General features: G+C 58.7%; 44 protein-coding genes (1 of these 44 running past the window's edge). 25 read left to right on the top strand and 19 right to left on the bottom strand.

Annotated elements, in window-relative coordinates; genetic code table 11:
* The first annotated feature begins 39 nt into the window (after positions 1-39).
* Entirely contained in the window at positions 40-489 is a 450-nt protein-coding gene (locus QPL98_RS11595) for a DUF4124 domain-containing protein (RefSeq protein WP_278350956.1), read from the top strand.
* 26 nt (positions 490-515) lie between these two features.
* Here the strand turns inward: QPL98_RS11595 and QPL98_RS11590 are convergent, their stop codons facing one another.
* The 4 genes from QPL98_RS11590 to QPL98_RS11575 form a co-directional block, all read right to left on the bottom strand.
* Positions 516-1,610 (bottom strand): rhomboid family intramembrane serine protease, encoded by a 1,095-nt coding sequence (locus QPL98_RS11590; protein ID WP_023012133.1) that lies wholly within the window; start codon positions 1,608-1,610, stop codon positions 516-518.
* Between the two features lie 43 nt (positions 1,611-1,653).
* Positions 1,654-1,986 carry a hypothetical protein gene (locus tag QPL98_RS11585; RefSeq protein ID WP_011787111.1) on the bottom strand — a complete coding sequence of 111 codons (333 nt, stop codon included), beginning with the start codon at positions 1,984-1,986 and terminating at the stop codon, positions 1,654-1,656.
* 66 nt (positions 1,987-2,052) lie between these two features.
* Positions 2,053-2,751, bottom strand: a complete 699-nt coding sequence (locus QPL98_RS11580; protein WP_153740305.1) for a PspA/IM30 family protein — start codon at positions 2,749-2,751, stop codon at positions 2,053-2,055.
* A 14-nt stretch (positions 2,752-2,765) separates the two neighbouring features.
* Entirely contained in the window at positions 2,766-3,170 is a 405-nt protein-coding gene (locus QPL98_RS11575; RefSeq protein ID WP_011787109.1) for a YjfI family protein, read from the bottom strand.
* Between the two features lie 205 nt (positions 3,171-3,375).
* Here QPL98_RS11575 and QPL98_RS11570 point away from each other — a divergent pair, with 205 nt between their 5' ends.
* The 3 genes from QPL98_RS11570 to QPL98_RS11560 all read left to right on the top strand — a co-directional run bounded on the left by QPL98_RS11570 (position 3,376) and on the right by QPL98_RS11560 (position 11,388).
* Complete coding sequence (locus QPL98_RS11570; protein ID WP_286894570.1) at positions 3,376-4,002, top strand: hypothetical protein; 627 nt, start codon at positions 3,376-3,378, stop codon at positions 4,000-4,002.
* Between the two features lie 43 nt (positions 4,003-4,045).
* Positions 4,046-6,049 (top strand): hypothetical protein, encoded by a 2,004-nt coding sequence (locus tag QPL98_RS11565; RefSeq protein ID WP_011787107.1) that lies wholly within the window; start codon positions 4,046-4,048, stop codon positions 6,047-6,049.
* Positions 6,050-6,138: 89 nt separating this feature from the next.
* The gene (locus QPL98_RS11560) at positions 6,139-11,388 is read left to right on the top strand and encodes a DNA repair ATPase (protein WP_303293298.1); all 5,250 of its coding nucleotides are present in this window, start codon (positions 6,139-6,141) and stop codon (positions 11,386-11,388) included.
* A gap of 59 nt (positions 11,389-11,447) precedes the next feature.
* Here the strand turns inward: QPL98_RS11560 and QPL98_RS11555 are convergent, their stop codons facing one another.
* Positions 11,448-12,857, bottom strand: a complete 1,410-nt coding sequence (locus tag QPL98_RS11555; RefSeq protein ID WP_022993265.1) for an SPFH domain-containing protein — start codon at positions 12,855-12,857, stop codon at positions 11,448-11,450.
* A gap of 201 nt (positions 12,858-13,058) precedes the next feature.
* Here QPL98_RS11555 and QPL98_RS11550 point away from each other — a divergent pair, with 201 nt between their 5' ends.
* The 3 genes from QPL98_RS11550 to QPL98_RS11540 all read left to right on the top strand — a co-directional run bounded on the left by QPL98_RS11550 (position 13,059) and on the right by QPL98_RS11540 (position 15,840).
* The gene (locus tag QPL98_RS11550) at positions 13,059-14,378 is read left to right on the top strand and encodes a glycerophosphodiester phosphodiesterase family protein (RefSeq protein ID WP_303293297.1); all 1,320 of its coding nucleotides are present in this window, start codon (positions 13,059-13,061) and stop codon (positions 14,376-14,378) included.
* Positions 14,379-14,466: 88 nt separating this feature from the next.
* Positions 14,467-14,904, top strand: coding sequence for a YtoQ family protein (locus QPL98_RS11545; protein ID WP_303293296.1), 438 nt, complete (start codon positions 14,467-14,469; stop codon positions 14,902-14,904).
* Positions 14,905-14,955: 51 nt separating this feature from the next.
* Entirely contained in the window at positions 14,956-15,840 is an 885-nt protein-coding gene (locus QPL98_RS11540; RefSeq protein ID WP_303293295.1) for a DNA ligase, read from the top strand.
* Position 15,841: 1 nt separating this feature from the next.
* Here QPL98_RS11540 and QPL98_RS11535 read toward each other — a convergent pair whose 3' ends face one another.
* Entirely contained in the window at positions 15,842-16,441 is a 600-nt protein-coding gene (locus QPL98_RS11535) for an ATP-dependent zinc protease (protein ID WP_011787101.1), read from the bottom strand.
* Between the two features lie 210 nt (positions 16,442-16,651).
* Between QPL98_RS11535 and QPL98_RS11530 the strand changes: the two genes are divergently transcribed.
* The 3 genes from QPL98_RS11530 (at position 16,652) to QPL98_RS11520 (ending at position 18,555) form a co-directional block, all read left to right on the top strand.
* Positions 16,652-17,563, top strand: coding sequence for a triacylglycerol lipase (locus QPL98_RS11530; protein ID WP_014422942.1), 912 nt, complete (start codon positions 16,652-16,654; stop codon positions 17,561-17,563).
* Positions 17,560-17,856, top strand: coding sequence for a hypothetical protein (locus tag QPL98_RS11525; protein ID WP_121207881.1), 297 nt, complete (start codon positions 17,560-17,562; stop codon positions 17,854-17,856). Before QPL98_RS11530 ends, QPL98_RS11525 begins: the two co-directional genes overlap by 4 nt.
* 120 nt (positions 17,857-17,976) lie before the next feature.
* On the top strand, positions 17,977-18,555 hold the full coding sequence (locus tag QPL98_RS11520; protein WP_011787098.1) for an outer membrane beta-barrel protein: 579 nt from the start codon (positions 17,977-17,979) through the stop codon (positions 18,553-18,555).
* 72 nt (positions 18,556-18,627) lie between these two features.
* Here QPL98_RS11520 and cysK read toward each other — a convergent pair whose 3' ends face one another.
* Positions 18,628-19,599 carry a cysteine synthase A gene (gene cysK / locus QPL98_RS11515; protein ID WP_022993261.1) on the bottom strand — a complete coding sequence of 324 codons (972 nt, stop codon included), beginning with the start codon at positions 19,597-19,599 and terminating at the stop codon, positions 18,628-18,630.
* A gap of 16 nt (positions 19,600-19,615) precedes the next feature.
* Positions 19,616-22,492 (bottom strand): transporter substrate-binding domain-containing protein, encoded by a 2,877-nt coding sequence (locus tag QPL98_RS11510; protein ID WP_303293294.1) that lies wholly within the window; start codon positions 22,490-22,492, stop codon positions 19,616-19,618.
* Positions 22,493-22,673: 181 nt separating this feature from the next.
* Here QPL98_RS11510 and QPL98_RS11505 point away from each other — a divergent pair, with 181 nt between their 5' ends.
* Entirely contained in the window at positions 22,674-23,453 is a 780-nt protein-coding gene (locus tag QPL98_RS11505) for an ATP-binding protein (RefSeq protein WP_014422938.1), read from the top strand.
* Between the two features lie 4 nt (positions 23,454-23,457).
* Here QPL98_RS11505 and QPL98_RS11500 read toward each other — a convergent pair whose 3' ends face one another.
* The 3 genes from QPL98_RS11500 to pdsR are packed head-to-tail and all read right to left on the bottom strand — an operon-like array spanning position 23,458 to position 27,503.
* Positions 23,458-24,765 carry a DUF3422 family protein gene (locus QPL98_RS11500; RefSeq protein ID WP_278350968.1) on the bottom strand — a complete coding sequence of 436 codons (1,308 nt, stop codon included), beginning with the start codon at positions 24,763-24,765 and terminating at the stop codon, positions 23,458-23,460.
* Entirely contained in the window at positions 24,762-26,798 is a 2,037-nt protein-coding gene (pdsS, locus tag QPL98_RS11495; protein ID WP_278350969.1) for a proteobacterial dedicated sortase system histidine kinase, read from the bottom strand. Before pdsS ends, QPL98_RS11500 begins: the two co-directional genes overlap by 4 nt.
* 3 nt (positions 26,799-26,801) lie before the next feature.
* Positions 26,802-27,503 (bottom strand): proteobacterial dedicated sortase system response regulator, encoded by a 702-nt coding sequence (pdsR, locus tag QPL98_RS11490; RefSeq protein ID WP_011787092.1) that lies wholly within the window; start codon positions 27,501-27,503, stop codon positions 26,802-26,804.
* Between the two features lie 189 nt (positions 27,504-27,692).
* Here pdsR and QPL98_RS11485 point away from each other — a divergent pair, with 189 nt between their 5' ends.
* From QPL98_RS11485 to QPL98_RS11465, 5 genes are all read left to right on the top strand, one after another.
* On the top strand, positions 27,693-29,831 hold the full coding sequence (locus tag QPL98_RS11485) for a marine proteobacterial sortase target protein (RefSeq protein ID WP_303293293.1): 2,139 nt from the start codon (positions 27,693-27,695) through the stop codon (positions 29,829-29,831).
* Positions 29,828-30,415 (top strand): class GN sortase, encoded by a 588-nt coding sequence (locus QPL98_RS11480; RefSeq protein WP_183577629.1) that lies wholly within the window; start codon positions 29,828-29,830, stop codon positions 30,413-30,415. The genes QPL98_RS11485 and QPL98_RS11480 overlap by 4 nt, the downstream gene beginning before the upstream one ends.
* Positions 30,416-30,464: 49 nt before the next feature.
* The gene (locus tag QPL98_RS11475) at positions 30,465-31,184 is read left to right on the top strand and encodes a 1-acyl-sn-glycerol-3-phosphate acyltransferase (protein WP_303293292.1); all 720 of its coding nucleotides are present in this window, start codon (positions 30,465-30,467) and stop codon (positions 31,182-31,184) included.
* A 71-nt stretch (positions 31,185-31,255) separates the two neighbouring features.
* The gene (locus QPL98_RS11470) at positions 31,256-31,498 is read left to right on the top strand and encodes a GlsB/YeaQ/YmgE family stress response membrane protein (protein WP_011787088.1); all 243 of its coding nucleotides are present in this window, start codon (positions 31,256-31,258) and stop codon (positions 31,496-31,498) included.
* Between the two features lies 1 nt (position 31,499).
* On the top strand, positions 31,500-31,901 hold the full coding sequence (locus QPL98_RS11465) for an MAPEG family protein (RefSeq protein WP_011787087.1): 402 nt from the start codon (positions 31,500-31,502) through the stop codon (positions 31,899-31,901).
* 57 nt (positions 31,902-31,958) lie between these two features.
* Here QPL98_RS11465 and QPL98_RS11460 read toward each other — a convergent pair whose 3' ends face one another.
* Complete coding sequence (locus QPL98_RS11460) at positions 31,959-32,399, bottom strand: OmpA family protein (RefSeq protein WP_022993252.1); 441 nt, start codon at positions 32,397-32,399, stop codon at positions 31,959-31,961.
* A 225-nt stretch (positions 32,400-32,624) separates the two neighbouring features.
* Between QPL98_RS11460 and QPL98_RS11455 the strand changes: the two genes are divergently transcribed.
* Entirely contained in the window at positions 32,625-34,076 is a 1,452-nt protein-coding gene (locus QPL98_RS11455) for a rhomboid family intramembrane serine protease (protein WP_303293291.1), read from the top strand.
* Between the two features lie 18 nt (positions 34,077-34,094).
* Here QPL98_RS11455 and QPL98_RS11450 read toward each other — a convergent pair whose 3' ends face one another.
* The 3 genes from QPL98_RS11450 to QPL98_RS11440 all read right to left on the bottom strand — a co-directional run bounded on the left by QPL98_RS11450 (position 34,095) and on the right by QPL98_RS11440 (position 39,549).
* A complete protein-coding gene (locus QPL98_RS11450; RefSeq protein ID WP_303293290.1) occupies positions 34,095-35,549 on the bottom strand; it encodes a hypothetical protein in 1,455 nt (484 codons plus the stop codon).
* A 119-nt stretch (positions 35,550-35,668) separates the two neighbouring features.
* Entirely contained in the window at positions 35,669-36,655 is a 987-nt protein-coding gene (locus QPL98_RS11445) for a two-component system response regulator (RefSeq protein ID WP_303293289.1), read from the bottom strand.
* Positions 36,649-39,549 (bottom strand): MHYT domain-containing protein, encoded by a 2,901-nt coding sequence (locus tag QPL98_RS11440; protein ID WP_303293288.1) that lies wholly within the window; start codon positions 39,547-39,549, stop codon positions 36,649-36,651. The genes QPL98_RS11445 and QPL98_RS11440 overlap by 7 nt, the downstream gene beginning before the upstream one ends.
* Before the next feature lie 215 nt (positions 39,550-39,764).
* Between QPL98_RS11440 and acnA the strand changes: the two genes are divergently transcribed.
* Positions 39,765-42,527, top strand: coding sequence for an aconitate hydratase AcnA (gene acnA / locus QPL98_RS11435; RefSeq protein ID WP_303293287.1), 2,763 nt, complete (start codon positions 39,765-39,767; stop codon positions 42,525-42,527).
* On the opposite strand, the gene QPL98_RS11430 is transcribed toward acnA, so the two are convergent.
* The 3 genes from QPL98_RS11430 to QPL98_RS11420 are packed head-to-tail and all read right to left on the bottom strand — an operon-like array spanning position 42,524 to position 48,272.
* Entirely contained in the window at positions 42,524-44,440 is a 1,917-nt protein-coding gene (locus tag QPL98_RS11430; RefSeq protein ID WP_199452839.1) for an ATP-binding protein, read from the bottom strand. The genes acnA and QPL98_RS11430 overlap by 4 nt on opposite strands.
* Before the next feature lie 12 nt (positions 44,441-44,452).
* Positions 44,453-46,498: a GAF domain-containing protein gene (locus QPL98_RS11425; RefSeq protein ID WP_199452841.1), complete on the bottom strand. Its 2,046-nt coding sequence runs from the start codon at positions 46,496-46,498 to the stop codon at positions 44,453-44,455.
* Positions 46,485-48,272: an ATP-binding protein gene (locus QPL98_RS11420; protein ID WP_153740285.1), complete on the bottom strand. Its 1,788-nt coding sequence runs from the start codon at positions 48,270-48,272 to the stop codon at positions 46,485-46,487. Before QPL98_RS11420 ends, QPL98_RS11425 begins: the two co-directional genes overlap by 14 nt.
* A 98-nt stretch (positions 48,273-48,370) precedes the next feature.
* On the opposite strand from QPL98_RS11420, the gene QPL98_RS11415 reads away from it, so the two are divergent.
* The 7 genes from QPL98_RS11415 to QPL98_RS11385 all read left to right on the top strand — a co-directional run bounded on the left by QPL98_RS11415 (position 48,371) and on the right by QPL98_RS11385 (position 56,310).
* Positions 48,371-50,056, top strand: coding sequence for a diguanylate cyclase (locus QPL98_RS11415; protein WP_153740284.1), 1,686 nt, complete (start codon positions 48,371-48,373; stop codon positions 50,054-50,056).
* 24 nt (positions 50,057-50,080) lie between these two features.
* Positions 50,081-51,220 carry a response regulator gene (locus QPL98_RS11410; RefSeq protein WP_303293286.1) on the top strand — a complete coding sequence of 380 codons (1,140 nt, stop codon included), beginning with the start codon at positions 50,081-50,083 and terminating at the stop codon, positions 51,218-51,220.
* Positions 51,217-51,609 carry a response regulator gene (locus tag QPL98_RS11405; protein ID WP_023009447.1) on the top strand — a complete coding sequence of 131 codons (393 nt, stop codon included), beginning with the start codon at positions 51,217-51,219 and terminating at the stop codon, positions 51,607-51,609. The genes QPL98_RS11410 and QPL98_RS11405 overlap by 4 nt, the downstream gene beginning before the upstream one ends.
* A gap of 69 nt (positions 51,610-51,678) precedes the next feature.
* The gene (locus QPL98_RS11400; RefSeq protein WP_011787074.1) at positions 51,679-51,999 is read left to right on the top strand and encodes a DUF2288 domain-containing protein; all 321 of its coding nucleotides are present in this window, start codon (positions 51,679-51,681) and stop codon (positions 51,997-51,999) included.
* A gap of 61 nt (positions 52,000-52,060) precedes the next feature.
* Positions 52,061-52,969: a lysine exporter LysO family protein gene (locus QPL98_RS11395; protein WP_303293285.1), complete on the top strand. Its 909-nt coding sequence runs from the start codon at positions 52,061-52,063 to the stop codon at positions 52,967-52,969.
* 108 nt (positions 52,970-53,077) lie between these two features.
* A complete protein-coding gene (locus QPL98_RS11390) occupies positions 53,078-54,034 on the top strand; it encodes an ABC transporter substrate-binding protein (RefSeq protein ID WP_303293283.1) in 957 nt (318 codons plus the stop codon).
* Positions 54,031-56,310, top strand: a complete 2,280-nt coding sequence (locus QPL98_RS11385) for a diguanylate cyclase (protein WP_303293282.1) — start codon at positions 54,031-54,033, stop codon at positions 56,308-56,310. The genes QPL98_RS11390 and QPL98_RS11385 overlap by 4 nt, the downstream gene beginning before the upstream one ends.
* Here the strand turns inward: QPL98_RS11385 and QPL98_RS11380 are convergent.
* Positions 56,292-57,671, bottom strand: the 3' portion of a protein-coding gene (locus QPL98_RS11380; protein ID WP_303293281.1) for a Na/Pi cotransporter family protein. It continues 228 nt past the right edge of the window; the window shows 1,380 of its 1,608 coding nt (coding positions 229-1,608); its start codon lies beyond the right edge, outside the window — the gene reads right to left on this strand; the stop codon is at positions 56,292-56,294. The two genes, QPL98_RS11385 and QPL98_RS11380, sit on opposite strands and share 19 nt — an antisense overlap.

Here is a 57,671-nt window from a genome sequence, read left to right as displayed (position 1 = left end):
GAAAGTTGTCCAAAGCATTATTCGAAAAGGAATTCAGTTATGGCTCGCAGGCTTCACATCGCTTTATTTCTGCTTTCCCTTGGTCCGTTTTCTCACGCTGCCGTCTACCAGTGGACAGATGCCAACGGTCAGACCCATTTCGGCGATCGCCCCCCGGCGAAGGCCAGTACCAAGGAGGTGCGCGTCAACGCCGCACCAGCCCAGACCGATGCCACGGCCCGAGACCGGCAGCAGAAAATGACCGAGTTCCTGGAACAGCAACAGCAGGAGCGGGAGGAGCGTCAGGCCAAAGAAGCGAAAGCCCGGCAACAGGCCGAAAAGCAGGAGGAGCTATGCCGGAATCTCCAGGCCCGTCTCAAGCACCTGGAGAGTGTTTCGACCTTCTACGATATCAATGAGAACGGTGAGCGGGAGTACGTGTCTGAGGAAGAAAATCAGCAGATTCGGGACCGTTTCCGCGCCAAGGTTAAAGAAACCTGCGGCGAGTAGGTACCTATTGCGATTAACCGGCAAGGCTACCGGTTAATCGCAGCCTCCGGCTGATTCAGCATCGCAATCAGCGGATTCTTCCGTAGCACATAATCCCGCAACAGGTAGCCCAGAAGTAACCCCAAGCCAAAGCCACCCAGATGCGCGGCCCACGCCACACCGCCCTGGGCGGTGAACATCCCGAACAGGTTTATCAGGCTCCAGATCAGGAAGTACCAGTGAGGTGCGAGTTTCTTCTGGTAAACAATGATCATGAAGGTAAGACTGGCGTGCCGGAACCACATCAGGTAGAGACCGAACAGGGCAGCGATGGAGCCACTGGCCCCGACCAGCAGCAGGGGGCCCTGGCTGGCATCGAACAACAGCAGTTCCGCAAGGGCCGCCATAATGCCGGCAAACAGGTAGAGTGCCAGGAAGGCACCATGCCCCAGCGCATCTTCCAGGTTGTCGCCGATGATCCACAGAAAGTACATGTTCCCGACCAGGTGCATCAGGCCACCGTGCACAAACTGATAGCTCAGCAACTGAAGCACAAAATGTGACGGGCTTTGGGTGTCGGAGTTCAGCCCCAGGTTTACGAAGATCCACTCATTAGCCTCAGGGGACAGCGCTCCAACACCAAACACCAGGGCACAGAGGAACACCAGGGTTCGGGTAACCCAGGGGGTGCGGTGGGGTTTTACGTTGTATTCCACCGGCATTGCGGTCAGGAACTGGAACAGCCAGGATTTCCAGCTCACTTTCTGGTTCAGGTCTTTAAGGGCCTGCTTCAGTTGCGGCGACTGCATTACCTGATCGACTTCGTGTTTGTCGAGCCAGACGCCGTCACAGCCGGGGCAGCAGTCAATTTCCGTGGTGTAGTGAGCAAGCAATTGGTAGTGGGTCATGGGCACGCGGCACCGCCGGCAAAGCCGGTCGCTGGTGCGAAGCGCGGGGCCGAGGTGCTGCTCGTGATCGTACTGGTCTACGCCGTCATGATGCTCGGCAATCGCCTGATTTAACGCGCCATCTTCAAACCATAGCCCGTGGCACAGGCGGCAGTCGAATATGGAGGGATGGCTGGAGGAGTCCAGGCTTGCGGTATTGCAGGCCGGGCACTGTCGATAGCGGTTTCTGGGCATGACGTCCTTTTCCTGGTAAAGCGGTTTCTGAAGCGCCTGGCGATTACTGGTCCGAGGCAGTCAGATACTGCCTGGCAAATCCCTGCAACTCCTCCGCCACGCGCTGGCGAATAGCGGCACGATCCTGCGGATCCAGTTCGTACTTGCGTGCCAGCAGTTCGAAATCCTCGTCTTTGAGGGTTACCGTCAGTCGCGGGCGGGCACGGCCTTTACGGTAGGGCAGGTGGAGCACCTTGCGCACCATGTCGGCGGTCGTCATATCCTGCATGGCCGCCGACACGCGAAAGGCGCGCTGGATGTCGTTGGACAGGTCGAAGGCCATCTGTACCGCCTGAACGGCCTGTTCTTCTCGGGACCAGTCCTGTTTCTTCGCCATGGGGTTGCCTGTGAGAGCGCCTTCGAGGTGCTTGAGTGAGCGCCCCGATTTCGGGGCGCTCAGGGTTTACGGGTTTGCGTTGCCGCCCTTGAGGCGTGCCAACACATCGTTCACGGCATCCTGTTCGCCGTCAATGCCGGCGGCTTTCAGTTTTTCGTCCAGATCTGCGCCGGTCAGCTCTTTTTCCAGGGTGGCGCTGGCGGTCTGGCGGTCTTCTTCCCGGGCCTGGCGCTCGCGAATCCGTTCCAATGTCTCTTTCGCGGTGCTCAGGGAGGACTGCTGGCTGTTGATGTTGGTGTCAATCTGCGCGGTGGTGCGTAGCACCCGCTCGTTGGTCTTCACCACTTGCAGTTCCCGGCGGTAGTCGGCCAGCTGTTTCTCGGCTTTCTGAACCCGGTCTTTCAGGCCCACAATGCGCTGTTGCAGCAATTCCCGGGTTTGGGTCAGCTCCGAAGCGCGGCGCTCATGGCCAACAATTCGCTCCGCCACTTCCCGGGCCAGGTCTTCCTGGCCAGCCGCGATGGCTTTGCGGGCATCGTCTTCACGCTTGGTGGCGCTGTCCTGCTCGGTACGGATCTGTCGGGCCAGGGAGGCCGCTTCGGCCATCAGTGACGCCAGCTCCTGCTTGGCCTGTTTCAGCTCATGCTCGGAATCGCGCAGTTCCTGTTCCAGAATCCGGTTGCCCTGGCCGTCGACAACGGCTTCACCCAGTTCGTTCACACCCCCGCGCATGGCGGTCAGGATTTTTTTAAGTACGGTTCTCATGTCTCAGCCCTCACTCAAGCCAGGTAGTCTTCAAAAGTCTGTAACAGGTCGATGGCATTCTCGGCGAGGGTTACCAGTTCCTGCATGATCTCGCTGGTGCCGGACGTGGGGCTCAGTGCGCCATAGACCACATAGTGCTGGCCGGTTTTGCCAAGAGAGCTTAAGGGCATGGGAACACTGATGCGCAACATGTTTTCATGCAGCTCGTTCAGACGTTCCGGGGCCAGTTCCTGTTCGTCGAAAAGGTACGCAAGGCACAGAATCTGGGTGTCGGTTACGGTAATATACACCGGTGTTTCTTCGGCGCCGGACACGATTACCTGCAGCACCGGTTCTTCGCCGGCAATGGGCATGACATCGAAGGTTCGGCCAGCATGGGTGGCGTCACCCAGGGCCAGGGTGAGAGATTGGGTATCCACGAATAGCTCCTTCCTGTGGCGTTGAATCGGTTCGGCCGATCCGGACGAACCTTGTCCTGTCGCTTGACATTTTATGTCAATCATCCGAGTCTATACCTCGCAATTAAACATTTGCAAGAAATAGTTTGTTTACGTTATAAACAACTCGTCAGTCTGACACGGACTGTCGCCCAGTGGATTTACCAGAACGGATGTCTGGTCGCGTATGGATACATTCTTTGCAATTGCCTTCTCCTTCCCCACGGTCATTTTTTCCGTATTGTTGTGCGTGGCCATCGTTTACTGGCTGATTTCCCTTGTGGGTCTGGGCGATATCGAGGCAGATGGCGATATTGATGCCTCCGGCGACTTCTCCGGCCTGATGGTGACCCTGGGGCTCCAGGGTGTCCCGCTGCCACTCGTGCTTACTCTGTTGTTCCTGATTGCCTGGTTGGCGAGCTATTTTGCGGAGCTGTTGCTCGGTGCACTGGTGCCTGATGGTTTCCTGCATGCACTGTTCGGGCTGGCGATCATCGCCGGCTCTCTGGTGATGAGTGTTCTGGTGACAGCCGTTGTTATCCGCCCACTGCGGCCACTGTTCCGGCGGGCGTATTTACCCCCGCTTCAGAAACGTATTATCGGTACCGCTTGCGTGATTACCTCAGCAACGGTGACTGAAACCAAAGGCCGGGCAGAAGCGATTCTGGACGGTGCCCATCTGGTGCTGCAGGTCCGCAGCCATACGCCTTTGGCGCATCGCGAGCGCGCGGTGCTGATCGAACATATTCCGGACAAGAACGCCTGGTGGGTGGTTCCGGAAGCTGAATTCCTTGCCGGCGAATCGGCCGGTTAATCCCCGCACCTACTCCCTTCAATCAGCGCAGGAGAATGACTAAATGGACTTATCTTGGATGATGCCAGCAATCATGACCGTCGGGGTCCTGGTTCTGCTGATACTGGGCATACTGGCCCTGTTCAAGGCGTTTTACCGCAAGGTGGACCAGGGCCAGGCCCTGATCGTGAACGACCTGTCGCCCACGCCCAAGGTGTATTTCACCGGGGCCATGGTGCTGCCGGTTATCCACCGCGCCGAGACCATGAAAATCTCGGTCATTACCCTGGAGCTTAACCGTACCGGCAAGGAAGGGCTGATCTGTAAGGACAACCTGCGGGCCGACATTACTGTCGCCTTCTACCTGCGGGTGAATGAAACCCAGGAAGACGTGCTGCGGGTTGCCAAATCGGTGGGTGTGGGCCGTGCCTCAGACCGCGATGCCGTGAACGAGCTGTTCAATGCCAAGTTCAGTGAAGCGCTGAAGACCGTTGGTAAGAAGCTCGAGTTCATGCAGCTGTTTGAGGAGCGTCAGCGCTTCCGCGATTCCATCGTCGAGACCATCGGGGAAGACCTGAACGGTTATGTGCTGGAAGACGTGGCCATCGACTACCTGGAGCAGACGCCGAAGACCTCACTGGATCCGAACAACATCCTGGATTCCGAGGGCATCAAGCGGATTACCGAAATCACCGCCCTCCACAATGTGGAAACCAACCGTCTGGAGCGGGACCAGGAGCTGGAAATCCAGCGCAAGAATGTGTCGGCCCGGGAAGCGTCGCTGGAACTGGAACGCAGCCAGGCCGAAGCCGAAGCGCGCCAGCGCCGGGAAATTGAAACCCTGCAGGCCCGTGAGACTTCGGAAACCGAGCAGGTGCGTGAGCAGGAGCGGGCCCGTGCCGAAGCCGCTCGTATCAAGACGGATGAAGAACTGGCGATTGCGGACGAAAACAAGCAGCGCCAGATTGAAATGGCCATGAAAGCCCGCGAGCGTGCGGTGCAGATTGAGGAAGTGCGTATTCGCCAGGCCCGGGAGCTCGAGGATGTTAACCGTGAGCGGGCGGTGGAAATCGAGCGCATTGGCATGGAAAAGGCGCTGGAAGAAGAACGCAAGGAAATTGCCGATATCACCAGCCAGCGTATTGCCGTTGAGCGCAACGTGGCGGAAGAGGAAGAGAACATCAAGGATGTTCGCAACCGCTCCGAAGCAGACCGCTTGAAGGTGAAGAAAGTGGTGGCGGCTGAAGCCGATGCCGAAGAACTGAAGCTGAAAGATGTAAAAGCGGCCGAGGCGGCGTTTGAGCGCTCCAAGCTGGAAGCCGAGCAGATTCGGGTCACCGCCCAGGCGGAAATGGATGCAGCTGAGAAGAAATCGGTGGCTGATGAGAAACTGGCCCGTGGTCGCCAGGCTATGGCCGCGGCCGATGGTCTTGCCGAAGCGCAGGTCAAGGAAGCTCAGGCGTCTGCTATCCGGGCTGATGGTCTGGCCCGCGCCGAGGTCAAATCGGTTACCGCCAAGGCCGATGAAGAAGCCGGCATGGCCGAGGTTCGGGTGCTTGAGCAGCGTCTGGAAACCGAAGCCATGGGTGAAGAGAAACTGGGTGTTGCCAAGGCCGATGCCCGTAAGGCTATGGTTCTGGCCGAAGCCGAAGGTGAGCAGCGCATGGGCCACGCCAAAGCCGAAGCCCGCGAAGCCATGGCCAAGGCCGAAGCGGCTGGTCTGGTTGAGAAACTCAAGGCCTACGATGGCATGTCTGAGGAATCCCGTCACTTTGAAGAGTTCCGCATGAACCTGGAAGTTCATGAGAAGGAAGTGATGGCCCAGATCGACGCCCAGAAGGCTGGAATGCTGGAAAATGGCCGGGTTATGGCTGCTGCCCTGAAAGACGCCAAGTTCGAAATGATCGGCGGCGACGGCGGCATTTTCGAGAAGTTTGCCCAGGGCCTTGGCTACGGCAAGAGTGTTCAGGGCGTGCTGGACAAGTCCCCCTCGCTGCAGGCGGCGCTCTCGAACATTGCCGGCCGGGTGGCAGGTGAAAAGCCTAACCGCAGTTCCGAGACGGCCTGATAAGGCCGATGGCTCCCGGTACCGGACCCAAGGTGCCGGGAGTGCTTTCCCCTAACCGCATTCCCCTCTTTGGTTCAGGATGATTTGGTATGTCGACGGATCGCACCGAGCTCGAAAGCATTGTTCAGGAAGGTTCAGCCTTTGAAACCATCAAGCGCCGGCTGAAAGAGCAGGGCGGCCAACTGCGTGAGCAGGTGTCCGGGCTGAACCAGGCCCGCGAAGAGATCTTTGGCAGTGCCGGCATGAACGTGCTGGGCCGGGCCCGGGTGCGAACCGAAAACAACGCCATCGCCCGGGATGTGGTGCGTCTGGGCGACAAGCTGTTGTTCGGTTTCAATCTGCAGCTGGGCTTGCGCAAGACGCTGGTGATTGAGGACGTGTTCCGGCTGTACCACCTGAACGACGGCGACAGCGGGTTCGAGATGACCGAAGCGGCCATTGAGGGTTCGTTTCTCAAGGATGAACGCTTCGCCACCGACTTCCGGGAACTCCAGCAGTACTACAACACCGCCACGCTGTCGCAACTGGTGATTCTCAAAGGCATGTTGCTGATGGCGTTCCGCATCGGTGACAAGCTTGATGATCTTCGGGTGTTTCGCTGGGAACTGAAGCCTGATGGTGAGGTCAGCCGCTACATTGATAATCGCGGCGAGCGCGATCTGTCTTTCCCGGAACGTTTCAGTTTTCCCTGGAAAACCGTGGGCCGCGACAGCCAGGTTCAGGGCCGCTCTCCGCACCTGAACATCGCCGACACCCTGTTTGTGGATAACCTGCGGGGCAACATTACTTTCAAGGTGGAGAACAACACCTCCACCGGCGAAGGCATCTACTCGGACCCGGTGGAGTCCGATTCCCAGTCACTGGACGACGCCAGCTTCGATTTTGCCGATCTGGGCGAGATTCTGCTGGTACGGATTCTGCCGTTTAACGAAGAACACTGGCGCTATTACCTGTTCAATCGCACCGAGCGCAAGATCGAGCGCGTTGACGCCATGGCCGGTTCCGTCGCGTCGTTGCCGGACAATCACGGCCTGATTTTTCCGTCGGGTTATTACCTGAGTACCGGCGAGCTGAAAACCTTCCAGATTCCCGACGGGGATTTCCGGCTCAAGCGTACCTTGCGGGCCCCCAATGGCGAAGACATGCTGTATGTCTTCTTCGAACAGCGCACCGGTCAGGTGATCCTGTTCCGCTACAACCTGATTCGCAAGCAGGCGGATGTGCCCCTGATTGGCCATGGTTACGCCCTGTTCGAAAACGGGCATCTGGTGATTTTCAACGCCGACAAGGAACCTACGCTGGTGCACCCGCTGCAGGTGTGGGAAACGCCGTTCACTTCTGAAAGTTTCCACGCTGCGGCGAACGTCGCCAACGATTCCGAGCTGGCGCGCATTGGCAATCCCGAGCTGGTTCGGGGAATTGCCGAGCTGAATACGGTGGTTACCCTGGTGGAGGGCGCCAGCGCCAGTGAGCGGCATTTCACCAACCTGATTCGTACCGTGGACCGTATTCTGGACCAGTTCTTCTGGCTGTCAGCGCGTCAGGACGAAGCCTTGTTTGCCGGGTTAAACCAACAGCTCAGCACCATCCGAAGCACCGCAGAGCTGGTGCTGGATGAGTATGAGAAAGTCCAGAGCATTCGCGCCCAGACTGAAGCTGCCATTACCGAGGTCGCTCAGGACCAGGGCGCGTTGATGCGGGACCTGAAACCGGATAGCTGGAAAGCACCGGATCAGTTTGTCAGTTACCTGGCACGTTTGCGCGATCATCGCGGCCGGGTGCGAACCCTCAATGATCGGCGTTACGCCGACAAAGCCCGTATCGACACTCTTGAAGAGGAGCTGGCCGAGGCTGAGGACCGGCTGACCGAGCGCACCTTCCGTTTCCTGGCGTCGCCGGAGGCGCTGGATGGCTACCGCCAGACCCTGACCGAGTTGCAGACTGCGCTGGCCGAGGCCGACAGCCGGGATGCCCTGAAGAAGATTGTCGATCGCTATCGGGAACTGACCGAAGGCCTGGACATGATCCAGAGCATGCTGGCGTCCATGGGCGGTGACGATGCCGCGCTGGAAACGGCGATCACCGATAACATCTCGGGCATCTACGCGACCATCAACCAGCAGCGTTCCGAAGCGGAAATCCGGCTGAAAGAGCAGGGCAGTGCGGAAGCCCGGGCCCAGTTTGCGGCTCGTATCCGGCTGTTTGAGCAGAGCCTGGCGAACGGCGTCAGCGCGCTGTCGGATGTGCGCGAATGCGATGGTCTGATGACCCGGATGCTGGATCAGCTGCAGGAGCTGGAAAGCCAGTTTGGCGAATATGACGAGTTCCTGGCGGCTATTCTGGAGCAGCGTGAGAACGCCCATGAGAGCATCGAGGCACGGCGCCAGCAGCTCCAGGATCAGCAACAGCGCCGGGTAACCACGCTCACCGATGCCGCTGCCCGTATTCTCAAAAATCTGGGCCGCCGTACCGAACGTTTCAGCAGCCCGGAAGAGCTGCATGCCTTCTTCGCCTCTGATGCCATGGTTAGCCGGTTGCGCAGCATGGCCGGTGAGTTGCGGGAGCTGGGTGCCGCCATGGAGGCGGACGATTGCCTGGGCCAGCTTAAAGCGGCTCAGGACACGGCCCTGCGCAGCGTTCGGGACAAGGCCGATATCTTTGAGGATGGCGGTGCCGTTATCCGGCTGGGCAAGCACAAGTTCAGCGTTAACCAGCGGGAGCTGGATCTGACCCTGATTCCCCGGGACGATCATGTCCTGCTGCACCTGACCGGAACCCAGTATTACGAGCGCCTGGAGGAGCCCGAGCTGGACCGCCTCCGGGGCTACTGGAACATGAGCCAGCCTTCGGAATCCGACCGGGTGTACCGGGCGGAGTATCTGTCGGCACTGGTAATCGATGAGTTCCGCAAGGCCGGAGACCTGCCAGTCAACGTCGCGGATCTGGATGAACTGACCGGTTACATCCGCAAGTTCGCCTCGCCCCGATACCGGGAGGGCTACGAAAAAGGCATCCATGATCACGACGCAGCGCTGATTGTCAGTACGCTGTGGCCGGCGATTCAGAACGCCGGGTTGCTCCGTTTCAGCCCCAGGGCGCGGGCACTGGCCATGCTGTTCTGGGCCGGGTTAAGCCAGCAACAGAGCGCGGGCCAGCAACTGCGTTCCCGGTGCCTGTCTGCCGGCATCCTCAGCCGCATGATGCAGTCCGATGAGCTGCTGGAATCCCTGCAACAGGAGCTGGAACCGCAGCTCGCAAACTTTGTGGAAGAACAGCAATTGAGCCTGGCCGGGCCGGGCAGCGATGGCCGCAGCCTGGTGCATTCCGCAGCCCAGTACCTGGTACGACAGCTGGCGGAAGAATCCGAAGCCTTCGATATCACTCGCTATGCCGGGGATCTGGCAACCGGCTTTGTCGAGGCACTGAAACGGGATAACCAGTTTGCCCAGTATCAGCAGGCACTGGAGGTCGTGGCCGATCAGCCGGCTGCTCGCTGGAGCATCACCAGCCACTGGTTGAAAGCCTGGATGGCCAAGACGGATCAGCAGCATCTGCTGCACTATCTTCCGGAGGCCGTGGTCGTGCTGAACGTGGGCGAAACGGTGAAAACCTCGGTCCGCAGTGTGGAACTGGCGTTCCAGATTGAGGGTCTGCTGGGCCAACACCCTCGCATTGAAGAGCGCACGCTCAGCCTGCAACTGGATGAATTTGACGAGCGTCTGCGATATCACCAGCAGGAGATCATTCCTGGTTGGCAGCAGTTGCAGGAGGTGCGGCAGCAGGTACTGGAGAAATGGCGTGGCCAGTTACGGCTGGACGAGTTCCGGCCCCGCCCGCTGTCGTCGTTCGTGCGTAACAAGCTGATCAGCGAGAGTTACCTGCCGATCATTGGCGATAACCTGGCCAAGCAGATGGGCACGGCGGGTGAAGACCGCCGCACCGACCAGTCCGGGCTGCTGATGATGATCTCGCCGCCGGGCTACGGTAAAACCACGCTGATGGAATACGTGGCCAACCGCCTGGGTCTGATCTTCATGAAGATCAACTGCCCGAGCCTGGGGCACGACGTGATGTCGCTGGATCCGGAGAAGGCGCCCCATTCCACCGCCGAAGCGGAGCTGATCAAGCTTAACCTGGCGTTGGAAATGGGTAACAACGTGATGTTGTATCTGGACGATATCCAGCACACCCACCCTGAATTCCTGCAGAAATTTATCTCCCTGTGTGACGGCACGCGCCGCATAGAAGGGGTGTGGCGCGGCAAGACCCGCACCTACGACATGCGCGGCAAGCGTTTCTGTGTGGTGATGGCGGGTAACCCCTACACCGAGAGCGGCGAAGTCTTCAAGGTCCCCGACATGCTCGCCAACCGGGCCGACATCTACAACCTGGGTGACGTGCTCTCGGGCATGGAGCATGCCTTTGCGCTGTCCTACATCGAGAACAGCCTGAGCTCCAACCGGGTGCTGGCACCGCTGGCCACCCGGGGCATGGCGGACTTTTACCGGTTCGCCGATCTGGCCGAAGGCAAAACGGTGGCGGATTCGGACTTTGAACACGACTACAGCGCCGCCGAGCGCGATGAAATCGTTGCCCTGTTGAAGAAAATGATCCGGGTGCGGGAAACCGTGTTGCGGGTCAATCAGGCTTATATTGCCTCCAGCGCCCAGGCAGAAGCGTACCGCACCGAGCCCACCTTCAAGCTGCAGGGCAGTTACCGGAACATGAACAAGCTGGCGGAGAAGCTGTCGCCGGTGATGAGTGACCAGGAACTGGAAGCCCTGATTGATGACCACTACCAGGGCGAGGCTCAGCTGCTGACCTACGGCGCCGAAGAAAACCTGCTCAAGCTCAAGCAGATGCGCGGCACCATGAATGACGAAGAAGCGGCACGCTGGCAGACCATCTGTGAGGAATACCGCCGCCGTCAGCAAGCCGGTGGCGACGAGGAAACCGGGGTGAAAGTGGTTCGCCAGCTGGGCCTGATCTCGGAACATTTGCAGCAACTGGGGCAACAGCTGGTTGCCGGACTGGACAACGGAAAACACCCGGAACCCGATCTGGATAAAGCCCTGAGCCAGCTGTCCCGTTCCCTCGAAACCGGCCTCACCGAAGGCCTGCAATCGGTACAGCTGAATCCCGCTGTCACCGTCAACCTGGACAGCCCGCCCCAGGTGGGCGACGCGCTGATGGCCTTCGCCCGGATCTTTGAAGAATCCATTGTGCCGCTGGTGAAAACCATGGATGGCAAGCTGGACCTGGATCTGAAAACCCAGAGTGACATGAGCCGTGTGTTGCGAGTGATCCGGGAGCTGCAGGAGCGTTTGCTGGCCGGTTGACCACGTTGATACCGGGGGCGAATGTCTGGATCGCCCACCCCGGTATCAATGCGTTGGCTTTACTGAGGGATGGTCTGTCCTGAAGACCGGCGCAACTGCTCCATAGCGCCAAGACTGGTAAATACTTCCAGGCTACTGACCGGGCTGGCGCCTGCGTCGGCTCCGACATAGTAGTCCGGCATATCGATGGTTACGTCCTTCAGGGCCGGGTACATTACCTGGGCGATATCGCGCTGGATTTCGGCCATATAGATATCCCGGGCGGCCTGTTTGGCCAGCAGGTGTGCCTTGGCGACTTCGGCTTCCGCCAGGCCTTGCTCACGAATGGCTTTTGCAGCGTAGGTGGCGGCTTCGGCATTGGCTTTCTGGATGTCTCTCTCAGCAACCGAGATTTCCAGCTGCTTCTGTTTCTCCAGCACGGCTACGGCCTTTTCTTTTTCTTTGCGGACGGTCTCCAGTTCTGCCTGCTGGCGCTCCATTTCCACTTCTTTCTGCTTGGAAATAATGGCCAGTTCTTTGCTGCGCTGGGCGTCCTGGATGGCCCGGGCCTTCTCGATCTCTTTTTCCAGCTGCGCGGTTTTGGCTTCGGCGCGTGCGGTTTCCTGGGCCTGGATCGCGGTAATCCGCTTGGCGACCAGGTCCTTCTTTTTCACCAGCAGCTCATCCAGTCGCTTCTCGGGCAGCGGACGGCCAATGGTCACCTGGCGTACCTGAATGCCATAAGCATCCAGCGGGTTGGCAATGCGCTTGGCTTGGCCGGCGCTGTCCTGCAGGATGATGTTTTTCCAGACCAGCTGCACTTTCCGCTCCAGCCGGTCGCCGTCGTCGTTGGTTGAAGATACGGCAGCCAGGTCGGTCTGCTCCACTTCCACCTGCTGTCGCTCGGTTTCGTAAAGGCCATTCTGCAACTGGTCTTCCAGTTGAACCTTGAACTTGTTCAGACCACCCTGGAAGAACTCTTCGCCGGTGTACTGGGTGGCGGTCACTACGGTCACGTTTTTGGCGTTCTTGATCAGCAGGGAATCGATCAGGTTGTCGTAGCTACGGAACTCACGATGCATAGCCACAATCTTTTCGGGATCTGCTGACAGTCGGAACCGGAAGGTGGCCGGAATGCGAGCGGTGTAGGTGTCGGCAAACTGCACTTCCACTTCGCCCAGCTGCCGGGTGGATTTGATCTTCTCACCGCTTTCCTGGTTACCGAAACTCAGGGTCATGGCCTGGTTGTAGGTATAAACGTTTGAGAAGAACGGCACCTTGAAGTGCAGGCCGGGCTCGGTGAACACGCGGATGGTGCCAAACAGGGTGTCCTGAACCACATAGGTGTAGCCCAGCTCCGTGGTAAAAAAGGAAGACATGGCCAGGAAGACCGCGAACAGCGAGCTTGCGATGGCCAACAGATATTTTTTCAGATTATTCAGAACAGCAGAGAGCATTTTCTCTGTCCGTGAGATTGCCGGGGCGTCCATTCGATACTCCAGATGGGTTCTTGGGGCGGCAGAATGTACCGGAATGTCGTAAATAGTGTGTAGGAAGATCAGTCAGATTTTTGTAGGAAAAGTCTGCATATGAAGAGAAGTTGATCGGCTGGTCAAAAAAACGTCATGCGGTGGTCATGGCTCTTGTGAACACTGACGCTGCAGTATCATTCATTTCACAAGGAGCAGGTTATGAAGTTACGCGTTATCGCAAGTGTGGTGTTGAGTACTCTGATGGCCGGAGCCGCCAATGCCACACCGGGCTTGCATGATGAACGTCAGTGGATGCCGCCTGGGCTGGAAAAGGCATGGCACGATCACCCGGGGCATAAAGGTTGGCACAAGTATCAGGGCAAGCCATCGGTTCAGGTGGGCGCGAGGCCGTACTGGTTGGTTGAGGAAATGGATGACGGCCCGCTCAAGGAACGTCTCAAGAGCTGTGACGTGCGCAACTTCCAGGCTACGGACTTCTCGATTGGCCACCGGGGAGCGCCCCTGCAGTTCCCGGAACATACCCGGGAGTCCTACATCGCCGCCGCCAGGATGGGCGCTGGCATTCTGGAGTGTGATGTTGCTTTCACCAAGGATCGCGAGCTGGTGTGTCGCCACGCCCAGAATGATCTGCACACCACCACCAACATTGTCACCATTCCGGAATTGAACGCGAAGTGTACCCAGCCGTTCGTCCCTGCTGATCCGGCATCCGGCACTCCGGCCAAGGCTGAATGCCGGACCAGTGACATCACCCTGGCGGAGTTCAAGACCCTCGAGGGTAAGATGGACGCCTACGATCCGATGGCGACCACACCGGAAGAGTATGTCGGCGGCACTGCTGACTGGCGCACCGATCTGTATGCCAGCCGGGGCACCTTGATGACCCACCGCGAGAGTATAGAGCTGTTCAAGTCACTGGGCGCCAAGTTCACACCGGAGCTTAAAACGCCATTGGTCGATATGCCGTTTGAGGGCGAGTACAGCCAGCGGGACTACGCCCGTCAGATGATTCAGGATTACATCGACGCTGGCATTAACCCGAAAGATGTGTGGCCGCAATCGTTTAATCTGGACGACGTACTCTTCTGGGTGAATGAAATGCCGCGCTTTGGTGAACAGGCAGTGTTTCTGGATCAGTCGCCGATCACGCCGGATACAGAGTCTCTGGCGCACATGGAAAGCCTGAAGTCCCGGGGCGTGAACATTCTGGCGCCAGCGCTCTGGAAAATGCTGGCGCTGGATAGTTATGGCGAGATTGAACCGTCTGAGTATGCCCGCAATGCCCGCATGGCTGGTCTTGATCTGATCGCCTGGACCGTGGAGCGTAGTGGTCCCCTGGCAAATGGCGGTGGCTGGTATTACCAGACAGTTTCGGATGCCATCAATAACGACGGCGATGTCATGAATGTGATTGATGTGCTGGCTCGGGAGGTGGGCGTCATTGGTGTATTCTCGGACTGGCCGGCCACGACCACCTATTACGCCAACTGCATGATGAACCCGAAAGGGCGCCGTTAGCGGGAGCTGTAACACCTGTCTGATGCCTACATTAAAGCCGGCCTGTAGGTTAGACTGGCCGGCTTTAAACTGGCGTAAGGAGCCCAACATGATCTGGACCGTATACCTCTCCGGCGAAATCCACACCGACTGGCGCGAGCAGATTGCTGCGGGTGCCGAGGCGGCGGGCCTGCCGGTAGAGTTCACGTCTGCCAATACCGATCACGAATCCAGTGATGCCGCAGGTGACTTCCTGGGCAAGCCGGAGAACAATTTCTGGCGTGACCACCAGTCGTCCAAGGTAAACGCCATCCGCACCAAAACCCTGCTTGAGCAGTGTGATCTGGCGGTCATCCGCTTTGGCGACAAGTACAAGCAGTGGAACGCGGCCTTCGACGCCGGTTACTGTGCGGCCATGGGCACGCCTTACATCACCCTGCATGACGAAGACATCGTGCACCCGCTCAAGGAAGTGGACGCCGCCGCCATGGCATGGGCGCAAACGCCGGAACAGGTGGTTGATCTGCTGAAGTATGTAACGGCTTAAGAGCCGAGATTTCGGAATTCTGTAAACAGGGACGTAACAGGGCAAAGGACCATGCCACTCTGCAATACCACCCGTGTCAGGGCGATGACTCTGGCATTCAGTTTTGTTGTATCAATCTGCCTGGCAGATTTCGGGCATGCCAGTGCCCGGCCGCCGGCTCTTCCGCTCGCCAATGTCTACCATCCCGGGGTCAACCTGGAAGACTACTGGGTCAGTGAAAAGCTGGACGGTGTCCGGGCATTCTGGGATGGCGAGACGCTCTGGTCTCGGGGCGGGTACAGGTATAGCGCACCGGCCTGGTTTACCCGTCAGTTTCCCGCTCACCCCCTGGATGGCGAACTCTGGAGCGGTCGTGGCCGTTTTGCGGAACTATCTGGCGTAGTCCGCAAAGTTCAGCCAGTAGATCAGGAATGGCGTCAGGTGCGCTTCCATGTCTTTGACTTGCCCGAGGCGGATGTGCCTTTCGAGCAGCGCTATAGACGGTTGCAGAAACTCTTGGCAGCGGCGGATTCCCGTTATCTGGTGCTGGTGGAGCAGCGGGTGATTGCCAGCCACGAGGAGCTGATGGCCCGGCTTCAGCAAACGGTAGCAGCCGGTGGTGAAGGACTGATGCTGAAACGCCGGAAAAGTTGGTATCAGGCGGGCCGTTCAGATGACCTGCTCAAGGTGAAAAGCCATCAGGATGCGGAAGCCAGGGTGGTTGCTCATCTTCCCGGTCAGGGCAAGTATGAGGGATTATTGGGGGCACTGGAGGTGGAGCTGGAGAGTGGCCGCCGGTTCCGGCTTGGTACCGGGTTCACCGATGAGGAGCGGCACAATCCGCCTGCTATTGGCGCCCGGGTTACGTTCCGCTATCGCGGCCTCACGGCTACAGGCTTACCCCGGTTCGCCAGCTTTCTAAGAATTCGTAATGACGAACCGGAGAGTATCGAATAGTTCAGCCTGCCAGCGCCTTCTTACTCTCGGCGAGTTCCTCGAGGGTGCTGTATTCACACTCGTTTTCAACGATAAAGCTGCGGCCTGAGTCGATCAGGATGTTGTCATCGCGCATGAAGCGACGGCCCAGCAGCACCGGATAAGAGAACTTGCCCCGATCCGTCAGTGAAAACTGGGTTTCATGGGTTTTGCCGCCAATACAGAAGTCCATTTTTATCACGTATCGGCGTTGTGACGGCGCGCCCTTGCGCTTGATCAGAACGGTCCGGTATACCGGCCGTTCGAATTCGAGAATCACTTCTTCGTGATCAATATCCCCTTCACTGGGCTGGTCTTTGTGGTCGCCCAGTGGAAGTTGGAACCGGACCCACTCTTCATTGTCCTTCTCGAACGGTTCAACATTGACCGCATGCAGTGAGGAGGTCTTGGCACCGGTGTCGAGACGGGCTTTCAGGCGTATGCCGGTTTCGCCCATTACCACCCATTCCACGAACCCCATAACCTCGGGTTCCGGTGTGGCCTCTTCTGTGCTTTCGGCCGATGCCGGAAGCGCGGAGAAAATCAGGCTTGTCAGAGTGAGTAAGAGAACAGCAGATCGCATTGGATGCTTCCTTGTATTTTCCCGGTTAAACGACAAATACGGTTCGAAAGCGTATCAGGATTCCCTCTCTGTCGCCCTTGCCGGCAGATTAAACTTCCTTGAGCCGAAGCGTTGGCAGCCATTCGCCCGTGAGCCGTATTCTGGCCCGATTATCGCCATAGCCATTGTCCCTGGCAGGCGTACACTGGAGTTATCAACAGGAGAATGATGATGGCACCTCAGGTCTCAACCGGGCGAATCCAGCAACAGGTAGCGGCCATCGCCAGTGGTTTTCTTGGCGACTGGCTGGAGCATCGTGGCAATGGTCTTGCCGTTCCTATGTCCGTATTTGCCGGAGATACAGAGCTGCAGGTAGAGAAACCGGAACCCGAGGTGCCCGGCCGTACCCTGTGCCTGTCGATCCACGGCCTCATGGAACTGGAGTCGGTATGGGATTTTCCCTCGCGACCGGGTTACCACTATGGCAGCTACCTTGCGGAACAGCTTGGCGATGCCAGCGCCCTGAAACTGCGTTTCAACACCGGTCGGCCGATTTATCGTAACGGTCAGGAGCTGGCGGCCCTGCTTGAATCCCTGGTCAGTAACTGGCCCGTTCCGGTGCAGCGGTTGATCCTGATCGGGCACAGCATGGGCGGATTGCTGATTCGAAGTGCCTGCCACTATGGTCTGGTGAATGGGCACTCCTGGGTCACACGGAACCCGGATTGCGTGTACATCGGTTCGCCACACGATGGCTCCTGGCTGGCGGTTGGTGCCCACCGGGCGGCCGGCTGGTTAAACCGGAGATCCCGGGACTATCTGAGGGTGATTGGTGAAGTGATCGACCTGCGTAGCGAGGGTATCCGTAACCTGTCCCGGGGCGATGTCCTGGAACCCGGTGTGGAGCCCCAGCCACTGTTACCGGAGGCCCGGCATTATGTGATCAGTGGCTTGCTCCTGCGCGGTCAACAACACCCTGTGAACCTGCTCTTTGGTGACGCCTTGGTGCAGCAGGCCAGTGCTGAAGGCGCTGGCCAATCCGGCTGGCAGCTGGCGGGCTGTGCGAATTTTCCGGGTGTGGATCATATCCGCCTGGCTCACCATACATCGGTGTGCCAGCAACTGGAGGACTGGTTGGTATGAACAAGGGTAATGGCGACATGCACTGGTGGCTGGGCCTGGTAGATCTTCTCGCTCACGGGGTGCAACACAGCGCGGTGAAGCTGCAGCGGGTTCATTTGTCGGTGGCCGAAGAAAGCTTTCGGATACTGGAAACTGTGCCGGTTACCCGGCCCGGGGCGAGAGTGGTTCGGGTATGGCACCACGGCATTTCCCGGCTGAGTTATGGCAGTGTGGCGATGGCGGGAGCGGCCGTGACGCGGATTACCGACGGTTATCTGCGGGAACGAGATGACAGGAATGTGAATAAATCTTAGTCCGGTTTTAACCCGGTACCCCTGAATTCTTCTGTAGGCTGGTTTTACGCAATCGGGAAACAGGATTTCCGATTGATCGTTTCGACGAATGGAAAACCCAACCACAGAGGAAAACGCGTTATGAGCTACAAAGCTGGATTTGCGTGTGCAACTGTTCTGACTGCTGCCGTCTTCACTGCCCCTGCTGTCTGGGCTCAGGATAATGTCAGCCGCGACAAGTCAGGACCGTACATCAGTGGTAGTTACGGGGGATACAAGGCCCACGGTGGCGAATTCGAGGACGAGAACGATCTGCTTGGTGCAGCTCTGGGCTATCAGTTCAACGAATTCTTTGCCCTTGAAGCGGAGTATATCGATTTTGGCAACTTCGGCGATGATGACGTGGAAGGTAAGCTTAAAGGCGCGGGCCTGAGTGCCATCGGTCGCCTGCCACTGACCGACAGCTTTGGCGTTTATGCCAAGGCCGGTGCGTTTGCTTCCGCGTTTGATGTTGAAGCCTTCGATGAGGACGAAACCTACGATGAGGTGAATCCTTTTGTCGGTGCCGGTGTCGACTTCCGGGTAACCGAACAGCTGACGGCGTTTGCTGAGTACAACCGCTACAATGTGGACATCGATGAAGACGACTTCAACGGCCAGGTAACCAACGACGGTCCGGATTTCGATACCGGTCGGGTTGGTCTGAAATTCCAGTTCTGACACTGACGTCAGTCGTTAAAAAAAGCGCAGCCCTTAGAGGCTGCGCTTTTTTGTTTTCAGGCACGGTGAGAATTACTGCTGATTCTCAAGCTCGCCAAAGGTATCGGCAAACAGGGCCGACGAGAGGTAACGCTCGGCCGAATCCGGCAATACCACCACAATGTTTTTGCCCTGGTGTTCCGGCTGTTTGCTGACCCGAATCGCGGCCACCACCGCAGCGCCGCAGGAAATGCCGCACAGAATGCCTTCTTCCCGCATCAGGCGATGGGCCATGGCCATGGCGTCCTCGTTGGACACGGCCTCTACCTGATCGACCAGGTCAAGGTCGAGGTTCTTGGGTACAAAGCCGGCCCCGAGACCCTGAATCTTGTGGGGGGAGGGTTTAATCTCGTCGCCCCGCAGTGTCTGGGCAATGACCGGTGAATCCGCCGGCTCCACCGCCACGGTGGTAATCGCTTTGCCCCGGGTTTGCTTGATGTATCGGGATACACCGGTCAGCGTGCCGCCGGTACCAACGCCGGCAACAAAGATATCCACTTCACCGTCGGTATCGTCCCAGATTTCCGGGCCGGTGGTGTCCTCGTGAATCTTCGGGTTAGCGGGATTCTGGAATTGCTGCGGCAGGAAGTGGTTGTCCGGGTCGGAGGCAAAAATCTCCTCGGCCTTGGCGATGGCGCCCGGCATACCCTTGGCGGGTTCGGTGAGTACCAGTTCGGCTCCCAGGGCCTTGAGAACCTTACGCCGCTCCAGGCTCATGGAGGCCGGCATGGTAAGAATCAGCTTGTAACCGCGGGCAGCGGCAACATAGGCCAGGGCAATGCCAGTGTTACCACTGGTGGGCTCGACAATAGTCATGCCGGGTTTCAGGGTACCGCGTTTTTCGGCATCCCAGATCATGGCGGAACCAATCCGGCATTTGACCGAGTAGGCCGGGTTCCGGCCTTCGATCTTGGCCCAGATCGTTGCGCCATCGTTTACCCGGTTCAGCTTCACCAGCGGTGTGTTGCCGATGGAAAGGGAATTGTCGTTATAGATACGTGCCATGTTCTGCTCCTGTTCCTTATGTCTTGCGTCCGGTCTGTCTTGCTTCCAGGCGGTTTCGACCATTGCCCTTGGCGGCGTAGAGCGCCTGATCGGCCTGCCTCAGATACTCTGCCGGTGAGCCGGTCGGCTCGGGCACGCCATAGGCGAGGCCAATACTGACCGTCAGCTCGATCGGGCTACCCTGGCAGGTATCGCACTGCCGGTTGGCAACCGCTGTCCGGAAACGTTCCAGTCGGTCCATGATATCGGATGCGTCTTCGTAACTGGTGAAAATTATGAATTCCTCACCACCAAAACGCGACAACCGGTCGGTTTCCCGGCGGAAGTGCTCCCGCATCACATCAGCCAGTGCCTGAAGGCACTGGTCACCGGCTTCATGGCCCCAGGTGTCGTTGATTTTCTTGAAGTGGTCGGCATCCACCATGGCCACCGCGAATCCGGTTTTATGGCGCTGGCACCACTGGAAGCTGCGGGGAAACTCGCGGTCGAAATAGCTGCGATTACCCAGTTGAGTGAGATTGTCGGTTACGCTGAGCCGTGATAATGCTTCGTTGGCCTCGGCCAGCTCCCGGTTCAGGCGGCCGAGCTTGCGATTCCAGTACACCAGCAGAGCCGTTATCACAAGGCCGGCAATCAGAATCTGCCAGAAACGGGTGTAATCAACCCGTTCCTCAATCCGGAGATTACGCCAGGTACTCTCCAGATTTTCCCTCTCCTCTCGAGTGAGGCTGGAAACCAGCCGCTGCATGATGTTGTGCAGTATAGGCTCGTCATTTCGAGTAGCAATGGCCAGAGACCAGTCGGCAGGAACCCGGCCGATCACTTTCAGGTCGGCCAGGCCGAGTGACTGCATGTAATAACTGGCGGTCGCCAGCGTGGTGATGTAGCCGGCCAGTTTGCCGTTTTGCAACTGCCGTAACCCTTCTTGCTCGGAGCCAACCGGAACGAGCTGCAGCGAGGGGTAACGTTGTTTGAGGAGCTCGGCAAACGCGTAGCCGTCGACCACGCCAACGGGCCTGTCGCCCATGTCACTCAGCCGTTCGATAAACGGTGCCTCAATACGCCCCATGATGACATTAGGCACTTCAAGGTAGGGTGTGGTGAAGTTCATGTAGCTGGTGCGTTCCGGGGTTTCCATAGCCATAGGGAACATGTCACAGCGGCGGTCGCGGGCGGCGTCAATGGATTCCCGCCAGCTGTCGGTTGGCACCAGCTCGAAATTGAGGTCACCCCGTTCCCGGAACAGCTCCAGTACCTGGGCTGAGAGTCCAACATGCTGGCCATTCTCGACGGCTTCCAGCGGGCTCCAGTCTGGATCGACACAAATACGGACTCTGCGATTATGCTGTTGCAGCCAGTCGGCTTCCGTTTCATTCCACTCAATTCGGCCACCTGACTGGTCAGCCCGGCGGGCCGTGGCGCCGAGCCAGCGGGTTTCGATGGTTCTCTGCTCGGTGGGTGAGATCGACGCCAGAGCCTGGTTCAGGATATCCGCCAGGGGCGACAGGGTCGGTCGGATGCCGAAGCGCAGATCCTCTCCGGTAAAACCGGGAAGTACCAGTTCGCCGGCAATACGCACGCCGCTGATGCCAAGTTCATGTATCCAGTAATTGCCCGAATGCAGGGCATTGATCACTACATCCACGTCGCCCTTCGCCAAGGCGTGGAACATAGGCTCCTGGGTGCTGAAGGTGAGCAGATTCTTTGTGCCCAGAATCTCTTTGACGGCCTCTTCGTAATAGATGCCGGCACCGATGGCCAGGCGGTAGTTTCTCAGGTCTTCCAGCCGGGTGTAGTTCAGGCTGTCACTGCGGGTAAATATGACATTGGGGATAGTGTGATAGGGCTCGGTGAAACGGGCAAAGGCTTCCCGTTCCGGGCGATAGGACATGTTTGCCATGATATCGATATCGCCGTTCTGCAGCATTGGAATCAGCTCGTCCCACTGGCCGCGTACCGGAATGATCTGCAGGCCGGTAAGGTCGGCCAGACGATCCATAACGTCCACGCTCAGTCCCAGGGTTCGGCCGCCATCGGTAAAGCTGAACGGAGCATAATCGTCCATGAAACCAACTCGAACCGGCCCGAGGCTGGCCAGGAACCGTAGTTGTTCGGAACTTAAAGGCAGCCTGGCGGATTGTTCCGAAGAATAGCCACCGAACTCCTGCCAGCGTTCGCGCAGATTACTCAGGCGGTTTGTCGGAATGGCATCCAGCCCGGCCTGTAAACGGTCTAGAAGTAGCTGGTCGCCAACTCTGACGCCAATTCGAAAGTCTTCCCGCGATAACTGGTTCAGCGGTGCGGGCCCGGCCATCTCCAGAAAACGGAAGCCGGCCTGGTTGGCCAGGTACTCCATAGTCAGGCGTGGGCCAACGGCTACATCCACCCAGCCAAAGGCCAGGGCCCGCACCAGGCTGGGCAGGGTGTCGTAGGTCTGTATGGTGAGGTCTTCTTCCTGCAGCCGATCCAGGTAGTATATGTTCTCCACCACCCCGATCTTCAGGCCTGCCAGGTCCTTCAGATTCTGGATTGGGGGCAGGTAACGAGCGCTGTCGCGCATCAGGTAGACTTCGCGAAAATGGTAGGGTTCGGTAAACAGGATCTTTTCAGCCCGCTCCGGGCGCCAGGAAATACCATCAATGGCGTCCAGATCGCCCCGCAGGAATGCCGCGTAAATGTCTGGCCAGCTGCCGGCCCGGAAATCGAAGGTCAGGTTGGCGTTACGAGCGACTTCTCGCAGGACGTCAATGGAAAATCCCGTTGGGATGCGTCCCTCGAAAAAACTGTATGGTTCGTTATCGGCGACTACGCCGATGGTAATCACCGGAGGTCTGTCCGCAGGGGACTCTGCCCGGGCGAGCCCGGCAACAACCAACAACAATAGCAGAGCCATGAAAGATAGCCGGGAGACGACTAAGATCGGGCGCTGTAGCGTTGAAAACGTGGGGACTGTCAAAATGAACCTTCTATGTTGCTTACCGCTACAGTGTAGTTGCAAATCGTAACCTCTGACAGTCATAACTGGCCAGAATTCATACAGACTTTGTGAAATCTTCAACGAGGAACCGCAGCCCATGGCAGAACAGGCGTTTGATTGGCAACACACACCAGCCGCCGTCTGGCGGAGGCATCGTTCAGGCTTGCGGGCCATTCGCCGGCTGGACCCGGTGCAGTGGCCGGCGCTGACCGGCATCGACCACCAGAAGCAGGCACTGGCAAGGAACACCGAACGTTTTCTGGCGGGTGAGCCCTCCAATAATGCGCTGCTCTGGGGATCGCGGGGGACGGGCAAATCTTCGCTGATCAAGGCCTTGCTGAACCGCTATTGCGATCAGGGCTTGCGCATGATCGAGGTGGACAAGGACGACCTGGTCAATCTGCCTGAAATTGTCGACGACATCTGCGATTTGCCGTTCCGGTTTGTGATCTATTGCGATGACCTGTCGTTCGATGTGGGGGAATCCGGGTACAAGGCACTGAAAAGCGTGCTGGAAGGCTCACTGGAGCTGCCGCCGGAGAATGTGCGGGTGTATGCCACGTCTAATCGGCGCCACTTGATGCCGGAGTTCATGAGCGACAACCTCAAAAGCGAAGTCCGGGATGGCGAACTGCATCCGGCCGAGGCTATTGAGGAGCAGGTGTCGCTGGCCGACAGGTTCGGTCTTCAGTTGTCGTTCTACCCGTTTTCGCAGGATGTCTATCTGCAGGCGGTGGATCTGCTGTTTCCCCAGGTACAGGACCGTGAAGCTCTGCACCTGGAGGCGGTGCGCTTTGCCACCGGCAAGGGCGTGCGCAATGGCCGCACTGCCCAGCAGTTCTATCGCCAGTTCGCCGGGGATCCGCGCTTCTGCTGAACCGCTACTGCCGGCGTGCCATGCGGATGAAACGATGGTGGATGATGCGGATGCCGATGAACACCAGCACCATCACCACCGGTATGGCCAGGGCTGTCACCAGTGATTCGTTGATCGGTAGCCCGGTACCCTTCAGGGCGTCCAGCCCAAGTTTCAACAGGCCAATCAGGTAATAGGAGATGGCCACCACAGAGAAGCCTTCCACGGTATGCTGCATCATCAGCTGGATGCGGGAACGGCGGTCCATGGAACTGAGCAGTTGCTGGTTCTGGCTCTGGATGGCCAGCTCAACCCGGGTGCGCATCATTTCAGAGGCCCGGTCGACCCGGCGTGACAGATCTTCCAGGCGTTCGTTGACGGCTTCGCAGGTTTTTACCGCCGGGGTCAGGCGCCGGGTCATGAATTCAGTGATGGTCAGGTGGCCGGAGACTTCGTCTTCCCGTAGTTCCTCCAGCCGGGTCAGCACCAGCCGGTGATAGGCCCGGGTCGCCGAGAACCGGAAGGTGGTATGGGCACGGTAGGCTTCGATTCGGGCTGCGATGTTGGTCAGTTCGGCCAGAATCTGCTGTTCATCCAGGCTCTCGTTGTCCGCCAGGGACTGAGTGATGCGGGCAAGCTGCTGGTCCATGTCGTTCAGGGAAGGGGTGATTTCCCGGGCCACGGGTAAGGCCAGCAACGACATCAGGCGATAGGTCTCGATCTCCATCAAACGCTGAACCAGACGACCAAGCTGGCTGTTGGACATATGGTGGTTCAGCACCATGAACCGCCCGAAATTGTCGCTGTGCAACTGGAATGAGCCGAGTACCCGGGCTGCCCCTTCCTGCGGGCTGCTACCCACCAGGCGCATACCTTCAAAATGTTTGCGCATAAAGGCCAGCTCGCTGCGTGCGTCCTCTGAGGAGGCGCGCACCTCAACGTGAAAGGCCCCCACCACGGTACCCTCCAGCTGCGCCAGCCAGCCGTCCGGCAACAGGCTCAAGCCGGTTTCCGCAAACGGATCCGCGTCTGAATCGGCCAGATTGATGAAGGTGTAGGAGGTAAACTCCATATGCACTTCACGCCGGATCCGAAGCTTGCCGAAGCTCTGTTCGTAGCAGCTTACCTCGTGTTCCGGCCAGGGTTCACCCAGCAGCCGGTGCAGTTTCTGGAGATGTTCAAACTGCCGGGTTCGCTGTTCCGGTGTGGTGATCACCGCAATCTGAGTGACCCGGGCATGGGGCGGAATAATCTGGAACGGTCGGGAATGCAGTTCCTGGTACAGATCCGCCCGGAGCGGGTGAAAATCCAGGCTGCTGTTGTCGGCACTCACGGTAATGTCCTTGCTTTGGCCTCGGTAGCGGGGATGATAACCCGGAAGCAGACCCCGTCAATGCCACTCTGGTGCTGGTTTCTGGCCTCTACCCGGCCACCATGGTAGTCGGCAATCAGTCGCACGATCAGCAAGCCCTGGCCAAGATGCCCGTCGTGGGCGCCGCTGCGTTGCGAGACGAACGCACCGAAAATATCGACGCCGTCATGGTCAGGCAGTCGGGAGCCTTCGTTAAACACCTCGATCAGGTAATGGCTATCGTGAATGTGCAGGCAAACATCAATGCCGCCGCCTTCTGGCGTGAAATCACGGGCATTGTCCACCAGCTTGTCGAGCATCTGCACCAGCATTTCCGGCGAGCCGTTCATCACACAGTCAGACGCCGGGCCTGAATAAACGATTCGATGCCCGGTATCCAACTGCTGGTAGGCGGAGGTGGCTTCGGCCAGCACCCGGGCCAGATCGAACGGCTCTTTTTCGGTGTCCTCAAAGCTCTGCTCCAGCCGGGCGGCTTCGCTCATGCTGTGCAGGATACGTCGCAGGCGCTCGGTGGCGGTAGCTGCACGCTCCAGGTATTGCTGCCGTTCGTTCTCGGCGACTCCCTGGGCCAGGTTCTCAAGGGAAGAACGCACCACCGCGACCGGGGTTTTCAGCTCGTGGGAGAGGCGTCTGGAAAAGCTCTCCAGATACTGATTGTAGTTTTGCAGGCGGGCTACCATCTGGGCAAAGTGCTGTTGCAGTTGCCCGAGTTCGTCCCGGCTTCGGGGTGAGGGAATGGCGGCCAGAATGCGACCATCGTCGTCGACACTGGCCTCAACCAGTGCCTGCAGCCGCGTAATGCGCCAGGAGAGCCAGCTGGCATAACCCAGAAGCACCAGCATCAATGCCAGAATGATCAACAGGCTCCGGGCCAGAACGCTCCCCAGGGTTGAACCGGACAGGGTCAGTAACTGATCCAGGGACTGCTCCAGTAACAGGATTCGGCCGCCGAACAACTCATGCCGCGTGGCCAGCCAGACCGAGCCATCGTCGTGCCGAACCAGACCGTTGTCGGGCAACCGCGTCATCTCCAGCCGATTGTTTTCCTTCGGCAAGTGCATCGGTTCCGGCTGATACAGGCGAATCAGCCCACTCAGTGCGTTGAGGCTGATCTGTTCCAGAATCTGCCCGGGGGACAAATCATCAAACACCGAGGCTGGGGCTGGCGCAGCGACCCGACTGTGGGCCAGTATCCAGGACCCCGGTTCCAGTACTGTGGCCTGCTGTCCGGGGCTGATCTGACTCTTCAGCAGGTGCTCCAGACGGTTGTCCTGTTGCACCAGCAGCGGTGGTGGCGCCAGTGTTGTGCCCGTGTTGTTGTTTGGCTGACCTTCCCTGGTGGCCTGAAAGCCAAGCCGGCTGCCTGGTGATGGCAAGGGGAGTTTAAGTTCAAGTTCCCAGCTTGCGCCTTTGTCCTGCCAACTGGCCTGTAGCCGGTGATCTCTGGCTTGTGCCGGCTCAGCCCGGTACACCGGTACGTCACCAGGGGCCACCGCACGGATAAACCAGCGTTGCCCCTGGTTGTGGGTGCCCAGTTCCCGGGCCGGGGCTTGAAGCCATAATTCGAGGCGTTCATGGGCCTGGTCTGGTCGGGCGGGATTATAGAGCGCCAGGCCCTGATCCAGTCGCTGGATCAGCAAATACAGGAACTGGTCATCGTGACTGGCCTGCCAGCGTAACGGGGACGTTGTGCCGGCTGTTTGCCAGGGGGCAGGCTGGTCACCCTCGTCGAATCCGGGCCACTCATGGCCGTATCCATCAATGGTGATGGCCTGGTCGGTGCTGCCTGCGTAGATGGCGCCCTGGTCGGTGGCGACCGGGGTATCCAGCAGCCGGTCGCCGGCCACGTCTGCCAGACGGGCGCCCTGGGCCTGAAGCTGCTGCAGGGCCTGTTGGCGCAGGGCACTGTCCAGTTCCAGCACAAAGCGTAGCCCTGCCCAGGGAACCAGCAGCATCAGCAAGCTGGCCAGCAGCAACTGCCGTTTCAGGCTCAAGACTCAGACCTCACGGGCATTCCAGCGGTAGCCCATGCCATAGGCGGTCTGAATGCCGTCGAACTGGTCATCGAGCTGGCTGAATTTGCGACGGATGCGCTTGATGTGGGACGTCACGGTATTGTCATCGAGCACGGTGCTGGCGGCTTCCATCAGCTGCTCGCGGCTGCGTACATGGCCCGGGTGCTGAACCAGGGCATGCAACATCCAGAATTCAGTTACGGTCAGGTCCACAGGCTGGCCCTGCCAGGCCACCGTCATCCGGTCCACATTCAGGGTCAGCTTGCCCCGCGTGAGGATGTCATCGGGTTTCTGCAGCGCTTCGGCCCAGGCTTCCGCGCGCCGAAGCAGGGCGGTGATGCGCGCCAGCAGGTGTTCCAGACTCATGTCTTTGGTGACGTAATCGTCGGCGCCCAGCCTAAGGCCGTGTACGGAGTCGATGTCGCTGTCGCGTGCCGTCAGGAAAATAATCGGCAGGGTGGCAGACAGGCTGCGCAGATCCTGACACAAGGTAAAGCCCCCCTCGGCTTCCTCGCCCAGCCCGACATCGATAATGGCCAGATCTGGCAGGCTTTGGCGCAGCACCTGCCAGGCCGCCGGCCGGTCGCCATAGGTGGATACCCGGTAACCCCGGCGTTCGAAGGCCGCGCGATAGTTGTCGCGGATGCCGGCTTCATCCTCAATCAGGACGATGTGCTTCTTCATGGTCGGTTCAGTCTGCCTTGTTGACGAAATCGCAGTGCCATTAAATCACGCTGACCATGGCACACAAGCGATGTAGAAGCCATTGCCATAATTCATCATTTTTCATCGTCGGCCTGCCTGTTTCTGCCATCGGGTTGCCCCGTGGCTGAGCTGAAATAGTGGCATCACCATCAAGACAAGGAAAATCCAATGATGCTGCTATCGCTGCTTGCTAACCCGGTCGTTCGGCCGGAATGTCACCATCCCTCCTTAAAACCGTTGCTGTCGACCCGCGCCAGACGAAACATGATCCGCTGCGCCGAGGGCATCAGCCTCTGGCTGGCCATGGTGCTGATGTTGTTTGTGCATCCGTTGTATGCCGAGGCCCGCGCCATGGAATCCGAGCAGCCCGGGCAGCTGTATCTGGTTGATCGCAAAAGTGCATGGCAGGAACCGGCCCTGGTTCTGGACAGCCGGTTTGACGTGCAGGTGACCGGGTTGCTGGCGCAGACGCACCTGACCCGTACCTTTCGCAACACCAGCGATGTCTGGCAGGAAGGCCTGTTTGTATTCCCGTTACCGGAGCAGGCCAGTGTCTATGGCCTCACCATGACCGTTGGCGAGCGGCGGATTGTGGGCCAGCTACAGCCCCGGGCCCAGGCCCGCCAGAACTATGAAAAGGCGAAGCAGGCTGGCCAGAAAGCGGCGACCGTGGAGCAGAACCGGCCTAACCTGTTCACCAGCCGGATTGCCAACATCGCACCGGGCGAGGAAGTGACCGTGGAAGTGCAATATCAGCAACCGGTAAATTATCGTCATGGCGAATTCGAGTTGCGTTTGCCTACCACGCTTACCCCCCGATACATGCCGGGCGCCCCTGTTTCCACGCCCGCCAGTGCATGGCAATCCGGCTGGTCATTACCCACAACGCAAGTAGCCGATGCCGATGAAATCAGTCCGTTCACGGTGCTTCCGGATGACGTAAACCCTGGCAGTCACCGCGCAACCATTCAGTTGGATATCGAAGCCGGATTGCCTGTTGATGAAGTGACCAGCCCCAGCCACCCGCTGAAGGTCAAGTTGGAGGGTAGCCGTGCAACAGTAGCGCCGGAACAAGGGAAAATCCTGATGGACCGGGATGTAATCGTGCGCTGGCGGCCCGCTGATAACCGGGCGCCGACGGCCGCGTTGTTCCGTCAGCAATGGCAAGGCGAGGATTTTCTGATGGCCATGGTCATGCCGCCGTCGACCACCGGTCAGGTTCTTCGCCGAGAGCTGCTGTTCGTTATCGACACCTCCGGCTCCATGGCCGGGGAGTCTATCCGCCAGGCCCGCTCGGCTTTGTTGAGGGGGCTCGACACCCTGCGCCCCGGTGACCGTTTCAATGTTATCCAGTTCAACAGCCAGGCCCATGCCCTTTATACGCAACCTGTGCCTGCCAATGGCCACTATCTGGCCCGGGCGCGGGATTATGTGCAGGATCTGAATGCCGACGGTGGCACAGAAATGGCCGGTGCGCTGTCACTGGCGATGGGAATGAACAGCTCGGAGCCGTCCGGCCATGTGCAGCAGATGGTGTTCATGACGGACGGGGCCGTCGGCAATGAATCGGCCCTGTTCGATCAGATCCGTACCGGACTTGGAAACCGCCGTCTGTTTACCGTCGCCATCGGTTCTGCACCAAATATGCATTTTCTCCGGGAAGCCGCGCGCTGGGGCCGGGGCCAGTACACCGCGGTACACAGCGCAGCGGAAGTGGATAAAGCCCTGGGTAAGCTGTTTGCCGCCATGGAAGCGCCGGTGATGACGGATGTCGAGGTGCAATGGCCCGGTACTGTTGCACACCCGGTCCCGGCCAAACCGGGGGATCTGTTTCATGGTCAGCCTCTGGTGCAGGTGGTTCGTGGCGCACCGGCTGAAGGGGAGCTCACGGTCTCTGGCCGTTTACCCGGTGGCCGGTCGTGGCGCACCAGCCTGGATCTTGCCAGTGCTGCGCCGGGCAAGGGCCTGGACCGACAGTGGGCCCGGGGGCGCATCGATGCAGTGATGGACAGCGCGCGCCTGGCGGGCACTGAGCCCGATGAAGCGGCCATCGTCGAGTTATCACTGAGCCACGGTGTGATGTCGCCGTTCACCAGCTTCGTCGCCATTGAGGAGCGTGTATCCCGACCAGAGGGGGAATCCCTCAATCAGGAGGCCGTGCCCACCTTGCTGCCGGCCGGCAGCCAGCCCGGAATGCTGCGTTACCCGCAAACTGCCACCTTCGGTCCGTTGCTGACCGCCCTGGGGCTGGTGGGGCTGATGTTCTCGCTGGCCATTGTCATGCTCAGCCGGAGGCAGTCGCTATGAGCCGTGCGTTGCTATTGTTGGTGGGTTGTTCCGCCACCCTGCTGGTCTTTGGTTTGTGGATTCCGTTCAAGGCACTGGTGGCCCAGGAAATGCTGGAGTTGGCCTGGGCCGAGAGCCAGGCCCGACAGAGCGAGGCGAGGCCCTGGCCCTGGGCCGATACCTGGCCAGTGGCGAAGCTGGATATACCGGAACAAGGCGTGTCCATGATCGTGCTGGAGGGCGTTCATGGTGAAAGCCTTGCGTTTGGTCCGGGGCGGGTGCCCGGTAGTGAAGGCCCCGGTGCGCCGGTGGTGCTCGCGGGCCACCGTGACACTCACTTTCGCCATCTGCAGCATCTGGAACCGGGCGATGCGGTCAGGCTGCAGGGCATGGATCGGCAGTGGCGACGTTATCAGGTGACAGCCACCCGGGTGGTGGACAGTTCCCGGGAGTCCCTGGATACCCGATCTCTGGCCCAGGATACCCTGGTATTGATCACCTGTTACCCGTTTGACAGCCTGGACGCTTCCGGCACGTTGCGTTATGTGGTGGAGGCAAAGCCGGCTTACGGTATGGAACAAATTGATACTGTCGCCGCTCTGTGATGTTGGCGTACACTTGTGCGCCAAAATGCAGTGGATCGGATCAAACAGAATGTCACAAGTTCGAAAAATCCTGGCCTGGCTCAGTGTTCCTGTCGTATGCCTGGTTATGATGTTGCTCTACCTCTTACGGCCTTTCAATCCTGACAACAACCGTATCCTGGGCTGGGTCGTGGCAAGAGTCGGCCGATGTATTCTGGGAATGAAGCGCCCCCTCTACGGCGCTGAAAACATGCCCAAGGATCGGCCGACCGTGATTATCGCCAATCATCAGCAGAACGATGATCTGTTTGTGATGGGTGATTTGCTACCGCCGCGTGGGGTGGCGGTTGGTAAATCTTCACTGGTTTGGGTGCCATTCTTCGGGCAGGTATTCTGGCTGGGAGGCAACATCATCCTGAATCGCGGCCGTGCGGCCAAAGCTGTGGCCACCATGCAGGCCACCAGCGACGCCATTAACCTGGAACGCAAGAGCATCTGGGTGTTTCCGGAGGGAACCCGCAGCCGTGGCCGTGGCCTGGGTAGCTTCAAGAAAGGGGCATTTCACATGGCCGTTGCCGCTGGCGCACCCATCACCATGGTGTGTGCGGGCGAATACCATGGCAAATCCAGAGGCTGGACCGGACGACGGCAGCCTGTCCCTTTGCGGATTCTGCCTCCCGTCGAAACACAGGGCATGACCAGTTCAGACATTCCTGAACTGATGCACCGTTGTCACCAGCAAATGGAAGAGGCCATTGCTGACCTCGCACTTACCCACGGAACTGCTTGAACAGCCAGTGAAAACAGGGCAGTCTTTCGGACGAAACTGACGCTGATTCTGGACATCTGGGGAGTGACATAATGAACCTGATCTGGTTTCTGATCATTGGCGGTCTGGCCGGCTGGCTGGCCGGGCTGATCATGAAGGGCAAGGGCTTTGGCGTGTTGGCCAACATTGGTATCGGGATTGTCGGCTCGTTTATTGGCGGCTTCCTGTTTGGCCTGTTGCAGCTGTCGGCCCACGGTGCCATTGGTCGCCTGGTCACCGCAACAGTCGGGGCCGTGCTGCTGCTGGCCATCGTCAACAAGATCAAGAAGGGCTGACATGATCGTACCTGTCACTGCTGTTTTTGCGGCCGTCACCGGCCTGCTGTTGCTGGTGTTGTCGGCTCAGGTGGTCAAGTACCGGCTGAAATACCGCAAGGGCCTGGGCGTCAATGAGGATCCGGAGTTCGAAGCTGCCGTCCGGGCCCACGCCAATCTTGTGGAATACGCACCGCTGGGTTTGATCATGCTCGCCATTGCCGAGCTCAATGGCGTTTCCGGTTCGCTGATCTACTGGACCGGGATGGCGTTGGTGGTCGGCCGCATTCTCCATGCCTGGGGAATGATCAACGGCAAGGGCGGGCCTCATTGGGCACGCATGATTGGTATCCTGCTAACCTGGCTGGCGATTCTGGTTGCGGCACTGTTGCTGTTCTGGAACGTCTGGCAGGTATATGGCTGAAACAGTGTCCAGCCATTGAAGAACGGGGCCTTGGGGCCCCGTTTGTGTTTCTGTCGATTACAGCGCCCGGGCGACGTCCAGGCTCAGGTATTCCAGTTCCACACGCCGGTTGGCGGCGTGGTCCTCCGGCCGGGTCAGCGGGCGATCCGAGCCCCAGGTGGCAAGCAGGATGGACGATTGCGACACGCCTTCCTGAATCAGTAGCCGGGCCACAGCGTTGGCTCTGAGCCGGGCCAGAAACCGGTTGTATTCGGCAGAGCCAAAGTTGTCGGCATGGCCGTGAATGCGAACCTGCATGCCGGGGTGCCCTTTGATATAGGCCGCGTGCCGCTTGAGCATATCGATATCCGGGGCATCCAGCGTGTGTTTGTTGAAACCGTAGTGGAATCGGGTACGGTGGGGGCGGTCGGCGTCGGCCGACAGTTGCCCGTTGGCGCCCGCGAAGGCCAGGGCGGCCTTGGCCAGCATATCGGGGTTGTCCAGAACAAGTACGGTCATTTGCTGCTTCCTCGAGTCGAGTGCCCGGCGTTTTTTGTTATGTCCCCTTCACTATTGATGTCAGAGGCCATAACGGCAATTGGCGAATGGTCGATAGCCGCCCGGGTTCTATAGCTACCGATTGAATGGCATTTGTGTGACTGTGTGATTACACCGGGAAAAGAAGGCCCCGCTGTGGTAAAAAGCAGCTTTTCAGGGACAGATTATGATGAATTGTGACCGCCCATGCTGATTATTCCTGCCGAGAATGCCGTAAACTGGAAACGCCCACCCTGGGTAACCCTGGGCCTGATCATGGCCTGCCTGCTCGTCTTTCTGTTCTACCAGGGCGGAGACGACCGCAAGTTCGAAGCCGCACTGGAAGACTATCTGGAGAGCGGTCTGCTGGCCCTGGAGGCCCCCGCTTACGAGGATTACCTGCAGCGGGAAATCCAGTTCGAAGGCAGCCAGCAGCGGGTTCTGGAGTTGCAGGAATTCCAGCAACTTCAGGAAAATGAGGAGGAACTCTGGCAGGCGGTGACGCTGCTGCTGGATCGTGAGTTTTACCAGTATCTGCAGCAGAACCGGGACCTGATCTGGGCCCCGGCCCAGCGCAACCTTTGGCTGGAGCAGCGCTCGGCGATTGAGCAACAGTGGATCAGCCGGATGAGTGCCTATCAGTTGGGACTGGTGCCGGCAGAGCTCTCGCTGTACACGCTCATTACCTACCAGTTCCTGCATGGCGGCTGGGGCCACATTATTGGTAACCTTCTGTTCCTGTTCCTGCTGGGTTTTACCGTGGAAAAAGCGCTGGGTCCGGGGCGATTTCTGGTGGCTTATCTGGTGTGCGGTGCTTTGTCCGGCCTGGTGTTTACCGCTTTTTCCATGGGCAGTCAGGTACCTCTGGTGGGCGCGTCCGGCTCCATTTCCGGGTTGATGGGCATGTATGTGGCTATTTACGGGCTGCAGCGCATTCGCTTCTTCTACTTCCTGGGCGTTTACTTCAACTATTTCCGGGCGCCGGCCATCGCCATGCTGCCGGTCTGGCTGGGCAAGGAAATCTATGACTACTGGTTTGCCGGTGCCACCGGTATTGCCTATATGGCCCATGCCGGTGGCCTGGCGGCCGGTGCAGGGTTGGTGTGGCTGCTGGGTCAGAGCTGGCTGCAGGTGAAAGACGAGTTCTTCGAACCGGAGCAGGAAGAACAGGACGAACAGTTCACCAAGGCCTATGGCCAGGCCATGGCCAGCCTCGGCCGCATGGAGTTCGACCTGGCCCGGCGCCAGTTCGAGGCGTTGCGGGAACGTTATCCGGAACGGCCCGTGCTACTTGAACACCTGTATCAACTGGCTAAATTAAGGCCGGACCTGGACAGCTACCGGCTGCGTGCCGAGGAAATGATGGCCGACGCCATCGCCCGGCGACAGCCGGAACAGATGGTGGATATCTGGCAGGAGTACCTGAGCAAGGGTGAGGCCTATCATCCATTGACGCCGGAGGCGCACAACCGTGTGCTGTTCGCCAGCCTGAAACGCCATGATTTCAAAGCCGCAGAGAAGGCGTTTGAACGCATGCGAGCCAAGGCCGAGCCGGACATGGTGAATGAAGCCTGTCGGCTCCTGGTGGCGGAGTTCGAGAAACTGCAAATGGAGCCGAAAGCGCGCCATTACCGGCAGCTGTTGCAGCTGCACGGCTGAGGCGTGGCAGGCACGCCCTCAGTCTGAAACCTGAAAGCTTGCTTTCGGCCCTTTCAACGGTTGCTGGTTCGACGCTTGTTCCAGCCAGACATCAATGTGCTCGTGGGCCGGATGGTTCACGCAGCGCTTCTTGATGAACGACAGGAAAGCACTGGCTTTTTCCCATTGCTGCAGGCCATTGGCGAGTGCCTGGGCCACAATCAGATAGGCTGGTGCCAGCTCATCGCTGTCCGGGAAGCGTTTGTGGAAATCCTGCAGTAAACGGATGGCCGCTTTGTGATGGCCCCGATGGTACAGGGTGCCGGCACACTGCACCGCCAGTTCCGGGTCGTCCAGCTGGAACTTCGGCTCCACCATCTGCAGCGTCTGTAACAGTTGATTCAGCCCGTCTCCATCATGCCGTTGGGCCAGCCAGGCCATAATCCTGGGGTGGTAGCGGTACAGCTCTTCGGCATCATTGCGGGCGGTCAGCAACTGGTAGAGCTGGCCGATGCGGGCAGGGTTGGTCCGGTCCCGTTTGAGGGCTTCCTTGAGCATGCTCTGCACACGGTCGTAGTTGCCATCCTTCAGGTTCATATCCAGATCGGCATCAAACCGGCTGCTGCGATCCCGCTGGTGTTGGTCGGTTTCCGAGATCTCGTCCTGAAGGTCTGAGGCAAAGCCGAGTTCTTCCTGATACTGGAATAGCAGATAACCCAGCATGTGAAACAGGATCAGGGTAAAGGTACTGTTCAGGAAACCGGCCAGCGGTTGGGCCACCCACATGGGGAAATGATTCACGGCAAAGTCCTGCGCCGCGCCGGAGGCCAGGGTGAGCAGAATCAGGTACCCGTAAAGCAGGAAGTAGGGCGTGCCGATGCGCGAGATCAGCACCGCCAGGTTCATGGGGTTTACAGCTGCGCCGACCGAGCGCTCCATGGCCAGTACCATGATGCTGGCCGGTAGTGCCAGCACTACAAACGCCACCGCAAGCATCATCAGTATCGGCCCGCCCAGCATGGCGGCGGCGCCTACCAAACCGCCCATCAGCACAAACACCAGCAGTTGCAGCACCACAATGTCAAAACCGCTGCCGGTAAACGCCACCGACACTGCTGGCGGTTTCAGATGGCCTTCAGCGGTGTGATTGATCACCGCATAGGTGTACTTGAACAGCGCCAGCGCCAGCACCAGCCAGATGATCAGGCCAATAATATTGGCCGGCGCCACTACAGGAACCAACGTGCAGATGGCGATCACGATCAGCGGATCGGTGTGGAAGGGGTAACGGAAAAAGGCCCCTACCCGCTGCCAGAAGGGCACCACTTCGGTGGCGGCGCCCAGATAACGCATGGCTTTACTGCAGCGGGGACAAAGCCCCCGACGCTGGCGGGTATCGGCATCCGGCATACAACGGCTGCAGTAGTGCATCTGGCATTCGCCACAATGCCACTTGGCAGGGTCGCCCGGATGGTAATGACAATCGTGCTTCACGTGAGACAGTTCCTGATCCGTCAGAAATCAGCCGCCAATCATGACAGAACTCGACCCGAGCCGCACCCGCTGTGTTCACAGTTGAGAGGCGGACATGGCCGCGCTCGCCTGTGACGCGATCAGGATTCCTGCCAACGCTGGCGCACCTCAAGTATCGCCGGCAGGCAGCGGAAGAAGGCTTCGACCAACTCGGGGTCGAAATGCTTGCCGCTTTGCTCGCGAATCAAATCCGTTGCCTGTTCTATCGACCATGCTTTCTTGTAAGGGCGCTCGCTGGTGAGAGCGTCGAAGACATCAGCCAGGGCCACGATCCGGGCGGAGATGGGAATAGCAACGCCTTTCAGACCTTGCGGATAGCCGCTGCCGTCCCATTTCTCGTGGTGGTTCTGTGCTACTTCCCGCGCCATGTTGAGCAGATCTGAGTCGTCTTCTCCGATGATCTCCGCCCCGATTTCCGCGTGGCGCTGCATGACAGCCCATTCATCCGGATCCAGTTTGCCGGGTTTCTGGAGAACGGCGTCCGGAATCCCTATTTTGCCGATATCGTGCATCGGGGCAGCATTGAGCAGGGTGTCAGACCAGGCTTCGCCGAGCCCGGCCTCCAGCGCGATCAACCGCGAGAAATGGCTCATGCGGATAACGTGCAGGCCCGTTTCGTTGTCCTTGTATTCCGCCGCGCGCCCCAGCCGCTGAACGACGGCCAACCGGGTCTCTATCAGCTCGTCCATACGCACCAGGGACAGATGATTTTTGACTCTGGCCTTTACAATCGCTGCATTCACCGGTTTGGTGATGTAGTCCACAGCACCCCGCTCAAAGCCCCGGGCCTCATCATCGGCATCGGATAAGGCGGTGACAAAGATGACCGGAATAGCGCGGGTGTCCTGGCCGGCTTTCAGAGCGTTGCACACCTCGTAACCGGACATGCCCGGCATCATTACATCCAGCAGAACAAGATCCGGTTTCTCGCTGCGTGCCAGTTCCAGCGCCCGCTCGCCATCTTTGGCGAACAGTAACCGGTATTGGTCGGAAAGTATGTTGCGCAGCACCTGAAGGTTGGCTGGCTCGTCGTCCACCAGCAGCAGGGTCTTGGTGTCGGTCAGCATTGCGAGGCCTCCAGGGTGTTGCGAAAGGTCATCAGAATTTTGGCCGCTTTCTCTGGTTCGAAGTCGTCGAGAGCCTCGTTCATCGCATCGGCGATCTCCGTGGGCAGTCCTGGCTTCAGCTGGTCGATAGCGGGCTCCGGAATTTCGCCCTGGCTCAGGCGTTCGATCACTTGTGCCAGCGTTTTCGGGTCTATGGCATCCGGTTCAGTCCAGCTTACGGGGGGCATTTCAGAGTCCGCTGTTTGTTCGGTCAGCCACTGGCGCGCCCGATCAAAATCGTTCTGGAGTTCCTGCCACAAGGCCTCCGGCACCGGTTTTTCTGATTTCAGCCGGGTTTCCAGGTTTGCCAGCGTTGCCGCTAAACGCCGGAAACCCAGATTGCCGGCAATGCCGCGAACCCGGTGGGCTTCGGCTGTCGGGTTATCGGGGCAGAGCCGGATTGCCTCGGGTTGATTCTCTGGCGCTTGCAGCAGACGTCCAGCCGCCCGTAGGTGTTTTTGGGTGTCCGGCCAGAGCTGCCTGAGCGTGACGGTATCTATCGTGCTGTCGTCGACATCATCGCCTGCATTGCTCGGAGCCGAAGCCTCTATGCCCAGGACTCTGGCCATCTCGGCAGTGAGTTCCGGCAGATTGAGTGGCTTGATGGCGAAACCGTCCATCCCTGCCTCCGAAGCCTGCCTCCGATCGTCTTCCAGCACGCTGGCGGTAAGGGCAACCACGGGCGTGTACCGTCGCTGGGTGGCTGCTTCATGTCGACGTATCGCCCGGGTGGCTTCGTGGCCGTTTATTCCGGGCATTTGCACATCCATCAGAATCAGATCGAAAACCTGGTTACGATAGAGGTCTATCGCTTCTTGTCCGTTCCCGGCCGTGGTGACCTCATGTTTGCGCTGAAGCAGCAGGGTTTTCAGCAGTTCGAGATTTTGTGGCACGTCATCAGCAACCAGAATGCGCAAAGGGGGAAGAGCGACTTCCTGGTCTGCCAGCGTATCCTCGTCCACGGCCAGGCCGGTAGGCAGGGGCAGTTCTACCTGGAAAACCGAGCCCTCGCCCGGGCTGCTGGTCACGCTGATGGCGCCACCCATCAGTTTTACCAGTTGTCGGGCAATGGTCGTGCCCAGGCCAGTGCCACCAAAGCGACGGGTCATGCTGGAATCGGCCTGGGTAAACGGTTCGAAAATCCTGTCGATTCGATCGGCAGAAATGCCAATGCCGGTATCCTCAACCCGGATAACGACCTTGCGCGCAGCCGGTTCCCGCACCTGCAGGGTGACGCCGCCTGTCTGGGTGAATTTTACGGCATTGCTTAACAGATTCAGCACCACTTGCTGAATGCGCAAGGGATCGCCCTGGTAGTATTCTCCGGCCTGATAATCCAGTGTCAGATACAGCCCTTTGCGCGCCGCGTTCAGGGATTGCGTGGCAATCACCTGGTCACAGAGGCGACGCAGGCTAAAATCGTGCAGTTCGAGTTCGGTATGACCACCGTCCAGTTTGGCGGTGTCCAGAATATCGTTGAGCAGGTTAAGCAGAGACCGGGCCGAGGTTTTCACCACGCCAAGGTGCCGCGCCTGGGTGTCATCCAGCGGCGTGTCCAGTACCAGGTCGGTGAAACCGATAATGGCGTTCATCGGGGTGCGTATTTCGTGGCTCATGTTGGCCAGAAACGCACTTTTGGCGGCGGCAGCCTGTTCTGCGTCCTCTTTTGCCTGGCGCAGATCGGTTTCCATGCGATGGCGCTCGGAAATATCAGTGATGAAGCCTACAAAGGTGCTGATGCCGCCCAGCCGGGATTCACCAATGCCCAGGCGCACCGGTATCTGGTGGCCATCCTTATGCAGCGCCCAGACTTCGCGGCCTGAACCGATGATTTTACGTTCCCCGGTGCGCAGGTAGTTTTTCAGATAGCCGTCGTGGGCGTCCCGATGGGGGTTGGGCATCAGCATGTTGATATTCTTGCCCACGATTTCATCGGCGTTGTAACCGAAGATGCGTTCTGCCGACTCGTTAAAGGACAGTACGATCCCCCGATCCGAGATCTTGATAATACCGTCCACGGCGGCATCAACGATGGTGCGCAGTTCGCTGGCGGTTTCCTGGCTGCGCCTCATCAGGGCGCGATAGCGGGCCACCGCGTTCACCCCGGATGCGAGCAGGCTGAGGGCTACCGTTACGAATGCAATGGTCAGTGCCAGAACGGTGTGGCTGTTGCTCCCGGGCAGAAAATCCGGGGCGGGCTGGCCGATAAACCGGGCGGCTTCCATCGCAGTGTAATGCATGCCGGCGATGGCCAGCCCCATCACGGTACCGGCGAGTAAACGGCGCTTGTACCCACGCAGGCGAGTTCTATGGCGCAGCCCGAAGCTGATCCACAGCGCCAGGGTGCCCAGCATCACCGCCACCACAATCGACAGTGCGAATAACGTTGGGTCGTAGCGAAGTGCTGGCCCGCTCTCCATAGCGGCCATGCCCAGATAGTGCATGGCACCGATGCCGGCGCCGACCACCACGCCACCGCCGATCAGTCGCGGCCCGGTCAGGTCGTGCCGGGCCAGGAGGCTGAGCGCTACCCAGGAGGCAAACAGGCTCGGAGCGGCGGAAAGCGCGGTAATCCAGGGGTGATAGTGCACATGGGTGGGCATTTCAAAGGCCAGCATGCCGATAAAATGCATGGACCAGATGCCAAAGCCCAGAGAGGCAGAACCGCTGAACAGGTGCAGGCGCTGCATGTTAAGGGTGTTGCTGCGGCGCGCAGCGGCAGCCAGGGTCAGCCCCATGTAGGAGGCACCTATAGCAATCAGCAAAGACAACACCACCAGGCCATAGTCGTATTGGCCTGACATCAGCTTGTCGGTCTCTGGATTCAGAACAAAGAAGTGATCAAGCGCCAGCAAGCGAGATTCCTGTAAAAGCTGAAGAGATTTGAGGTATGTACGGTATCAGTACGGGATTGGCTTAAGTATCGTCTTTTTGTGTAACTTGTATACGCCAGGTTACGGATGATACTGACAGTATTCACCGTGGTAATGCGGAACATTCACGGGACTGCAGTTGAACTCTCGCCATTCGATGCAATAGTTAAAGGAGATTTCCGAAGAGGAGGCATCGCATGTCGAGTTCATCCCTGAGTAAAGACAGCCTGAATACCCTCTCCACCCTGAGCGCGGGTGGCCAGACCTACCACTACTACAGTTTGCCGAAGGCAGCGGAGACCCTGGGCGACCTCAATCGCCTGCCGTTCTCGTTGAAAGTGTTGTTGGAGAACCTGCTGCGCAACGAAGATGACACCACGGTCGACCGCTCCCACATTGATGCCATGGTGCAATGGCTGAAAGACCGGGGCTCGGATACCGAAATCCAGTTCCGCCCGGCCCGGGTGCTGATGCAGGATTTCACCGGGGTGCCCGGGGTTGTGGATCTGGCGGCCATGCGTGAAGCCGTGAAAAATGCCGGTAAAGACCCGGCACTGATCAACCCGTTATCCCCGGTAGACTTGGTGATCGACCACTCGGTGATGGTCGACAAGTTCGGCAATCCTTCGGCCTTTAAGGACAACGTGGCCATCGAGATGGAGCGCAACCAGGAGCGTTACGAGTTTTTGCGTTGGGGCCAGCAGGCCTTTGACAACTTTCGGGTGGTGCCACCGGGCACCGGCATCTGCCACCAGGTCAACCTGGAATATCTGGGCAAAACGGTGTGGCAGAAGGAGGTGGACGGTAAAACCATCGCCTACCCGGACACGCTGGTGGGCACCGATTCCCACACCACCATGATCAACGGTCTGGGCATACTCGGCTGGGGCGTGGGCGGTATCGAAGCGGAAGCCGCCATGCTTGGCCAGCCGGTCTCCATGCTGATTCCGGAGGTGATCGGTTTCAAGATCACCGGCAAGCTGAGGGAGGGCATCACGGCGACCGACCTGGTGCTGACCGTCACGGAAATGCTGCGCAAGAAAGGCGTGGTGGGCAAGTTTGTGGAGTTCTATGGGGACGGCCTGAAAGACATGCCAGTGGCCGACCGTGCCACCATTGCCAATATGGCGCCGGAATACGGTGCTACCTGTGGTTTCTTCCCGGTGGATGAACAAACCATCAACTACATGCGCCTGACCGGGCGGGATGAAGCACTGCTGGAACTGGTTGAAAACTACGCCAAAGCCCAGGGATTGTGGCGGGAACCCGGTCATGAGCCGGTATACACCGACACCCTGGAGCTGGACATGGGTGAAGTGGAAGCCAGCCTTGCCGGCCCGAAGCGGCCCCAGGACCGGGTCGCCCTCACCAACATGAAAGCGTCGTTTGAGTTGCTGATGGAAACGTCGGAAGGCCCGGCAGAAAGCCGTGAGGCCAAGCTGGAATCGGAAGGGGGTGGTACAGCGGTCGGTGCTCAGAGCGCCTATTTCGAACACCCCGCCAGTCAGCCACTTCACATGAATGGTGAATCTACCCGGCTGGACCCAGGCGCGGTGGTGATTGCGGCGATTACCTCCTGTACCAATACATCCAACCCCAGCGTGATGATGGCGGCTGGCCTGATTGCCAAAAAGGCCGTGGCCAAGGGTCTGAAAACCAAACCCTGGGTCAAAACCTCACTGGCGCCGGGCTCCAAGGTGGTGACCGACTACCTCAAAGTGGCCGGCCTTCAGGATGACATGAACCAACTGGGTTTCAACCTGGTGGGTTATGGCTGCACCACCTGTATCGGTAACTCCGGCCCGCTGCCGGATGAAGTCGAGAAAGCCATTACTGATGGGGATCTCACCGTGGCCTCGGTGTTGTCCGGTAACCGCAATTTCGAGGGCCGGGTGCATCCGCTGGTGAAAACCAACTGGCTGGCCTCGCCCCCACTGGTCGTTGCCTATGCTTTGGCTGGCAACGTACGGGTGGACCTTACCAAGGATCCTCTGGGCGCAGACCAGGATGGCAACCCGGTGTACCTGAAAGACCTGTGGCCAAGCCAGGCCGAGATCGCGGAAGCGGTCGAGAAGGTCAAGACCGACATGTTCCGCAAGGAATACGGCGAGGTCTTCGAGGGCGACGACATCTGGAAATCCATCAAGGTGCCGGAAAGCAAGGTGTATGAGTGGAGTGACAAATCCACCTACATCCAGCATCCGCCCTTCTTCGAAGGCATGGGTGAGCAGCCCGAGGCCATCGATGACATAACGGATGCCAACATCCTGGCCCTGTTGGGAGACTCGGTGACCACCGACCATATTTCGCCGGCCGGCTCCTTCAAGCCGGATACACCGGCGGGCAAATACCTGCAGGAACATGGTGTAAAACCAAAAGACTTCAACTCCTACGGCTCCCGCCGGGGCAACCACGAGGTGATGATGCGCGGCACCTTTGCCAACGTGCGCATACGCAATGAAATGCTCGACGGCGTGGAAGGCGGCTTCACCAAATTTGTGCCCACCGGGGAACAAATGGCCATCTACGATGCCGCCATGAAGTACCAGGAGCAAGGCACGCCACTGGTGGTGATTGCCGGCAAGGAATACGGCACCGGCTCCAGCCGCGACTGGGCCGCCAAGGGTACTCGCCTGCTGGGCGTGAAAGCCGTGGTGGCGGAATCCTATGAGCGTATTCACCGTTCCAACCTGATCGGCATGGGGGTGATGCCGCTGCAATTCCCGGAGGGGACTGATCGCAAGAGCCTGAAACTCACCGGGGAGGAAACGATCAGCATTCAGGGACTGTCTGGCGAGATCAAGCCGGGCCAGACCCTGACCATGACGGTGAAATACAAGGATGGCTCTACCGAAACCTGCGAGCTGAAGTCACGGATTGATACTGCCAACGAGGCAGTGTATTTCCAGCATGGTGGTATCCTGCATTACGTGGTGCGGGAGATGCTGAAAAACGCCTAGGCGGCCGGGACTTCCAGCCAGAAGGTGGCTCCCTGGCCAGCTTCTGACGTGAAGTCGACGTCGCCCTCCATCCTGGCCATCAGCTCTTTGGTGATGGCCAGGCCAAGGCCAGTGCCACCCTTGCTGCGTCGATCCGAACTGTCGGCCTGGGAGAACTTCTGGAACATGCGCTCTCTGAATTCCGGAGCGATACCAGGTCCCTCGTCCTGCACGTAGATTCGAAGCCCTTGGCCATGCGGTTTTGTCCAGATACGAATCTGGCCGTTGACCGGTGAGAACTTGATCGCGTTTGACAGGATGTTGTTGAGTGCCTGTGCCAACCTTTGTTTGTCCGCCTTAACCGTGGATGCTGAAAGTTCTTGAGCGTTGAGAGTGATGTTTTTTTCGGTGGCATAGTTCTGGATGTTTTCCAGACTTTCGGTGATCGCCTCAGACACAGGAAATTCGACCACATTGAAATCCATCTTGCCCGCAATCAGTTTCTCGATGTCCAGCAGGTCATTGATCAGAAAACCCAGCTGATCGCTGTTTCTTTGGGCGATCTTCAGCAATTGTTGTGCTTTTCCTGAAAGCTCTCCGCCAGCATTGGTCGTTAACAGCGACAGCGCCCCGGAAATGGAGGTGAGGGGGGTTCTGAGTTCATGACTGACGGTCGAGATAAACTCGTTCTTTAATCGTTCCGCCTCTTTTCGTTGGGAAATGTCCTCGACGATGATCCAGATAACGGACTCTTTTCCCTGGAGGTCCAGGCGCAAACCGTGGAGCATGAGCGGCTGGAGAGTCCCATCTGCCATTGGGAAGAAGCCTTCAACTCCGGTGAAGCGAACCTGGCTTGCCAGGCGGTTGGATATTGAAGGTTCGCTGCGTTGTTGATCGCCGGAAAGGCTGCGCACATCGTCGAAATACCCGATGTTCTTGGCTTTCGAGTCCAGTATTCGGGTGAAGCCCGGGTTGGCCTGTAGCAACTCCCCTGAGATCGCGTCATAGAGGGCGATGCCGAACGGGGCGAGTTCAAACAGGCCCCAGAATCGGAGTTGCATCTGGCGATCACGGAGGATGAGTGTCGTTATCCAGAGTGTGCCGGCAATGATGATCAGAGTGACCAGCCCGAGCAGACTACGCAGCAGCCACGGAGAGTCCGGATGATCCGGCCATCCATCCGCTGGCTGAGCGTAGAGCTTCCAGGAAAATCCCGGCATGGCCATGGTTGTTGACACGGGCGCTTGCCAGGCTGCATCGGGCTCACCGAAAAACAAGCCTTCATCTATGTTGCCGGAGCCTGTCGTTGAGAGCGCAAAGACCACCTCGGGAGGGAGGCTGTCCAGCCCAATCGCGGTGTAAAGTCGATTCAGATCCAGAATGGCGGAGATAACCCCCCAAACCCGTCCCGTGTCGTTCTCGAAAATGGGAATACGCGCGGCCAGGCCCTGGCCTCCCTGTACCAGATTAATAGGGCCGCTGAAGACTGCTCGCCGGCTTTCCAGTAGCAGGGCCATTTGATCTCTTGACAAACTCTGAGCCTGAAGGTCGAGCCCGAGGGCAGCCTCATTTCCATCCAGAGGGTAGATGTGTTTTATGACAAATCCGGGGGCCAAACCGATATTCAGCAGTTCTGGTGCCAGTTTGAAGATGACGGAAGCCAGCCGCTGAAATCGCTCTTCGCCGATGTCGGGTTGGACCGCAACGTTTGCGGCGAGACCCCATACTGTCTGTGTGTTTTGCAGAATGGTGGCGCGCAGACGCAGCCCCAGATCATCTACCTTCTCTTGCCAGTTCGCCCGCACATCAGCCCGGTGTCGTTCCGTTGCGGTTGAGTCGATCGCCAGCGCGAGCCCGACCGTCAGCAGGCAAACCGTCAATCGAGCAAGCCAGACCAGGCCGAAAAAAGCTTGTTCTTGTTTTTGTGTGCTCATGTCAACGCAAGCTCATGTTAAGGGTAACTCCAGCCAAAAGGTGGAACCCTGCCGCTCGGCCGAGTTGAACCCGACACTGCCACCCATCTTCGTCATGATTTCTCTGGTGATTGCCAGTCCAAGGCCGGTCCCGCCTTGTCCGCGGGTAACAGAGCCATCTGCCTGCGCGAACTTCTGAAAGATCCTGGATCGGAAGCTCTCAGGTACGCCGATCCCCTGGTCTTTCACCAAGATGCGCACCGTCGATTCTGACGATTCAATATCGACGAGGACTTCGCTGCGCTCATGTGAGAACTTGACGGCGTTTGACAACAGGTTGGTGATAGCCTGTTTCAGCCGAATGCTGTCAAACAGCGCCGTGAGCCCCGGCGAGCCGTCCCGCAGTGTGATGCGCACCTGACGCTGTTTGGCAAAGGGCTGGATTTCTTCAATGGCGGCGGTCACGCACGTTCCAATGCCTTGCTCCTCAGGCGCCATGGGCATATTGCCCGCAATCAGTTTTTCGATGTCCAGGAGGTCGTCTATCAGCAGTTTCAGATGGTCGGCGTTGCGCTTTGCGATGGAGAGCATGTGCCGGCTTTTTTCGTCGATGTTCCCCGTAATACCACCCAAAATCAGCCCCAGGGACCCGGAAATCGAAGTGAGGGGAGTGCGCAGTTCGTGGCTGACGGTGGAGATGAACTGGTTCTTCATCTGTTCGGCTTCGTATCGCTCGTTGATGTCTACGATATAGCCGTGCCAGAGAATGCTGCCATCCGGCAGTTTTTCGGGGTTGGCCTGCCCCTCGACCCAGTGCCAGTTCTGGCCTTGCCACTGAATTCGATAACGCTGGTGCCAACGGCTCAAGTTGTCTGCGGACTCTTGAATGCTCTCAGCAACCTGTGGAAGGTCTTCAGGGTGGATGACGCCGAAGACTGGGCCGGCATCGTTTGCCGCAGCTTCGGCGCTGATGTTGTAGATCTGCTGGATACCTTGGCTGGTGTAGGGAAAAGTGCTGTGACCGTCTGGCCAGAGGCGGTACTGGTAGAGCATTCCCGGGGCGTTGCTGACGAGTTTTTCCAGGGTCTCGGCCTGCCGGGACTGGTGAATGGCGTCGGCGACCCAGCGGGCCAGCAGGTTTACAAACATCTTTTCCGTTTCGGTAAACGGTGGTTTGCGCGGTATGGAGGATGAAAAGTTCAGGGTTCCGAACAGTGTGTCATCTATCCAGATTGGCGCGGCCAGGTAGCTTTCCAGACCAAACTCGGCGTAGCAGGGGTGGTCCTGAAATCGCGAGCGCCCCATGTGGTTGATGGCGAGCACGTCACCCCGCTCGAGAAGAATGGAGCAGTAGGTTTGCTCAACGGGCAAGGTGAGTCCGTTCTCAAGCGCCTTGTTTCGGCGCGCATGGTGCCAGAGTACGGTGTAGGCGCCACCATTGATTTCGCTGACAATGGCCGTTTCTGTCCCCAGGAAATGGTTGGCCTTGTTGAGCGCTAGCGGAATGGCGGTATCAAGGTTGCCTTTCACTTCCAGAACGATTTCGTTCAGTGCATTCAGTGCCCGGGTGCGCTCACTGTAGTAGTTGCCCAGCTCCTGAAACTGGAGTTCGCGTTCGATGATATCGGCCAGGTCTCTGAGTGTTTTCTCGTCCCGGTTCGAAAAGCCTCGAGGTTTTTTGTCGATAATGCATAGGGTGCCAATGCGAAAGCCCGAGCGGTCTTCCAGCGGCGCGCCCGCATAGAAACGGATATGGGGTTCTCCTGTGACCAGGGGGTTGTCGGAGAACCGCTCATCGGCCAGTGCGTCGGAAACCACGAAAGCCTCGGATTTCAGGATGGCATGGCCGCAGAACGAAATGTCACGACCGGTTTCCCGGACTCCCAGGCCATAGCAGGACTTGAACCACTGGCGTTCCCGGTCGACCAGTGACACCAACGCAATCGGCACATCGAACGCCTCGGCGGCAAGCCTTGTTACCCGATCGAAGCGCTCCTCCGGGGGAGTGTCGAGCAGCTTTGTCGCCTCCAGGGCGGAGAGCCGTTGTGGTTCTTCGGGTGGGTACTCAGGTGACTTCATGATCAGGCTCCCTTGAGGTCTCCTGGCGGGGGATGTCGAGCCAGAAATGGGCCCCTTGCTGGTAATAGTAGCCCACCTGGCCGTGCATCAGATGGGCCAGCTCACGGCAAATGGCCAGCCCCAGGCCAGTGCCGGACTGTGCCTGTTTTGAGGATGGGTTGGCTTGTGCAAACCGCTCGAACAGATGTGGGATAAACTGCTCATCCACCCCCGGGCCGTGGTCCGAAACGATGAATCGGATGGTGTTCTGATTAACCGCTCGGGCGGACAGCTGAACGGCGGCACCAGTAGGTGAGAACTTGATGGCGTTGCTGATAAAGTTGTCCAGTATCTGTCGCAGTCGCTGGGGGTCGGCTCGGACCACCAACGGTTCAGGGGCCGGGACTGCGCTCAAAGAGACACCATAATGGGTGGCCATTGAGCGATTGCCTTCAATGGCCTGCTCCAGGGCTTCACTGACCTGGATTGTGCCAATCTGCAACATCATTTTTCCGGCGATGGCTTTATTGAAATCCAGCAGATCTGAAATCAGCAGCTGCAGTTGTTCGCCGTTGCGCAGCGCTACTTGCACCATTTTCCGGGCCTTTTCCGGAAGCTCGCCGGCCGCCTCCCGGTCCAGCAGTTTCAAAGAGCCGTTGATTGAGGTCAGAGGCGTTCTCAATTCATGACTCACGGTGGCCACAAACTGGTCTTTCATCTGGTCCAGAGCTTCCCGTTCCTCCATCAGCCGGTTGAAGGCCAGCGCGAGATTGCGGGTTTCCGGTGGCCCCTTGGGCTTCAAGTGGCGGGTATCCGATGCGCCATCCACCATGGCCCTTATCCGCGTGGACATGTGTTCCAGGGGCCGGGTGGCAGTGCGCCCGAGTAGCCAGGCTGCGGTGGCCAGAATCAGTGCAGCCAGTACGCTGAGCAGCAGAAAGTTTTCAAATGAGGCCCTGGCCGGGCCGGTCACGCCTTCATAGGGCTCTGCGCGCAGAAACAACCAGCCGACACGCTCCAGATGACGGGTCGCATAAATCCAGCGTTTACCGGATTTGTCGGTCACGACACCCGATGTGACGCCAGACAGCGCTGCGTCGATAATCAGGTTCTCGCCGGGTGGGGGTAGCTCAGGCATCGGAGCGCCGGGGGTCAGCGAATCCACCTGAGTGAAATGCCCGGTATCGAGCACCTTGAAGATGGCGTTGCTTTTTTCACTCAAGGAGTCGGGAATGATGCCGGATTCAGCCAGGTTGATGCTGCCGCCCGCCAAGCCCAGCAGATCGCCGTCGTCACTGACAATGGGAGCCAGAAAAGACAACAGCGGCAATCCGGTGGTACGGCCGATAATGGGGCGGCTGATCACCGCTTGTCGGCTGGTCAGGGCTTCCCGGAAATGCGGGCGGTCTGAGTAGTTGGTGCCGATTCGTCTGGGCACAAAACGGTTCTCTGCAATGGCGACACCCTTGTCATCAAAAATGAGCAGACCGCCTTCGAAATAGCGTTCAAGACTGGGTTGGCGCCCGAGAAGCTCTTTCAACTCAGGCAGAGGGCGCAGGTTGTCGCCGTCTGTGAGAAAAGCCGAGAAGGCCTTCAGGGCCTCCAGGCGAATCTGAAGTTGTTGGTCCACGATGCGCGCAGCCGAGTCGGTTTCCAGCAGCTGCCTTTGGGTCAGAACGTTCTCGAAATCCCTTACCAGCCCGTTGTAGGCAAAAAACAACACGGCTGCCATGGTCGCAATACTGCTGGAGATCGTAATCAGGGTAACGCGTATACCTAACGATGGGGATCTCAACGGTAATCCTTAGTGGCGTGGTCGAGAGCGGAAAAACGTGGTTACATAGAGCTTAGAGTATTTCCAGAGTCGGAAAAACCAGGATTCGGGGAGTTTTTTTGGATAACCAGCAGCAAGATTACATCAGTGATCGCCTGAACGTTTTGAAACTGCGTTTTATCGAGCGATTGAGGGGCGAGTTGGCGTACCTTTCAGGCTTTGCTGACCAGGTTAGGAAAGGTCATGTTGATGAACTGGCACTTAATGACTGTCGTCAGAGACTTCATAAGTTGGCGGGATCTGCAGGCACGTTTGGTTTCCCCTCCCTTGGAGAATTTGCACGAGATCTCGAAAAACGTCTCAAGCGGGAGCAGAAAGCGTTGGCGAAGGGATCCGACGCCCAGTTCGATTTTCTTCCCGTTGATGAAAACGTCGCCGACCAGCTCGAACTCCTGATTGGCATCGCCGACCTGGATAACCCGTTGTCCACGGAGCGGGAGCGGTCGGCGCAAGCCGATGAAGAGCTGGTCTCCCATGGCATGCAGGTTCGGCTGATCGTGGTTCTTGACGCCACGGATCAACTGGAGTCCTTGCCGGATGAATTGCAGAAATACGGGTTTTCTGTCGAGACGATAGAGAGCCGGGAAGGCGTGGTGAAGGCCTCAGGTACTGATCCTGGTAATGCCGCAGCCGTGCTCTGCAGCGATGCCAGTATTGAAAGTGTGGCTCGTTGGTTGGAGGCCCATCCCCGCGGCGCCTATCAGCCACCGGTGCCGGTTGTTTGCATCGGACAGGCCGAAAACTTCGATCGTCGCTATCATGTTGCCCAGCACGGGGCACGTGCGTTCATGTCGGCGCCGGTGGATTTGCCCGAGCTGGTGGAGCGGCTGGAAACCCTGGTTCAGGAACTGGCCGCCGGCACCAAGGGCCGCGTGATGATCGTCGACGACGACCGGGAACTGGCCGAGCACTATTGCCTGGTGCTCAATTCTGCCGGTATTGAGGCCCATGCCGTATCGGACCCTTTGACGCTGCTGTCAGAACTTTATGCGTTCGAGCCTGAGCTGTTGCTGATGGATATTGAGCTAGGCGCGCATTCTGGCGTAGTTCTGGCTCGGATGATCCGCTTCCATGCTCGCTGGTTGAGCCTGCCGATTGTTTATTTGTCTTCCGAAGATGATCCGGAGCGCCAGCTTCGGGCGCTGTCCGGCGGTGCCGATGAGTTCCTGGTCAAACCGATTTCCGATGATTACCTCATCCGGGCCGTCCAGATGCGCTGTCATCGGGCTCGGCAGCTGTCTGAGCTGATGAACCGCGATAGTCTGACGCGACTGCTGAAGCACTCGGTAATCAAACAGGAAGTGGAAAGGGAGCGTCAGCGTTGCACCCGGGGCGATTACAGCTCTGTTGCGGTACTGCTGGACATTGATCATTTCAAGCAGGTGAATGACACCTGGGGGCATGCACAGGGTGATGTCGTCATCCGGACTCTGGCCAATCTTTTGCGCAACCGGCTGAGGGAATCCGATGCCATCGGTCGCTACGGTGGTGAAGAATTTCTTGTGGTACTGCCGCATTGTGAGCCGTCAGCAGCCCTGCGACTGATGTCCGGTATTCTTGAGAGCTTTTCTGAACTGGAGTTTTCCAGTGAAGACGACGTGTTCCACGTGACGTTCAGCGCGGGGGTCGCAAAAATCAATGATTTTTCTGCCGGTGATCAAATCATCGAGGCGGCTGACAAGGCACTCTATGAGCGGAAACGAAACGGCCGCAATGGCGTTACGTTGTATACCGATAACGCGTAGGTCAATCATGTTGCGGAGAATGCCTTGAAAGCATTGGTGCTTGAAGACGATGATCTCTTCTCGGAACTGCTGGAGACCGTAGTGGCGGGACTCCGTCCAGGCATGCGGGTGACGGTGGCGAGCCGGCTGTCCGAGGCCTTCCGGTTTGTTGACGATGACGATTTCGATCTGATTATTGCGGACTGGAACCTGCCGGATGGTTCGGGGCTGGAACTGGTTCGCAGGGTTCGTTCAGCTAAAGCGACCATGCCCGTTGTGATCGTCTCGGCCCGGGCCGATCGGGACTCCGTATTGAAGGCCGCCCATTACGGCATCAATGGCTATATCACCAAGCCTCTGGACGTTCGTGTCCTGCATCGAAGACTCACGGAGCTTCTTTCTGACACACCCGCCCGGTTGCCCGCGGTCTCGAGTTATCTGGCTGATGCTCTGGAGAACATCACGCAGTTGCCGTCCGATCTGGATGCTGCTGAGATTCTGGATTTATACCGGCGTCAGGAAGAGCTTTCTGCTTCGCAACTTGCAGAACGGTGGCGGGATCACCCAGCGCTGACGCTGCGCCTGCTGGATGTGGCCAACAGCACCTCCTTTCGCCGTACGGGTGAACCTCTGGATACAGTCCGGGACGCGATCAGTTCGATCGGGGTTGCGATGGCGTTAAACCAGGCGCTGGCATTGTCTCTGGATGTCTCGCGGAATATCCAGCATCCGCCGTTGCGCGCCCGGGCTGACGTCTATTATGGCCAGGCGCTCAGTGTCGCAAAATCCGCCCAGGCTCTGGCGCTGAGACTCAAAAAGCAGCCGATGCTGTTCCAGCAGGCTGGCTTGCTCAGTCGCCTTGGTGAGATGGCCCTGGTCAAAGTGCTGGATGAATACGTGGCGCTGGGTGGCGAGGTCGAGGAGGCCGCGTTTGAAGCCCTGTTTCGGGAATGGTCCGCACCGTTTGGAAACCGACTGAAAATTCACTGGCATCTGCCACTTGGTTTGAGGGAATTGATTGGGGCAGTGCATTCGCTTGGTTCTGACTGTACCCGTGAAGACCGGCTGCTGATGCGGGCGGCCTCTCTGGAAGCGGCGGGGGCGAAAGCCGGCGAAGAATGCCAGCGTTTACTGCGACGGCTGGGCCTGGATGAGACACAATCAGAGGAGTTAAAGCCCTCGTGAGCCAACAAGTTGATCGCGTGCTTTACGTTGAAGATGATGAGGACATTCGCAGTGTGGCTGAGCTGGCACTGGTGGATGTGGGCGGCTTCGACGTCTGCCTGTGTGCCTCTGGTCAGGAAGCCTTATCGCGCATTGAGGAATTTGGACCGGATCTGGTTTTACTGGATGTGATGATGCCGGGTATGGATGGGCCTCAGACTCTGAAAGCCTTGCAGCAGCGCCCGGAGGGGCTGAATATTCCGGTTATCTTTATGACCGCTCGTTTACAGCCCTCGGAAATTGAGGAATACCGGTTGCTGGGCGCCATTGGTGTCATTCCGAAACCCTTTGATCCCATGACTCTGGCCGATGATATCCGGCGTCTGGTGGCCGACAACCCGGAGCGTTGAACCGGATGCGTCGTCGTCGGTTTTAGGGTAGGCTGGCGCCCCGCAAATGAACTGATCACCGAGGTTGTCATGTCATCCCCCCAGTCGCCGGAAGAAATCAAGGCCAAACTCAACCTGGAGACCTCCCGCATTCACTGGCATGAGCTGCAAACCTATTATGCCCGGGGCCAGGTGGTGCGAGTGGCGCCAGAGCTGGATCTGCTCAATGTGGCAGCCCAGTTGGCGGCGGACAACAAGGCCCAGTTCGAGCACTGGATGTCCGGCGGGCAGGTGGGCGAGGTGGCACCTGACCTCGCGCGCGCCTGGTACGATCGCAACGCCGAACTCTGGGCGGTCGTCATTGCCCCCTGGGTGCTGGTACAGGACCGCTCCGGCGAGCGCCTGCACTGAACGCCCCTGATTTTCGCCGCAGCTGTCCTGCACTTTATCCCTGTATTCATTCGAGGTTGTCATGCTGACCGGTGCGCTCCTGATACTGGCTCCGTTGTTCCTGGGTTTTGCCATTGCCCTCTCCAATCGTCAGTTGATGACCGTGATTCACTATTCGGTGGAGGGCCTGGTGTATTTCATCCTGGCCCTGCTGGGATTGGGGCTGGGACAGATGGAAGGGCTGCTGGGCCAACTGGGTACCATGGCTGCCCAGGTAGCGGGGCTTGTGCTGGTCTTGCTGGTGGCGAACATGGCGGGCCTGTGGCTGTTTCACCGTTGGCAGCCAATGCACACGGAGGCGGCTGAAACCGGTTCCAGGCCCGGTTATGGCCGCCTGTTTCTGGCAGGCCTCAAACCGCTTTTGTCCGTGCTTATCGGTGCTCTGCTCGGGTATTTCCTGTTCCCGGATTTGCCGATGGTGGACGATGTGGCCACCTGGGCGCTGATGTTGTTGCTGTTCCTTATAGGGCTTCAGTTACGCAATGCCGGCCTGTCATTGCGCAAACTGCTGATGAACCGCCAGGGGCTGGGGATTGCACTGGCCCTGGTGGTTAGCTCCCTGGTGGCGGGGCTGGCTCTGGTACCGGTGCTGGATATTCCCTGGCATCAGTCTTTGGCCCTGGCCTCCGGGTTTGGCTGGTATTCACTCTCAGGCATTGTTATTGGCGATGCCCTGGGGCCGGCCTGGGGCGGTGTTGCTTTCCTGAACGATGTCCTTCGGGAGATCATCGCCCTGGCCCTGATTCCGCTGGTGATCCATGCCCGGCCGGCCATGGCCATCGGTTATGGCGGTGCCACCGCCATGGATTTCACGCTGCCGGTCATTCGCAGCAGTGGCGGCCTGGCCTGTGTGCCGGTGGCTATCGCCTCCGGATTCCTGCTGTCCTTCCTTTCTCCGGTACTGATGGGCGTTTTTCTGTCGTTGGAATAGGTTGATTTTGCTCAATTTGACCCGGTGCAATGCTTTGGTCAGATTTACGGCTATAGTGGCTACGGATTAGTATGCAAAGACTACCCACCTCTGTCCCGGAGCTTCTGGATGCACCGCCGTCACTTTCTGCACCTGACGATAGCTGCCGCTGTTGCTGCGGGAATGAGTGGTTGCTCCCGGCGAGATCCTCTGAGAACCGGCATTCACCCCTGGATTGGTTACGAACCCCTGTACCTGGCAGAAGAATTCGGCTGGCTGCCGGAGACAGTGCAGTTGGTGAAAGGCCAGGGGGCCAGTGATTCCATCAGCGGACTGGTCTCCGGCAATCTGGACGCCGCAGCCCTGACTCTGGATGAAACCCTCAGGGTTCTTGTCGCCGGGGTGCCCGTAAAGGCCGTTGCCGTCACTAATGTTTCCGTGGGCGCGGACGTGCTTCTGGTGCGGCCTGCAATTACCAGCCTCTCGGATTTGCAGGGCCGACGGGTCGCGGTGGAGCTCGGTGGCGTGTCCGGCATCATGTTGTTTTCTGTGCTTGAGCGCGCCGGCTTGACCAGTAACAACATATCGGTGGTGGATTTACCGGTCCACGAACATATCGGGGCCTGGCAGCGTGGTGATATCGACGCTTCCATCAGCTACGAACCGGAGGCCTCCCGGCTGGAGGACGAGGGCGCGGTGCGTCTTTTCGACAGCAGCCAGCTGCCGGAAACCATCTTCGATCTTCTGGTGGTCACTGATGCTGCGGCCAGTCGGCAGCCAGCCTCGGTACGGGATCTGGTGAAAGGCCATTTTCTGGGCCTGCAGCATCTGGTGCGTAACACGCACGATGCGGTCTATCGCGTTGCTACGCGCCAGCAGGTATCTCCGGAGATGGTGCGTCAGTCTCTGGCGACGGTGATGTTACCGGAACTGTCTGCCAACCATCGCTACCTTACCCACAATGGCCGGCTGGAAGTGGTGGCGAAGACGCTGGCGAGTATCATGGTTCGTGAGGGGCTGCTAGATGCGCCCCTGCACTATGAGCATCTGACCGATCCGGCTTTCCTGCCTCGGAGCCTGCCATGATGAAGGGGATGCTTTACCGCTGCCTGGTTTCGCTGTTGGTGGTTGCTGTCAACATACCGGTGCAGTTGGCAGCCAGGGACTCGGTCACGCTCGGCATTTTTGCCTACCGGCCTGACAATGTGATCAACGAACGCTATCAGCCGCTGGCTGACTACCTGACCCTGGAAACCGGCATGGCAGTGAACCTGAAGGTTTTCAATCAGGATGACATGAACCGTGCCCTGGCGGCCAACCAGATCGACTTCTTCCTCACCAATCCCAGCCACTTCCTGGTGATTCGCAGTGAACGCAGTCTGACCGGAGCCCTCGCAACCCTGCGCCGCAGCTGGCGGGGCGAAACCACGGGCAGTATTGGTGGCGTGATTATTACCCGTGTTGAACGGGACGATATCAACCGCCTGCAGGATCTGGAGAAAAAGAGTATTGCCACGCCAGGGCTGACCTATCTGGGTGGCTATCAGGCCCAGGCGCTGGAATTGGCCAGCGTGGACGTGGATGTTCGGCGCCATAACCGGATGGTGTTTCTGGGTAATCAGGACCGGGTGATCCGCTCGGTGCTGACGGGCGATACCGATGTCGGATTCATCCGCACCGGCATTTATGAAGAACTGCTGAACGAGAACCCGAGCCTTGCAGATGAGCTGAAAATCATCAATCCGCAGCAGCTGCGAGGCTACCCGTTTGTCCTGTCTACCCGGCTGTACCCGGAGTGGCCTCTGGTTTCTCTGCCCCATGTCGACAGCAGGACGGTACGCCGGGTTGCTTCCGCCCTGTTTGCTCTGGAGCCAGAGCATGCGGCGGCGCAGGCGGCCGGTCTGGCCGGGTTTTCGCCGCCTGCAGATTACCAGTCGGTCGAAATGCTGAGCCGAAGCCTGCGGATGCCGCCGTACGATCAGGTGCCGAGGGTAACCTGGGTCGACATACTCCACCAATACCGTAACTGGGTGATTACCGTTGCTGTGCTGTTTGTACTGCTGGTGATTACGAGTCTCTGGCTCGGCCGCAAGAAAAAGCAGCTGGCCTCTGAAGAGCGCAGGCTGCGCAAACTGATTGCCAGTTGGCCCCAGCCGATGCTGATGATCCGCAATGGCGAGCTGGTGGACTGCAACCGGGCGGCCGTGGATCTGGTTGGCTATACCTCCGAAGCTTCGTTGTTGGGCAAGTCTCTGGCGGCCTTCTCGCCCCATAGCCAGCCGGATGGAGCTCCGTCGTCACAGAAATCCGAGGCGCTCTTTACCCGGGTGACGGCTGGAGAGGTGTCCCAGACGGAATGGTTGTTTGTACGCTCGGACGGGGCCCGGGTGTGGGTGGCCATGACCCTGGCTCCGGTTTATGAACACGGCAGCGACATCCCTTCGGTACTCTGTTCCTGGCATGACATCACGCGCAGAAAGCAGGCCGAGGAGCAGCAGCGATTGGCGTTAAGGGTGTTCAAGAATGCCCGGGAAGCGATTTTTATCACTGATGCCCACGGCGTGGTGATGGACATCAACGAGGCCTACACCCAGATCACCGGGCGGGATCACAAGTCTGCCATTGGCAGCCTGCCGCCCATGCCGGTAGATGAGGGCAGTGCCATACTGGTGGCCGCCAGCAGGCATGGAGTGTGGAGCGGAGAGTTTGCAGCCCGGCACCAGGACGGCCAGGCCATTGTCTTGAACCTGAGTCTGAGCAGTGTGCTGGACGAGCAGGGCGACCTGTCTCACTTTGTGGGTGTCTTCAGTGACATCACAAGGCAGAAAGAGATTGAGAAGCAGCTTCGGATCATGGCCCACTACGACGCCCTGACCAATTTACCGAACCGGGTACTGTTCTCGGATCGTCTGCACCAGTCCATGGCCCAGGCCCGTCGGCAGAATTACCGGTTGGCGGTTGTCTACATCGATCTGGACCAGTTCAAACCGGTGAATGATGCCTTTGGTCACGATGCCGGTGATGGCTTGCTGGTGGAAGTGGCCCGGCGCATGCGTGCCACCCTCCGGGAGGAGGACAGTCTGGCACGATTGGGCGGCGATGAGTTTGCCGCCATCATCGTCAATGTGCCGGACGCGGCGACCCTGGATGTTCTGCTTTCACGGTTGCTAACGGTGATTGCCGAACCGGTGTGGGTGGCCAATCACAGCGTTGAAGTGTCCGCGAGCATGGGTTACACCCTGTACCCGCAAGGTGAGGAGATTGACGGTGATCAGCTGCTTCGCCAGGCAGACCAGGCCATGTATCGGGCCAAGCGCGAAGGCAAGAACCGCTACTGCTGTTTTCAGGATGCCGATGCCTGATCATGGCTGTGGTTGAGTAACCCCACGCCATCCTGCCAATACAGTGCCTTGCTCCACTGATCGGTGAGCCGGCGCACGGCGCTGAGCTCATCCAGAACCTCGGCCCCCAGGCTGGAACTGAATTCCCGCCGGATCATCTTCTGCAGGGTGGCTGCTTTCAGCTGATGGTAGACGGTTTCGGCTTCCTGTAGCTGCTCCGGTACGGGCGTTTCTGAGGCCACCAGCGCCCGAATAACCTCGAAATAACGGTTGAAAACCGGCTCCAGTGTTTCGAAATCCGTGCGCCGGGCCAGCGCCCGGAGCCTGACCAGATGCAGGGTCAGCTCAGTGGCTTCCGCCAGGTAACGGCAGGTGCGAATGCTCAGCGTCAGCGCATCCACCACCGACGGGTGCATTTTCTCGGCTCTCAGGCGCCCGATATAGTCGGTAATGGCCAGATTCAGGTTACGCACGGCATCGGCCTTCGGGCGGACATCGGATTCCTCCAGGCTTTCCCGGTCCAGGCATACCCGCAGCAAACCCCGGCTGTGACCAATCAACCGCTTCATTTCCTGATCCACGGCGCCGATGGCCAGTTCCGGTGTCGTCACCAGGGTGTCATCGAGATATCGCGGTTCGGCGTTGTCTTCTTCCTTGCTGCGGAATAGCCGGCCCAGAAAACGGGCGAATGGCAGGGTGAAGGGCAGCATGATGGCGGCACCCAGAACGTTGAACAGGGTATGGAACAGGGCCAGCGAAACCGCCGGGTTGGCTTCCAGGTCCAACAGGTTGGTCAGGGTATTCACCAGCCAGAGCATGGCCGGCAGCACCAGCAGGGCGATGACGCCGGTGACCAGGTTGAACAGGATATGCCCGGTGGCCAGCCGGCGGGCGTTTGCCGTGGCTTTCAGAGCCGACAGCGCAGCGGTCGACGTGGAACCCAGATTGGCGCCAATCACCGCCGCAGCAGCATTATCGAGCGGGATCAGCCCGCCGGCCGCCGCCGTGAGCACGATGGCCAGAGCGGCGCTGGAGGACTGGGTTAGAACCGTGGCCAACAGGCCAATCAGCATGAAGGCCGGCAGGCCGTAATCGGCGCTGATCAGGTTACCGTTCTGGAAGCCGAGGGCTGACGATTCCAATGCGGTTTTGAGGATCGACAACCCCAGGAAAAACAGCGCAAAGCCTGCCAGCGCTTCCCCCAGAAACTGGTTTCTCGGATTGCGGCTGATCAGTTTGAAGCCCACCCCGGCCGCCAGAAGCGGCAGCGCCATGGCTTCGATCTTGAAGCCGAAGCCAATCAGGCTGACCAGCCAGCCGGTCATGGTGGTGCCGATGTTGGAGCCGAAAACGACGCCCAGGGACTGGGCCAGGGTCATCAG

Source organism: Marinobacter sp. ST-43 (genome assembly GCF_030541085.1).
In the GTDB taxonomy this organism is placed as follows: Bacteria; Pseudomonadota; Gammaproteobacteria; order Pseudomonadales; family Oleiphilaceae; genus Marinobacter; species Marinobacter nauticus.
This window is presented reverse-complemented; position numbering and strand designations above follow the sequence as displayed.

Coding starts and splice junctions, on each gene's coding strand:
- QPL98_RS11595 (WP_278350956.1), top strand. CDS start 40: ATGGCTCGCAGGCTTCACATCGCTTTATTTCTGCTTTCCCTTGGTCCG.
- QPL98_RS11590 (WP_023012133.1), bottom strand. CDS start 1,610: ATGCCCAGAAACCGCTATCGACAGTGCCCGGCCTGCAATACCGCAAGC.
- QPL98_RS11585 (WP_011787111.1), bottom strand. CDS start 1,986: ATGGCGAAGAAACAGGACTGGTCCCGAGAAGAACAGGCCGTTCAGGCG.
- QPL98_RS11580 (WP_153740305.1), bottom strand. CDS start 2,751: ATGAGAACCGTACTTAAAAAAATCCTGACCGCCATGCGCGGGGGTGTG.
- QPL98_RS11570 (WP_286894570.1), top strand. CDS start 3,376: ATGGATACATTCTTTGCAATTGCCTTCTCCTTCCCCACGGTCATTTTT.
- QPL98_RS11565 (WP_011787107.1), top strand. CDS start 4,046: ATGGACTTATCTTGGATGATGCCAGCAATCATGACCGTCGGGGTCCTG.
- QPL98_RS11560 (WP_303293298.1), top strand. CDS start 6,139: ATGTCGACGGATCGCACCGAGCTCGAAAGCATTGTTCAGGAAGGTTCA.
- QPL98_RS11555 (WP_022993265.1), bottom strand. CDS start 12,857: ATGGACGCCCCGGCAATCTCACGGACAGAGAAAATGCTCTCTGCTGTT.
- QPL98_RS11550 (WP_303293297.1), top strand. CDS start 13,059: ATGAAGTTACGCGTTATCGCAAGTGTGGTGTTGAGTACTCTGATGGCC.
- QPL98_RS11545 (WP_303293296.1), top strand. CDS start 14,467: ATGATCTGGACCGTATACCTCTCCGGCGAAATCCACACCGACTGGCGC.
- QPL98_RS11540 (WP_303293295.1), top strand. CDS start 14,956: ATGCCACTCTGCAATACCACCCGTGTCAGGGCGATGACTCTGGCATTC.
- QPL98_RS11535 (WP_011787101.1), bottom strand. CDS start 16,441: ATGCGATCTGCTGTTCTCTTACTCACTCTGACAAGCCTGATTTTCTCC.
- QPL98_RS11530 (WP_014422942.1), top strand. CDS start 16,652: ATGGCACCTCAGGTCTCAACCGGGCGAATCCAGCAACAGGTAGCGGCC.
- QPL98_RS11525 (WP_121207881.1), top strand. CDS start 17,560: ATGAACAAGGGTAATGGCGACATGCACTGGTGGCTGGGCCTGGTAGAT.
- QPL98_RS11520 (WP_011787098.1), top strand. CDS start 17,977: ATGAGCTACAAAGCTGGATTTGCGTGTGCAACTGTTCTGACTGCTGCC.
- cysK (WP_022993261.1), bottom strand. CDS start 19,599: ATGGCACGTATCTATAACGACAATTCCCTTTCCATCGGCAACACACCG.
- QPL98_RS11510 (WP_303293294.1), bottom strand. CDS start 22,492: ATGGCTCTGCTATTGTTGTTGGTTGTTGCCGGGCTCGCCCGGGCAGAG.
- QPL98_RS11505 (WP_014422938.1), top strand. CDS start 22,674: ATGGCAGAACAGGCGTTTGATTGGCAACACACACCAGCCGCCGTCTGG.
- pdsR (WP_011787092.1), bottom strand. CDS start 27,503: ATGAAGAAGCACATCGTCCTGATTGAGGATGAAGCCGGCATCCGCGAC.
- QPL98_RS11485 (WP_303293293.1), top strand. CDS start 27,693: ATGATGCTGCTATCGCTGCTTGCTAACCCGGTCGTTCGGCCGGAATGT.
- QPL98_RS11480 (WP_183577629.1), top strand. CDS start 29,828: ATGAGCCGTGCGTTGCTATTGTTGGTGGGTTGTTCCGCCACCCTGCTG.
- QPL98_RS11475 (WP_303293292.1), top strand. CDS start 30,465: ATGTCACAAGTTCGAAAAATCCTGGCCTGGCTCAGTGTTCCTGTCGTA.
- QPL98_RS11470 (WP_011787088.1), top strand. CDS start 31,256: ATGAACCTGATCTGGTTTCTGATCATTGGCGGTCTGGCCGGCTGGCTG.
- QPL98_RS11465 (WP_011787087.1), top strand. CDS start 31,500: ATGATCGTACCTGTCACTGCTGTTTTTGCGGCCGTCACCGGCCTGCTG.
- QPL98_RS11460 (WP_022993252.1), bottom strand. CDS start 32,399: ATGACCGTACTTGTTCTGGACAACCCCGATATGCTGGCCAAGGCCGCC.
- QPL98_RS11455 (WP_303293291.1), top strand. CDS start 32,625: ATGCTGATTATTCCTGCCGAGAATGCCGTAAACTGGAAACGCCCACCC.
- QPL98_RS11445 (WP_303293289.1), bottom strand. CDS start 36,655: ATGCTGACCGACACCAAGACCCTGCTGCTGGTGGACGACGAGCCAGCC.
- acnA (WP_303293287.1), top strand. CDS start 39,765: ATGTCGAGTTCATCCCTGAGTAAAGACAGCCTGAATACCCTCTCCACC.
- QPL98_RS11430 (WP_199452839.1), bottom strand. CDS start 44,440: ATGAGCACACAAAAACAAGAACAAGCTTTTTTCGGCCTGGTCTGGCTT.
- QPL98_RS11425 (WP_199452841.1), bottom strand. CDS start 46,498: ATGAAGTCACCTGAGTACCCACCCGAAGAACCACAACGGCTCTCCGCC.
- QPL98_RS11400 (WP_011787074.1), top strand. CDS start 51,679: ATGTCATCCCCCCAGTCGCCGGAAGAAATCAAGGCCAAACTCAACCTG.
- QPL98_RS11395 (WP_303293285.1), top strand. CDS start 52,061: ATGCTGACCGGTGCGCTCCTGATACTGGCTCCGTTGTTCCTGGGTTTT.
- QPL98_RS11390 (WP_303293283.1), top strand. CDS start 53,078: ATGCACCGCCGTCACTTTCTGCACCTGACGATAGCTGCCGCTGTTGCT.
- QPL98_RS11385 (WP_303293282.1), top strand. CDS start 54,031: ATGATGAAGGGGATGCTTTACCGCTGCCTGGTTTCGCTGTTGGTGGTT.